At 40.1% G+C, this 57,671-nt stretch carries 54 protein-coding genes; 21 read left to right on the forward strand and 33 right to left on the reverse strand.

The window, feature by feature from the left end:
• The first annotated feature begins 193 nt into the window (after nt 1–193).
• The 8 genes from ACLPIE_RS13390 (at nt 194) to ACLPIE_RS13425 (ending at nt 8,382) form a co-directional block, all read left to right on the forward strand.
• Nucleotides 194–1,141 (forward strand): NAD-dependent epimerase/dehydratase family protein, encoded by a 948-nt coding sequence (locus tag ACLPIE_RS13390; protein ID WP_430262300.1) that lies wholly within the window; start codon nt 194–196, stop codon nt 1,139–1,141.
• A 48-nt stretch (nt 1,142–1,189) separates the two neighbouring features.
• On the forward strand, nt 1,190–2,335 hold the full coding sequence (locus ACLPIE_RS13395) for a polysaccharide export protein (protein ID WP_430262403.1): 1,146 nt from the start codon (nt 1,190–1,192) through the stop codon (nt 2,333–2,335).
• A gap of 5 nt (nt 2,336–2,340) precedes the next feature.
• On the forward strand, nt 2,341–2,769 hold the full coding sequence (locus ACLPIE_RS13400) for an arsenate reductase/protein-tyrosine-phosphatase family protein (RefSeq protein ID WP_430262301.1): 429 nt from the start codon (nt 2,341–2,343) through the stop codon (nt 2,767–2,769).
• 35 nt (nt 2,770–2,804) lie between these two features.
• Nucleotides 2,805–4,883, forward strand: a complete 2,079-nt coding sequence (locus ACLPIE_RS13405; RefSeq protein WP_430262302.1) for a polysaccharide biosynthesis tyrosine autokinase — start codon at nt 2,805–2,807, stop codon at nt 4,881–4,883.
• A gap of 18 nt (nt 4,884–4,901) precedes the next feature.
• Complete coding sequence (gene galE, locus ACLPIE_RS13410) at nt 4,902–5,915, forward strand: UDP-glucose 4-epimerase GalE (RefSeq protein WP_430262303.1); 1,014 nt, start codon at nt 4,902–4,904, stop codon at nt 5,913–5,915.
• Between the two features lie 71 nt (nt 5,916–5,986).
• On the forward strand, nt 5,987–7,429 hold the full coding sequence (locus tag ACLPIE_RS13415) for a lipopolysaccharide biosynthesis protein (RefSeq protein ID WP_430262304.1): 1,443 nt from the start codon (nt 5,987–5,989) through the stop codon (nt 7,427–7,429).
• A gap of 25 nt (nt 7,430–7,454) precedes the next feature.
• Nucleotides 7,455–7,958, forward strand: a complete 504-nt coding sequence (trmL, locus tag ACLPIE_RS13420; RefSeq protein WP_430262305.1) for a tRNA (uridine(34)/cytosine(34)/5-carboxymethylaminomethyluridine(34)-2'-O)-methyltransferase TrmL — start codon at nt 7,455–7,457, stop codon at nt 7,956–7,958.
• Nucleotides 7,959–8,139: 181 nt separating this feature from the next.
• A complete protein-coding gene (locus tag ACLPIE_RS13425; protein WP_430262306.1) occupies nt 8,140–8,382 on the forward strand; it encodes a Txe/YoeB family addiction module toxin in 243 nt (80 codons plus the stop codon).
• Nucleotides 8,383–8,396: 14 nt separating this feature from the next.
• Here ACLPIE_RS13425 and cysE read toward each other — a convergent pair whose 3' ends face one another.
• From cysE to ACLPIE_RS13445, 4 genes are all read right to left on the reverse strand, one after another.
• Nucleotides 8,397–9,218, reverse strand: coding sequence for a serine O-acetyltransferase (cysE, locus tag ACLPIE_RS13430; RefSeq protein ID WP_430262307.1), 822 nt, complete (start codon nt 9,216–9,218; stop codon nt 8,397–8,399).
• A 62-nt stretch (nt 9,219–9,280) separates the two neighbouring features.
• Nucleotides 9,281–10,309, reverse strand: a complete 1,029-nt coding sequence (gene gpsA / locus ACLPIE_RS13435; RefSeq protein ID WP_430262308.1) for an NAD(P)H-dependent glycerol-3-phosphate dehydrogenase — start codon at nt 10,307–10,309, stop codon at nt 9,281–9,283.
• Complete coding sequence (secB, locus tag ACLPIE_RS13440; RefSeq protein ID WP_430262309.1) at nt 10,309–10,785, reverse strand: protein-export chaperone SecB; 477 nt, start codon at nt 10,783–10,785, stop codon at nt 10,309–10,311. The genes gpsA and secB overlap by 1 nt, the downstream gene beginning before the upstream one ends.
• Nucleotides 10,786–10,921: 136 nt before the next feature.
• Nucleotides 10,922–11,359, reverse strand: a complete 438-nt coding sequence (locus ACLPIE_RS13445; protein WP_430262310.1) for a rhodanese-like domain-containing protein — start codon at nt 11,357–11,359, stop codon at nt 10,922–10,924.
• 434 nt (nt 11,360–11,793) lie between these two features.
• On the opposite strand from ACLPIE_RS13445, the gene envC reads away from it, so the two are divergent.
• From envC to ACLPIE_RS13460, 3 genes are all read left to right on the forward strand, one after another.
• Complete coding sequence (gene envC, locus ACLPIE_RS13450; protein ID WP_430262311.1) at nt 11,794–13,083, forward strand: murein hydrolase activator EnvC; 1,290 nt, start codon at nt 11,794–11,796, stop codon at nt 13,081–13,083.
• Nucleotides 13,084–13,121: 38 nt separating this feature from the next.
• Nucleotides 13,122–14,126 carry a divergent polysaccharide deacetylase family protein gene (locus ACLPIE_RS13455; protein WP_430262312.1) on the forward strand — a complete coding sequence of 335 codons (1,005 nt, stop codon included), beginning with the start codon at nt 13,122–13,124 and terminating at the stop codon, nt 14,124–14,126.
• Between the two features lie 134 nt (nt 14,127–14,260).
• On the forward strand, nt 14,261–15,778 hold the full coding sequence (locus ACLPIE_RS13460) for a phosphoethanolamine transferase (protein ID WP_430262313.1): 1,518 nt from the start codon (nt 14,261–14,263) through the stop codon (nt 15,776–15,778).
• 47 nt (nt 15,779–15,825) lie between these two features.
• Here the strand turns inward: ACLPIE_RS13460 and tdh are convergent, their stop codons facing one another.
• Together tdh and ACLPIE_RS13470 are read right to left on the reverse strand one after the other, a co-directional pair.
• Entirely contained in the window at nt 15,826–16,851 is a 1,026-nt protein-coding gene (gene tdh, locus ACLPIE_RS13465) for an L-threonine 3-dehydrogenase (protein ID WP_430262314.1), read from the reverse strand.
• Nucleotides 16,852–16,862: 11 nt separating this feature from the next.
• The gene (locus tag ACLPIE_RS13470) at nt 16,863–18,059 is read right to left on the reverse strand and encodes a glycine C-acetyltransferase (protein ID WP_430262315.1); all 1,197 of its coding nucleotides are present in this window, start codon (nt 18,057–18,059) and stop codon (nt 16,863–16,865) included.
• 229 nt (nt 18,060–18,288) lie between these two features.
• Here ACLPIE_RS13470 and rfaD point away from each other — a divergent pair, with 229 nt between their 5' ends.
• The 3 genes from rfaD to rfaC are packed head-to-tail and all read left to right on the forward strand — an operon-like array spanning nt 18,289 to nt 21,262.
• Nucleotides 18,289–19,227, forward strand: a complete 939-nt coding sequence (gene rfaD, locus ACLPIE_RS13475) for an ADP-glyceromanno-heptose 6-epimerase (protein ID WP_430262316.1) — start codon at nt 18,289–18,291, stop codon at nt 19,225–19,227.
• A gap of 23 nt (nt 19,228–19,250) precedes the next feature.
• Entirely contained in the window at nt 19,251–20,297 is a 1,047-nt protein-coding gene (gene rfaF, locus ACLPIE_RS13480) for an ADP-heptose--LPS heptosyltransferase RfaF (RefSeq protein ID WP_430262317.1), read from the forward strand.
• Nucleotides 20,297–21,262: a lipopolysaccharide heptosyltransferase RfaC gene (rfaC, locus tag ACLPIE_RS13485; RefSeq protein WP_430262404.1), complete on the forward strand. Its 966-nt coding sequence runs from the start codon at nt 20,297–20,299 to the stop codon at nt 21,260–21,262. The genes rfaF and rfaC overlap by 1 nt, the downstream gene beginning before the upstream one ends.
• 41 nt (nt 21,263–21,303) lie before the next feature.
• On the opposite strand, the gene ACLPIE_RS13490 is transcribed toward rfaC, so the two are convergent.
• A complete protein-coding gene (locus tag ACLPIE_RS13490) occupies nt 21,304–22,764 on the reverse strand; it encodes a glycosyltransferase family 39 protein (RefSeq protein ID WP_430262318.1) in 1,461 nt (486 codons plus the stop codon).
• A gap of 186 nt (nt 22,765–22,950) precedes the next feature.
• Nucleotides 22,951–24,231, reverse strand: a complete 1,281-nt coding sequence (gene waaA / locus ACLPIE_RS13495; protein ID WP_430262319.1) for a lipid IV(A) 3-deoxy-D-manno-octulosonic acid transferase — start codon at nt 24,229–24,231, stop codon at nt 22,951–22,953.
• 202 nt (nt 24,232–24,433) lie between these two features.
• Between waaA and coaD the strand changes: the two genes are divergently transcribed.
• A complete protein-coding gene (gene coaD, locus ACLPIE_RS13500) occupies nt 24,434–24,919 on the forward strand; it encodes a pantetheine-phosphate adenylyltransferase (protein ID WP_430262320.1) in 486 nt (161 codons plus the stop codon).
• A gap of 9 nt (nt 24,920–24,928) precedes the next feature.
• On the opposite strand, the gene mutM is transcribed toward coaD, so the two are convergent.
• The 11 genes from mutM to radC all read right to left on the reverse strand — a co-directional run bounded on the left by mutM (nt 24,929) and on the right by radC (nt 34,736).
• Nucleotides 24,929–25,738 (reverse strand): bifunctional DNA-formamidopyrimidine glycosylase/DNA-(apurinic or apyrimidinic site) lyase, encoded by an 810-nt coding sequence (gene mutM / locus ACLPIE_RS13505; RefSeq protein ID WP_430262321.1) that lies wholly within the window; start codon nt 25,736–25,738, stop codon nt 24,929–24,931.
• Nucleotides 25,739–25,759: 21 nt separating this feature from the next.
• Nucleotides 25,760–26,935: a glycosyltransferase gene (locus tag ACLPIE_RS13510; protein ID WP_430262322.1), complete on the reverse strand. Its 1,176-nt coding sequence runs from the start codon at nt 26,933–26,935 to the stop codon at nt 25,760–25,762.
• Complete coding sequence (locus tag ACLPIE_RS13515; protein WP_430262323.1) at nt 26,907–27,923, reverse strand: glycosyltransferase family 8 protein; 1,017 nt, start codon at nt 27,921–27,923, stop codon at nt 26,907–26,909. The genes ACLPIE_RS13510 and ACLPIE_RS13515 overlap by 29 nt, the downstream gene beginning before the upstream one ends.
• Nucleotides 27,916–29,154 (reverse strand): O-antigen ligase RfaL, encoded by a 1,239-nt coding sequence (gene rfaL / locus ACLPIE_RS13520; RefSeq protein WP_430262324.1) that lies wholly within the window; start codon nt 29,152–29,154, stop codon nt 27,916–27,918. Before rfaL ends, ACLPIE_RS13515 begins: the two co-directional genes overlap by 8 nt.
• Nucleotides 29,155–29,168: 14 nt before the next feature.
• The gene (gene waaO, locus ACLPIE_RS13525; protein ID WP_430262325.1) at nt 29,169–30,182 is read right to left on the reverse strand and encodes a lipopolysaccharide 3-alpha-galactosyltransferase; all 1,014 of its coding nucleotides are present in this window, start codon (nt 30,180–30,182) and stop codon (nt 29,169–29,171) included.
• 23 nt (nt 30,183–30,205) lie between these two features.
• Nucleotides 30,206–31,003, reverse strand: coding sequence for a lipopolysaccharide core heptose(I) kinase RfaP (gene rfaP, locus ACLPIE_RS13530; protein WP_430262326.1), 798 nt, complete (start codon nt 31,001–31,003; stop codon nt 30,206–30,208).
• Nucleotides 30,996–32,120 carry a glycosyltransferase family 4 protein gene (locus tag ACLPIE_RS13535; protein WP_430262327.1) on the reverse strand — a complete coding sequence of 375 codons (1,125 nt, stop codon included), beginning with the start codon at nt 32,118–32,120 and terminating at the stop codon, nt 30,996–30,998. Before ACLPIE_RS13535 ends, rfaP begins: the two co-directional genes overlap by 8 nt.
• Nucleotide 32,121: 1 nt before the next feature.
• On the reverse strand, nt 32,122–33,186 hold the full coding sequence (rfaQ, locus tag ACLPIE_RS13540; protein ID WP_430262328.1) for a lipopolysaccharide core heptosyltransferase RfaQ: 1,065 nt from the start codon (nt 33,184–33,186) through the stop codon (nt 32,122–32,124).
• Between the two features lie 197 nt (nt 33,187–33,383).
• Nucleotides 33,384–33,551, reverse strand: a complete 168-nt coding sequence (gene rpmG, locus ACLPIE_RS13545) for a 50S ribosomal protein L33 (protein WP_004265124.1) — start codon at nt 33,549–33,551, stop codon at nt 33,384–33,386.
• A gap of 11 nt (nt 33,552–33,562) precedes the next feature.
• Nucleotides 33,563–33,799 (reverse strand): 50S ribosomal protein L28, encoded by a 237-nt coding sequence (rpmB, locus tag ACLPIE_RS13550; RefSeq protein ID WP_004265123.1) that lies wholly within the window; start codon nt 33,797–33,799, stop codon nt 33,563–33,565.
• Between the two features lie 271 nt (nt 33,800–34,070).
• Complete coding sequence (radC, locus tag ACLPIE_RS13555) at nt 34,071–34,736, reverse strand: RadC family protein (protein ID WP_430262405.1); 666 nt, start codon at nt 34,734–34,736, stop codon at nt 34,071–34,073.
• A gap of 185 nt (nt 34,737–34,921) precedes the next feature.
• Here radC and coaBC point away from each other — a divergent pair, with 185 nt between their 5' ends.
• The 3 genes from coaBC to slmA all read left to right on the forward strand — a co-directional run bounded on the left by coaBC (nt 34,922) and on the right by slmA (nt 37,392).
• Nucleotides 34,922–36,133 (forward strand): bifunctional phosphopantothenoylcysteine decarboxylase/phosphopantothenate--cysteine ligase CoaBC, encoded by a 1,212-nt coding sequence (coaBC, locus tag ACLPIE_RS13560; RefSeq protein ID WP_430262329.1) that lies wholly within the window; start codon nt 34,922–34,924, stop codon nt 36,131–36,133.
• On the forward strand, nt 36,120–36,575 hold the full coding sequence (dut, locus tag ACLPIE_RS13565; protein ID WP_430262330.1) for a dUTP diphosphatase: 456 nt from the start codon (nt 36,120–36,122) through the stop codon (nt 36,573–36,575). The genes coaBC and dut overlap by 14 nt, the downstream gene beginning before the upstream one ends.
• 217 nt (nt 36,576–36,792) lie before the next feature.
• Nucleotides 36,793–37,392: a nucleoid occlusion factor SlmA gene (slmA, locus tag ACLPIE_RS13570; RefSeq protein ID WP_430262331.1), complete on the forward strand. Its 600-nt coding sequence runs from the start codon at nt 36,793–36,795 to the stop codon at nt 37,390–37,392.
• 52 nt (nt 37,393–37,444) lie between these two features.
• Here slmA and pyrE read toward each other — a convergent pair whose 3' ends face one another.
• A complete protein-coding gene (pyrE, locus tag ACLPIE_RS13575) occupies nt 37,445–38,086 on the reverse strand; it encodes an orotate phosphoribosyltransferase (protein WP_430262332.1) in 642 nt (213 codons plus the stop codon).
• A 135-nt stretch (nt 38,087–38,221) separates the two neighbouring features.
• Nucleotides 38,222–38,935 (reverse strand): ribonuclease PH, encoded by a 714-nt coding sequence (gene rph, locus ACLPIE_RS13580; RefSeq protein WP_430262333.1) that lies wholly within the window; start codon nt 38,933–38,935, stop codon nt 38,222–38,224.
• Nucleotides 38,936–39,057: 122 nt separating this feature from the next.
• On the opposite strand from rph, the gene ACLPIE_RS13585 reads away from it, so the two are divergent.
• Nucleotides 39,058–39,921: a YicC/YloC family endoribonuclease gene (locus ACLPIE_RS13585; RefSeq protein WP_430262334.1), complete on the forward strand. Its 864-nt coding sequence runs from the start codon at nt 39,058–39,060 to the stop codon at nt 39,919–39,921.
• Nucleotides 39,922–40,146: 225 nt separating this feature from the next.
• Here the strand turns inward: ACLPIE_RS13585 and ACLPIE_RS13590 are convergent, their stop codons facing one another.
• From ACLPIE_RS13590 to ACLPIE_RS13600, 3 genes are all read right to left on the reverse strand, one after another.
• Complete coding sequence (locus ACLPIE_RS13590; RefSeq protein WP_430262335.1) at nt 40,147–41,403, reverse strand: nucleoside permease; 1,257 nt, start codon at nt 41,401–41,403, stop codon at nt 40,147–40,149.
• Nucleotides 41,400–42,317 (reverse strand): DMT family transporter, encoded by a 918-nt coding sequence (locus ACLPIE_RS13595; protein ID WP_430262336.1) that lies wholly within the window; start codon nt 42,315–42,317, stop codon nt 41,400–41,402. The genes ACLPIE_RS13590 and ACLPIE_RS13595 overlap by 4 nt, the downstream gene beginning before the upstream one ends.
• Before the next feature lie 66 nt (nt 42,318–42,383).
• Nucleotides 42,384–43,202 (reverse strand): purine-nucleoside phosphorylase, encoded by an 819-nt coding sequence (locus ACLPIE_RS13600; RefSeq protein ID WP_430262337.1) that lies wholly within the window; start codon nt 43,200–43,202, stop codon nt 42,384–42,386.
• A gap of 187 nt (nt 43,203–43,389) precedes the next feature.
• On the opposite strand from ACLPIE_RS13600, the gene ACLPIE_RS13605 reads away from it, so the two are divergent.
• Both ACLPIE_RS13605 and thiM read left to right on the forward strand, forming a co-directional pair.
• Nucleotides 43,390–44,592: an ROK family protein gene (locus ACLPIE_RS13605; protein ID WP_430262338.1), complete on the forward strand. Its 1,203-nt coding sequence runs from the start codon at nt 43,390–43,392 to the stop codon at nt 44,590–44,592.
• An 84-nt stretch (nt 44,593–44,676) separates the two neighbouring features.
• Complete coding sequence (thiM, locus tag ACLPIE_RS13610; RefSeq protein WP_430262339.1) at nt 44,677–45,465, forward strand: hydroxyethylthiazole kinase; 789 nt, start codon at nt 44,677–44,679, stop codon at nt 45,463–45,465.
• 6 nt (nt 45,466–45,471) lie between these two features.
• Here thiM and ACLPIE_RS13615 read toward each other — a convergent pair whose 3' ends face one another.
• The 9 genes from ACLPIE_RS13615 to ACLPIE_RS13655 form a co-directional block, all read right to left on the reverse strand.
• The gene (locus tag ACLPIE_RS13615; protein ID WP_430262340.1) at nt 45,472–46,176 is read right to left on the reverse strand and encodes a lipopolysaccharide core heptose(II) kinase RfaY; all 705 of its coding nucleotides are present in this window, start codon (nt 46,174–46,176) and stop codon (nt 45,472–45,474) included.
• Between the two features lie 211 nt (nt 46,177–46,387).
• Entirely contained in the window at nt 46,388–47,554 is a 1,167-nt protein-coding gene (locus ACLPIE_RS13620) for a nucleotide sugar dehydrogenase (RefSeq protein ID WP_430262341.1), read from the reverse strand.
• A gap of 44 nt (nt 47,555–47,598) precedes the next feature.
• Entirely contained in the window at nt 47,599–48,600 is a 1,002-nt protein-coding gene (locus ACLPIE_RS13625; RefSeq protein WP_430262406.1) for an NAD-dependent epimerase, read from the reverse strand.
• Nucleotides 48,601–48,826: 226 nt separating this feature from the next.
• Nucleotides 48,827–50,488 (reverse strand): LTA synthase family protein, encoded by a 1,662-nt coding sequence (locus ACLPIE_RS13630; protein ID WP_430262342.1) that lies wholly within the window; start codon nt 50,486–50,488, stop codon nt 48,827–48,829.
• A gap of 70 nt (nt 50,489–50,558) precedes the next feature.
• Entirely contained in the window at nt 50,559–52,427 is a 1,869-nt protein-coding gene (gene selB, locus ACLPIE_RS13635) for a selenocysteine-specific translation elongation factor (RefSeq protein WP_430262343.1), read from the reverse strand.
• Nucleotides 52,424–53,815, reverse strand: coding sequence for an L-seryl-tRNA(Sec) selenium transferase (gene selA / locus ACLPIE_RS13640; protein WP_430262344.1), 1,392 nt, complete (start codon nt 53,813–53,815; stop codon nt 52,424–52,426). Before selA ends, selB begins: the two co-directional genes overlap by 4 nt.
• A gap of 22 nt (nt 53,816–53,837) precedes the next feature.
• The gene (gene fdhE, locus ACLPIE_RS13645; protein WP_430262345.1) at nt 53,838–54,773 is read right to left on the reverse strand and encodes a formate dehydrogenase accessory protein FdhE; all 936 of its coding nucleotides are present in this window, start codon (nt 54,771–54,773) and stop codon (nt 53,838–53,840) included.
• 322 nt (nt 54,774–55,095) lie between these two features.
• A complete protein-coding gene (locus tag ACLPIE_RS13650) occupies nt 55,096–55,869 on the reverse strand; it encodes an FCD domain-containing protein (RefSeq protein WP_430262346.1) in 774 nt (257 codons plus the stop codon).
• A 144-nt stretch (nt 55,870–56,013) separates the two neighbouring features.
• Nucleotides 56,014–57,312: an MFS transporter gene (locus ACLPIE_RS13655; protein ID WP_430262347.1), complete on the reverse strand. Its 1,299-nt coding sequence runs from the start codon at nt 57,310–57,312 to the stop codon at nt 56,014–56,016.
• Between the last annotated feature and the right edge of the window lie 359 nt (nt 57,313–57,671).

Consider the following 57,671-nt stretch of genomic DNA (forward strand, 5'->3'; position numbering starts at 1 on the left):
CTTCCAACACCTGTTTACCGAGTTACCAAAACGAAGTCCGAAAGATGATGTGTCGGATCTCATGCCATGGAACGTAGAAATCAGTGAGGTTGAGTAAAGCTTTACTGGTTCATTAAGCGCTTACAAATCAACTAAATATTTTATTGGTTATGCCATTAAAGGCATAATCAGAAAATAGAACTTAGGATTAACTATGCTAACAATTATCGGAGGTTCCGGCTTTATCGGTACCCGTCTCTCTAATCAGTTAAAATCGCAAAATATTGACTTCAAAATTGTTGATATTCAAAAAAGTGCCGCTCACCCTGAAAAATGGGAATTTGGCGATGTAACCAAACCCGAAACCCTTATTGAACCATTAAAAAACAGTAATGTTATTATCAACTTATCTGCTGAACATAAAGATAACGTGCACCCAATTAGCCTTTACTATGAAGTGAATGTTGATGGTGCTAAAAATGTCTGTGATGTGGCTGAGCAGCTTGGTATTAAACATATTGTATTTACGTCTTCTGTTGCTGTTTATGGCTTTGTTGAAAAAGAAACTGGCGAAGACGGTGAATACCATCCGTTTAATGACTATGGTAAATCAAAGCTCGAAGCTGAGTATGTCTATGATGCATGGCAAGCCAAGTCTGTAGATAATATTTTAGTCACAATTCGCCCAACTGTTGTTTTTGGTGAAAATAATCGTGGTAATGTTTATAATTTATTCCGCCAAATTGCTTCCGGTCGTTTCTTAATGATCGGGGCAGGGAATAACCAAAAGTCGATGGCTTATGTTGAAAATGTAGCAGCATTTATCCATTTTACGACCACATTTACAACCGGGAAACATGTTTTTAATTATATTGATAAACCTGATTTCACCATGAATGAGCTGACAACGGTTATTTGTGGCGCATTAGATAAACCAAAATCAAATATCCGCATTCCTTACCCAATTGGGATATTAGGTGGTTACTGTTTTGATATTCTTTCCAAAGTGACAGGTAAAGAATTTCCAGTAAGCAGTATTAGGGTAAAAAAATTCTGCGCAAGAACACAGTTTAAATCAAACAATATTGCCAATACCTCATTTACACCACCAGTCACGCTGGAAAAGGGTATCGCCAATACAGTACAACACGAATTTAAATAAATTGGCTCAGGCCTTAACCATATATTGCTATAGGGATAGAGTGTGTTTATGAAGCGTCTTTCCATTACTGTACTTATGTTAATTGCATTAACGGGCTGCACCATCACCCCCGGAGCCTATATGTCAACTTCAGGGAAAAATGTCGTTGACACGGGCGACCGTGATATTACTAAACTGGTTGATATCTACCCAATATCACCCAAACTATTAGATGATATGTATACCGCACCCACCATTGCCAAACCGAATCCACAGTTAGAAAAACAGCTGACTAACTATGAATACCGTGTGGGTGCTGGTGATGTATTAACCATCACTGTCTGGGATCACCCTGAACTGACAATCCCTGCGGGTTCATACCGTAGTGCACAGGACTCGGGTAACTGGGTACACTCCGATGGCACTATCTACTATCCCTATATTGGTAAAGTGAAAGTGATTGGCAAAACGGTCACTGAAATCCGTACTCTGATCAGTAACCGCTTAGCCACCTATATTGAGTCCCCACAAGTGGATGTCAGTATTGCGGCATTCCGTTCACAAAAAATGTATGTATCAGGTGAAGTCGCAAAACCGGGTACACTACCGATTACTAACGTACCTCTGACTATTTTAGAAGCTTTTAATAATGCGGGTGGCTTAACGGAAAATGCGGATTGGGATAATGTGGTACTCACCCGCAATGGCAAAGAAATCAAAGTGTCTTTGCAGGATTTAGTGCAATATGGGGATTTAACCCAAAACTACCTTATGGTGCCGGGTGATGTCCTATATGTTCCGCGCAATGACTCACAAAAAGTCTTTGTGATGGGTGAAGTCGGTCAACCAACTACGTTGACTATTGACCGTGCGGGTATGAGCATCACTGAAGCACTAAGTAAAGCGAGTGGTATCGACCAAACCACGGCGAATGCCACCGGCGTATTTGTTATCCGCCCAGTTAAAAATCAGCCAGCGGAAGATAAAGAACTCGAAGCACTACTGCCGAAAAAAATGGCAGCGGTGTATCAGCTAGACTTATCGGATGCCACTTCACTTGTAATGGGAACAGAATTTAAACTGCAGCCTTATGACTTAGTCTATGTGACCGCCGCCCCTGTCGTACGTTGGAACCGTCTGATCACCCAACTATTACCAACCATTGCCTCTTATAACCAGTTAACGGAAGGCACCAAACGTATTCGTGATTGGTAATAACAATGTTTAATAATATCCTAGTTGTTTGTATGGGAAATATTTGCCGCTCTCCTACCGGAGAGCGCTTATTGCAACAGTATTTCCCCACAAGAAAAGTCGACTCCGCAGGGATTATTGCAAAAAATGATCTTCCTGCTTATGACAGTGCCATCCGGATTGCCAAGCAGCACAACCTTTCCCTCGAAAACCATCAATCACGTCGATTAACCAGCGAATTATGCAATAAAGCAGACTTAATCCTAGTGATGGAAAACGAACATATTGCTAAAATCCACCAACAATTTCCTGAAACACGTGGAAAAGTGATGCTATTTGGGCAATGGATTAATAAAACAGAAATCCCTGACCCTCATAAACGTAGTGATGAAATGTTTGAGCATGTTTACCTGTTGATGGAAAAAGCCGCAATTGCTTGGCAAGGCAAAATTTAATTTTAATTATTGGATGACTTAACATTTAACCCATTATGAACACGACAAAGAATAGCTCCCCTGCCTCAGATGAAATCGATCTGCTCGCCCTGTTTAAAGTTTTGAAATCCAACACCATTAAAATTGGGTTTTTTACTGTTATTTTTGCAGCTATTGCCATCGCCTATAGCTTACTGGCAACGCCAATCTACCAAGCCAATGCCACATTGCAATATGATAAGTTAGGTCAGGTTTCATTACTGGACCAAATGAGTGATGTCATGCCATTTGGGAACAGTAATAACCAAGTGGACTCTGAGATTGAAGTGATAAAATCTCGCATGGTACTGGGTAAAACAGTGACGGATTTAAACCTGGATGCTCTCGTTGCACCAACAGGCTTTGCCAGTAAACTACTTGGTGAAACGGCACCTTTAAACATCACTGTATATCAACTGCCCGACCATTTAGTGGGTGAACCCGCAACGCTGACTTTTACCAGCGAGAATACCTACTCACTGAATATTGACGGTCAGGTTTTTGATGGAAAAGTAGGTGAAGTCCTTAAGCAAGGTGAAATTAACTTACTGATTGCGAGTTCATCCGCTAAAGCAGGCGATGAGTTTGCCCTAGTAAAAAATGCCCGTTACTCTGCTATTGAAGACTTGCGTAATACCCTAACCATTGCAGAAGTGGGCAAAGGGACAGGTATTATTAGTTTAGCCATTAAAGGCGCAGATAAAGCTGAGAATGTCAAAATCCTTAATAGCATTATCCAAAACTATGTTGACCAAAATACCGAACGTAAAAAAGAAGTCACTAATAACACATTAGTGTTCTTAGATGGTTATCTACCAACCATCAAAAAGAAATTAGATAACTACGAAAACCAACTCAATGCGTTTCGTAAAAAGAATGAGTCTATCGATTTATCGTTAGAAGCTAAAGCCGCTTTAGATACTGCACTACAAGTAGAAGAAAAACTCAACGAGTTAACCTTTAAAGAAGTGGAAATTCAGCAGCTATATACCCGTAACCACCCCGCTTATCAGTCTCTATTAGATAAACGCCAACAGTTATTACGTGAAAAAGAAAAAATCAGCAAAAATATTCAAAAGCTACCCAATACCCAGCAAGAAATTGTTCGCCTAACTCGTGACGTGGAATCTGAACAAGCTATTTATACTCAATTAGTCGCAAAGCAGCAAGAACTCAGTGTATTGAACTCTGGCATTACTGCAGATGTGCGTATTATTGACTCAGCAGAGTCCCAACCCAATGCGGTTGCTCCGAAAAAATCCCTGATTGTTGTGCTTGCTACAATCCTTGGCTTTATCGTTGGCTGCGCGTATGTGATTGCCCGCGAGTTCTTCAATAATAAAATTAAAAGCACGGAAGATATCGATGCGCTAGGTGTCAACGTCTACGCCACTATTCCTTTCTCTACTCACGAGAAAAAACTGATTGAGGCAGGTAATAAGAGCCCATTAGCCATAGAAAACCCCGCAGATACTGCCGTTGAAGCCATCCGTTCGTTACGTACCAGTGTGTATTTTTCGGTAATGAACCAAGGTAACAATCTGGTAATGGTGACCAGTGCATCGCCCGGTGTAGGGAAAAGCTTTGTTACCTCCAATATGGCGGTGGTACTGGCTAATGCAGGTAAGAAAGTGTTATTAATCGATACCGACTTACGTAAGGGCCGTTTGCACAAAGCCTTTGGGTTAAACAATAAAGTGGGCTTATCTGAATATTTATCACAATCAAGCCTTGAATCACCCACTATTCATGCCAATGTGATTGAAAACCTCGATGTGATTTGCCGTGGTAAAAACGTTACTCACTCTTCTGAATTACTCATGGGTGAGCGCTTTAAGCAATTGCTGGATAAAGTGAAAAACCAATACGATATCGTGGTGATTGATACCGCTCCAATTTTAGCCATCACTGACTCGGCGATTATTGGTAAGTATGTGGGTACTTCATTACTAATTGCGTTCTACGGGGTGAATACGGTTAAAGATGTCGATTTATCACTAAAACGCTTTAAGCAAAATGATATCGAGATTACCGGTGTAATCTTAAATGGTATCGATGCAAGATCTGACGATTATAACTACCACTACGAATATTAAGTTTAGGGATATTTTTTAGTGCATAGCCATCAAGTCCTAATCACAGGCGGTCTTGGCTACATTGGTAGCCATACCTGTGTGCAAATGATCCAGCAAGGAATGCAGCCGATTATTTTAGATAACCTGCATAATGCGAACCTTGAAGTACTAAACCGTATTGAGGCAATCACTGGCACAAAACCGACCTTTTACCAAGGTGATGTCCGTGACAACGCTATATTAGATAACATTTTTGCCAATCATGATATTCATTCGGTGATCCACTTTGCAGGGCTAAAAGCCGTTGGTGAATCAGTACAGAAGCCAATTGAATATTATGATGTTAACGTCAATGGGACATTAGTGTTAGTGGAAAGTATGAAAAAAACGGGTGTCAAAAGCCTGATTTTTAGTTCTTCTGCTACCGTATATGGGGAACCTGAGCACATTCCATTAACGGAAGAGGCTTCGGTCGGTAATACGAATAGCCCCTATGGCACCAGTAAATATATGGTTGAACGTATTCTGACTGACTTAAATATCGCAGATAACGAGTGGTCTATTTCATTGCTTCGCTATTTTAACCCTGTAGGTGCTCATAATTCCGGTTTGATGGGGGAAGACCCAAACGGTATCCCAAACAACCTGACGCCATTTATCGCACAGGTCGCAGTTGGTCACCGCAAAGAGTTGACGGTATTCGGTGGAGATTACCCGACGAAAGATGGTACGGGTGTACGCGACTATATCCATGTGATGGATTTGGCTGATGGCCACATTGCTGCATTAAATAAAGTCAGCCAGAAAGCAGGGCTACATATCTATAACCTAGGAACAGGGACAGGTACCAGCGTTTTAGAAGTGGTTGCTGCATTTGAGAAAGCAGTCGGCAAACCTATTCCTTACACGATTTCAGCACGCCGTCCCGGTGATATTGCTGAATACTGGTCGACGCCAGCAAAAGCTGCTCGTGATTTAGGTTGGACAGCAAAATATTCAATCCAAGATATGGCAGATGACGTTTGGCGTTGGCAATTAATGAAATATAAATAATTGAGATTTACCTTCAACATATTATTATATTTATTGAGATATATGTAATAATATACATATGAGATTTGAAAGTGGATACAGATACTAAGAAACAACTTTTTTCTGGAATAACTTGGAGTGCTATCGATAAGTTAGTCACTCAAATAGGTTATCTAGTAGTCACCCTATTCATTGCAAAAGTAATCGGTCCTGAATCCTTTGGATTGATAGGGATGCTTACAATTTTCATGCTATTATCAGAAATAGTTATTAATAACGGGTTTTCTCAAGCACTTGTTCAGCGAAGCCACCAAGCAACAGAAGCTGACTTTTCCACAGCATTCTATATAAGCATCACTCTAGGTATTCTATTATATTTTATTTTATTTTTCTCTGCTCCATGGATATCTGCTTTTTATAAAAAGCCAGAACTTATAAACATATCAAGAGTACTATTTTTAGTTATTATCATTAACTCATTCTCTATCGTATCTCGTGCCAAATTAATAATACGAGTTGATTTTAAAAAACTAGCAATTTCAAGTACTATCTCTACTATATTCAGTTCTATTATCGCAATATATTTCCTATTTATTGGATATGGATATTGGTCCTTTGTATATTTAATTTTGCTTCGTTCTTTTTTCTCCAGTACAATAATTTGGTTTTTTGCTCATTGGGTTCCAGCTCTATCTTTCAGTAAAAAATCTTTTAAACAACTATCTAAATTCAGTATTAACCTTATGTTTGCTGGATTTATATCAACCCTTGTTAACAATTTACATATAGTACTAATTGGTCGATACTTCAATGCTAGTAATGTTGGTTTTTTTTCCCAGTCAACTAATTTAACAAATTTTTTAGCACAATTTATATCCTCTACTTTACAAAAAGTCACATACCCAATACTAACATCATTAAAAGAAAAAGAAGAGTTACTCTTTAATTTATATAAACAACTACTGTCAATGACTATGTTTATATCATTTCCTATATTTATCGGTTTTTTTGCAATTTCCCAAGAAGTAGTACAACTATTTCTTGGGAAAGAGTGGCTTACAGTAGTACCTATAATACAAATATTATGTCTTGCTAGAATCACAACCCCAATTACGATCATAAATATGAATATTCTTAATGCTATTGGTCGTTCTGACTTATTTTTAAAGGTAGAACTGTTAAAATTTCCTATAGCTATGATATCGTTATTTATATCTATTCCTTATGGTATAAATGCTGTAGCAATTTCAATTCTAGTGACCGCAATAATTTCATATTTCATTAATGCCTACTATCCTAGAAAATTTTTCGGTTTTGGCGCTTTAAGTCAATTAAATGCAGCTAAGAACTATATTTTTTCATCCTCCATTATGTGTTTTTTAATTATGCAGTTTTCATTTGAAAGTCTTTGGATTAACCTAGCATTTAAAATCATAATAGGCGCCATATCATATTTTACAGTTTTAATCTTAATTAAAGATAAATTAATAACCTCTGCCTTAAGGGTGTTTAATAGAAAAATTTTTCGCTTGTAATCCAATATAATATAATGATAAGTATATGCCACACATCGTCCTATTCGAACCAGAAATACCACCAAATACAGGCAACATTATCCGCCTTTGTGCAAATACCGGCTTTAGCTTGCACCTAATTCACCCTCTTGGCTTTACATGGGATGATAAACGCTTGCGCCGGGCAGGGTTGGACTACAGTGAGTTTGCCGATATCAAACATCACCATGATTACTTCGCATTTCTAAAAAGTGAAGGGCTAAACCCTGATAACAATCAATCGGAAAGTGGGGCTCGCGTATTTGCCTTAACCACCAAAGGGAAGCCAAGTCACAGTAATGTTAGCTACCAACAAAATGATTATTTGATGTTTGGCCCTGAAACTCGCGGCTTACCACCTTATGTGCTCGATAACATGCCAATGGAACAGAAAATTCGTATTCCAATGTTGGCCGATAGTCGTAGCATGAATTTATCAAACTCGGTCGCTGTCGTGGTGTTTGAGGCATGGCGGCAGCTGGGGTATGCAGGGGCGCTGCTAAAGGACTAGACTATAAAAGGAGCTCAATTTGAGTTCCTTTAGTTTTAATCAATAAAAAATGTTCTCCACCAATTAATGGGATCAACCTCGCGAGTACATCATCAAGTATCCCCCTCATCTGCTATTACCCCAAACTTCATATTTCTATCTTTCCATGATAGTGTTTGAATAAGGTTTGCGGCGGTAACACATGGAGTATCAAGCATGGGAAGACTACCTATACTGGCAAACCCAAAACAAAAAAACACTCAAACGTATTAATAAGCTTATCGAAGATACTAAAAGAGCACCATTTTATGGAATAGGAAAGCCAGAGCCACTAAAAGAGAATTTAGTTGGCTTCTGGTCTCGTAGAATAGATGAAGCAAATAGACTTATCTATTCAGTAGATGATACAAATTTAACTATTGTTGCTTGCCGCTATTACTACTAACTATAGCAATAAGCTCAAATCCCATCGCCACCTTCGAACCCATCAACGTTACCATTAAAGTTTTGATCCATTTCTAAAGATGGCATTTCGCTACTTGGTTTACCAACAATCTTCGCAGGCACCCCTGCAACCGTGGTATGAGGAGGGACTGGATGAAGCACCACCGAGCCTGCGCCAATTTTTGCACCGCGACCGATTTCAATATTTCCTAAAATCTTTGCTCCTGCACCAATCATCACCCCTTGTCGAACTTTGGGATGGCGATCGCCACAGGTTTTCCCTGTCCCCCCCAGTGTGACAGATTGTAGGATAGACACATCATTCTCGACAATCGCCGTTTCCCCAATCACTATCCCGGTGGCATGGTCAAGCATGATGCCACAACCAATACGCGCGGCAGGGTGAATATCGACACCGAATGAAACAGAGATTTGGTTTTGCAAGTAAACCGCTAGCGCTTGGCGGCCTTCTTTCCACAGCCAGTTCCCTATGCGGTAGGCTTGCAGTGCATGAAACCCTTTCAAGTACAGTAAGGGAGTGGAATATTTATCAACGGCAGGGTCACGCAAACGAACAGCGGACAAATCCATTGCCGCGGAGAAAATCATACCCTCATCATTACGATACGCTTCTTCAACGATTTCACGTACTTCGAGAGCTGGCATAATAGGCGAGCTAAGTTTATTAGCTAACATATAACTCAGTGCGCTACCCAAGTTATCATGCTTCAATAATGTCGCGTTAAAAAAACTAGCTAGTAAGGGTTCGCAGTCAGCAAGTGACTTCGCTTCATCCTTAATGAATCCCCAAATTCTATCTAATTCTTCACGCGACATAATGACTCACCTATCTATTTTTATATTTACCCTATGATGTAACTTAATTAGGCTAATTTTTATTAATCATGCAGCTTTGGCATATCCGCAATTTCATCTTTCGTCGCTCGGCCTAATAGCGCTTGCGCCGCCTCCAACACATTTTTATGGCGATAGAGGATTTGATAAATTTGCTCAGTGATTGGCATTTCAACACCTGCACGTTCAGCAAGTGCGCGAACTTCTTTAGTATTACGGTAACCTTCAACCACTTGGCCAATCTCTTTTTCTGCATCTTCTACAGAAATACCATCGCCCAACATCATACCAAAGCGGCGATTACGAGACTGGTTATCAGTACAGGTTAAAACCAAATCACCCAACCCTGCCATCCCCATAAAGGTAGAAGGATCTGCTCCAAGCGCAACACCTAAGCGGCTCATTTCTGCAAGACCACGAGTAATCAAAGCGGTACGCGCATTCGCACCAAACCCCATGCCATCAGAAATCCCTGCACCGATAGCAATGACGTTTTTCACTGCACCACCGAGCTGCACTCCAACCATATCCGGATTTTTATACACTCGGAAACTTTTACCACAATGAAATAGTTGCTGGAGATCATCACCAAACTGACTATCACTCGCCGCCACCGAAATGGCCGTTGGCATTCCTGCCGCTAGCTCTTTCGCAAAGGTCGGCCCAGACAGAACCGCCAGAGGAATTTCATTGCCTAATACCTCACGGGCCACTTCTTGCAACAAACGGCCAGTATCCCTTTCTAAGCCTTTAGTCGCCCAAATAATGCGCGAATCTGCTCGTAAATAAGGTTGGATTTGTTTGAGTACGTCGCCAAAAACATGGCTAGGCACGACAATCAAGATATTTGGGCTCGCCTCGACGGCACGTTTTAAGTCCGTTTCAAGTGATAAACTATCAGGGAAAGAAACGCCAGGCAAAAAAGCCTGATTACTGCGATCTTGTTCTAATTGATGAATGTGCTTTGGGTCATGTCCCCATAACACAACATGATGTGCATTACGTGCAAGCGTAATAGCTAAAGCGGTGCCGTAAGAGCCGGCACCGATCACTGTCATTGAAGCAGTATTCATTAAGCGTCCTGTTGAACCTCTGAGTTCTGCGCTTGTTCACCTTGTTGCTGTTGTAAATAGTTCATAAACAGCGCATCAAAGTTAACTGGCGCTAAATTCAATTGAGGGAATGTACCACGACCCACTAAGCTAGTAATCGCTTCACGCGCATATGGGAACAGAATGTTCGGGCAGTAAGCGCCTAAGCAATGCGCCATTTGTGTCCCATCGATACCTTCAATAGAGAAAACGCCTGCTTGTTGAACTTCGCACAGGAATGCCGTTTCTTCACCTAACGTTGCCGTAGTAGTGACACGTAAAACAACCTCATAAACACCCTCTGACAGCTGGCTTGAAGATGTATCTAAATCTAATTTAATTTCTGGCTGCCACTCTTGTTGAAAAATATGTGGTGCATTAGGTGCTTCAAATGAAACGTCTTTTGCGTAAATACGTTGAATTTGAAATACCATTTCTGAGTTGTTTTGTTCTGACATAATTTATTACCTTTTAACTTCCATATGAATTTACCATGTATTTCCCTGCCATAGTTTGAATAACAGAGGAAACATTGCAAAAACGGCTTATGCATTGAATCAACAAGTCATTTTTGCCTAATTACATGACGGATAACTATTTCTTACCACGAGCTAGCGGAAGGTTCTCACCTGCCCATCCAGCAATCCCTTCTTTCAGGACAAAGACTTTTTCAAAACCGTGTTGCACTAATTGTTCAGCAGGCTTTCCTGATTCCATACCATTAGCAGAAACAATAATAACGGGTTTCTGTTTATGTTTTTCTAACTCACCTAAATTATTATCTTTAATTTCAGATGGCGTTAAATTAATAGAATCAATAATATGCCCTTTGCGGAAATCATCACGAGAACGTAAATCCACAATTACTGCCTCTTCCTTATTAATCAGTGTAATCGCTTGTGAACGAGCGATCACTTTTGTTTTCGAGAAAAGGCCTTTAAAGGTCATCACGACCACGGCTACTAATAACGCTACCCAAACCAGACTCAATAACATGTTCCGGCTTACAAATTGCATGATTTCTTGGATCATGGGGGGCAATCACTCCCGTTAGTTAAAAACGAATATCAAAGGGTTCAGAGTATACCTGTGTGTTGAGCTAATTACAGCCAATTCGCACAAACTACGGTGTTTTTTTTACGGTGAAACACGCAAAATTCATACCGTTTTACAGAAAAAAATTTTTTTATCTCGAAGCTGTACGCATATATTTTATCATAAACGTGCTAATCAGGTCTAAGCCATGAATTAAATAGGCACTTATGTAATAAAAAACCACGGAATACTAGCTATACAAAATAAATCAGTGATAATAAAACTATATAATTTGACTTAATTAGCTTCCACTACGGGGCAAAAGTCCGAATTTATAAATGTTTTCAATACTATTTGTTAGACAGTGCTGGAAACCCGCACTTGCAGATGAAATAATCAGTTATTGTATTTAATTGAGGTGATCTATCACAATGGCCAATATACATCATCGAATGAAAGAGTCATTTCTTCGTCAGGCTATTAGCGCTATATTTGGCTTAGGGCTACTCGCCTTCATCCCGACACAAACCGTGCACGCCAATCAGATCACCGAAAATAAAGGGCAGCTACACGATTTATTAAAAAGTATTGCAGAAAAAGAAAAAAGCGTTAAAGAACAGCAAGCAAAGCGCTCTGCTCTCCTTGAGCAACTTAAGCAACAAGAGCAAAGTATCTCTAGTGCGGGACGCAGCTTGCATGAAACTCAAAACCAGTTAAAACAGCTAGATAAAGAAATCACCTCATTAAATAGCAATATAAAACAGCTGCAAAGCAAAAAACAACAGCAAGAGAAATTATTAGCTGACCAACTAGATGCCGCCTTTAGATTAGGTAAACATCAAGGGCTTACGCTAATGTTTAAAGGGGAAGAAGGCCAACGTGAAGAGCGTATTTTAGCCTATTACAGTTACTTAAATCAGGCTCGTGAAAAAAACATTGCTGCACTGGAAGAAACTACCAAAGAACTACAACAGCAAAAACAGTTAGAGCAGAAAAAACTCTCTGAGCAAAAAAACACGCTCGCTCGCCAACAGCAAGAAAAGCGTAAACTGGATAATGCCCAAGCATCAAGGCAAAAAACCTTGAGAGCCCTTGAAAGCACCTTAAAAGAAGACCAAAAAAACCTTGCTGTTTTAAAACAGAACGAAGCCCGATTACGTGACAAAATAGCGCGTGCAGAACGTGAGGCCAAAGCCAGAGCAGAACGTGAAGCCCGAGAAGCAGCACGAGTTAGAGCTCAAGTTGCAGAGAAAGAACGCCAAGCAAAACAAAAAGGTGCCACATACAAACCGTCAGAAAGTGAGCGTTCACTTATGTCACGTACAGGTGGTTTAGGGCGCCCAGCTGGCCAAGCTATTTGGCCAGTTCGCGGTTCATTGCTTCATAACTATGGCGATGTCATCTCTAGTGAGTTACGTTGGAAAGGTATGGTTATCGCAGCAAATGAAGGCACACAAGTTAAAGCAATTGCGGATGGTCGAGTACTACTCGCAGACTGGCTACAAGGCTATGGGTTAGTCGTGGTGGTCGAACATGGTAAAGGGGATATGAGCCTTTACGGCTACAACCAAAGTGCATTGGTCAATGTAGGTCAAGAAGTGCGTGCGGGACAACCTATCGCTTTAGTGGGTAGCAGCGGAGGCCAAGAGCGCCCTTCACTGTATTTTGAAATTCGTCGGCAAGGGAAAACCGTCAACCCTCGCCCTTGGTTAGGACGCTAACCAAATAAATTTTAACAGCAAACGATTAGGATAAAGCTATGTTGAAGCATGTTACCTCTAGGTCACTCATTGGTTTGTCATTGTTAATGATGTGCCTACCGGTTAGTGCTGCAAAACTGGCCATCGTTATTGATGACTTTGGTTATCGGTCCAAAGAAGATAACCAAATCTTGGCATTACCGGCGGCGGTCTCCATTGCTATTTTGCCCAATTCACCTCATGGTCGTGAAGTAGCAGAAAAAGCTCATCAACAAGGGCGTGATATTCTTATTCATATGCCAATGAAACCATTGAGCAAGCAGCCTCTAGAAAAAGATACATTAGCGCCTTCAATGAGTGCTGAGGAAATTGACCGCATTATTAAAAATGCAATCAACCGAGTTCCTTATGCAAAAGGCATGAATAACCATATGGGAAGTGAGATGACATCAAGCTTATCCGGTATGCAAAACGTGATGCGCAGCCTGTCACAATCAAATCTCTTTTTTCTTGATAGCGTCACAATTGGGAATACACAGGCAGGTAATGCAGCCAACGAATATGGTGTTGCGACTTTACGCCGTAATATTTTTATCGATAACCACCAATCAGAAGAAGAAACTCGTACTCAATTAAATAAAGCCGTGGCCTATGCACGTAAACATGGTAGCGCAGTCGCGATTGGCCATCCACATCCATCCACCGTGCGAGCCTTACAAAGATACCTTCCGCAGCTTCCTAGTGATATTGAGTTAGTTGCTATAAGCTCACTATTATCCCCTCAGACAGTAACAAAGCAGCCAGCGACATCATTAAGAATGTTATCTGAAGAGGCGCAAAAGGCAACCGAGTCATCTAAAGTGGAACATTCTGCTAAAAAAGAGGAACAACCACAACACTCATCGGAGGCGGCTATCGAACCTAAAAAAGATGACCTTATACCCGAAAAACTGGGTGAATGTGAGTTTGAAATATCAAATACGAAACTTCAAGGAATTGATTTAATGATGTTTGTCGTAGAAAAAATCTATAATGACGAGACTTTACGCCAATATATAAAATAAACCCAACAGAAATAAATCATATTTAGAGCATTTGAAACAGATATTACCCTGCTACAGTTTATTTAGGCAATAACAACAAACTAAGTTATAATACGTAAGTAACATACACTATATTGTAAAGGCGTATTCTTAGTATGTACTACTATTTCTGCTTGTTTTTTATTGCCCTATTTTATTATCAATCCATCAGCAAACAAATTAAGTATAACAAGGCAATAATACATACTATTCTTACCGTACTAATCTTCCTGTCCATTTTTCAAATAGAGAATGTTATACTACGTAATACCATTGGTATTACGATTCTCTCTATTTTATGTTTAGATTTTATAGCAACACAGTTCTATGGTAGAAACTTTCATAGTCGGTTAGATTACGCATTCGCTCTAAGTATCATAGAAACAGACAAGAATGAAGCAAAATGCATGATATTGCATTATCGTAAATATATTATACTGTATATGGTTTATGTAGCCTTATCTATAATTATAATTAACTTTTTTCCACCACTACCTGCTTTTTATGATTTCTATCCTATCGTTATTTTGGCTCTATATTTACTTATTTTATATATAAAATCCTATCTTCATAATAAACGAAAAAATAATGTTGATAGTTTTATTCTTCGCTTTATTGAAGAAACCCCCATTAGCAACCTTGTACCTTTTTTAGAGGTTCTGCACGATAGAAAAATAATACGATCTTTGGCATCACGCCAACCAAACTACTCTTTTAAAAGCAAGCAAAATGATATCGAGACATTTGTTATTGTAATCGGCGAGTCTGCTCGTCCTAATAACATGAGCTTGTACGGATATCACCGTTCAACGACTCCCATCTGTGATTTTCAAAAAGAAAATATGCTTATTTTCAATAATGCATATAGCCCTAGTTCAGTTACTGCAACAGCGGTTCCGATTTCCTTAAGTAAAGCGAATGTTGAGCACCTTAAATTTGATGATTATTCAGATAATATTGTACATGTGGCCAATCAATTAGGGCTAAAGACATTTTGGTTCAGTAACCAAGGACAATATGGTAATTACAGCAATGCAATTACAGGTATTGCCATGAATTGTCATGAAAAAAAATGGTTAGATAATGGCAGCTACGATAAAAATTTATTAGAAAACTACATGGCAGCACTAGAGTGTAAAGAGAAAAAACTTATTGTTTTGCATTTATATGGGAGCCATGTTCCTTGTGAACATCGTTACCCTGAAACTGAAAGTATTTTCAATAATAAACACCCTGATGATTTTTATGATAATTCGATTCATTATACAGACAGCCTATTAGGTGAAATTTTTGATTCTCTCGCGCAAGAAAATGCCTCCGTGATGTATTTTTCTGACCACGGTTTAGAGCGTCTGACCAAAGAAAATAAGGTTATTTATCAACATGGTGGGGCAAATGCAAGTATTGACGCATTTAAAATACCAATGTTTGTTTGGTATAGCCCGTCCGTTCGGAAAAACCACCCTACAGGAGAAGTGGATGATATTTGGCTATCGGAAAATAATTATTATTTTATTAGTGACTGGTTAGGTGTCGAGTTATCACCATCTATTGAAGAAATAAAGCAACAGAATGACCAAATTAAAGTAATAAGCACAACAGGAAAACTAAGAAAGTTTTCCCTTACTTCTTAGTTAATTATGGGTGGATTAACCTATATATGCTAAATCCACCCAAGTGGCTAATCCCAATTTAATATGACTTTACCTGATTGCCCTGAACACATGATATCAAAGCCTTTTTGGAATTCATCGATGGGAAATTGGTGAGTAATAATGAGTGATAAGTCCAAGCCAGATTGAACCAATGTCGCCATTTTGTACCATGTTTCAAACATCTCTCGACCGTAGATCCCTTTAATAAATAGCCCTTTGAAAATCACTTGGCTCCAATCTGTTACCATCGAGGCGGGGGGGATACCTAATAGAGCAATCCTACCGCCGTGGTTCATGGTGTCTAACATGGTCTGGAAAGCGGGCGGGGCACCAGAAACCTCTAATGCGACATCGAACCCCTCTTTCATTCCGAGTTCATTCATCACATCTTTGAGGTTTTCACGACTAACATTCACCGCTCGGGAAACCCCCATTTTTTTCGCTAAGTCCAATCGATAGTCATTAACGTCCGTGATAACCACATGGCGAGCTCCCACATGTCGACATACCGCGGCCGCCATAATACCTATCGGGCCAGCCCCTGAAACCAATACATCCTCTCCCACTAAATCAAAGGAAAGTGCGGTATGAACAGCATTACCAAATGGATCAAAAATTGCGGCTATTTCATCAGGAATGTTATCGGGTATTTTGAAAGCATTAAATGCAGGAAGCACTAAATATTCGGCAAAACACCCCGCGCGGTTGACGCCAACCCCAATGGTATTACGGCAAAGATGCGTCCGGCCACCACGGCAATTACGGCAGTGGCCACAGGTAATATGGCCCTCTCCTGAAACACGGTCACCTATTTTAAAGCCCTTAACTTCCTGCCCAATAGCAACAATTTCCCCTACATATTCATGACCGACAACCATTGGAACAGGGATCGTTTTTTGCGACCATTCATCCCAATTATAGATATGTACATCCGTACCACAAATCGCAGTTTTACGAATTTTAATCATCACATCATTGTGCCCGAGTTCCGGTTTCGGAACATCCGTCATCCATATACCAGGCTCTGCTTTCAGTTTGGACAGTGCTTTCATAAATGACCTTATTATTTGATTATATTTAGTTTTTTACCAATGCGGGTGAATGCATCAACAGCGTGTAAAATATCCTCCTCACTATGTGCAGCAGACATTTGAGTACGAATACGAGCCTGACCTTGTGGAACAACAGGATAGAAAAAGCCCGTGACATAGATACCTTCATCAAGTAGCTCTTTTGCAAAAATTTGGGCGAGTTTGGCGTCACCTAACATCACAGGGATGATGGCATGGTCAGCGCCAGCGAGGGTGAAACCTGCTTCTGTCATTTTTTCTCTAAATAACACGGCATTACGCCATAATTTTTCACGTAATGAATGGCCTTCTTTCATCATATCAATCACTTTGATAGATGCGGCAACAATCGCAGGAGCAAGTGAGTTCGAAAACAAATAAGGACGAGAGCGCTGACGCAGCCACTCAACAACGTCTTTTCTTGCCGCAGTATAACCGCCAGAAGCACCACCAAGAGCCTTACCTAAAGTGCCTGTAATAATATCAATACGCCCCATGACATTGCAGTATTCATGGCTACCGCGGCCATGTTCCCCAACAAAACCCACCGCATGAGAATCGTCAACCATCACTAAGGCTTGGTATTCGTCCGCAAGATCACAAATAGATGTTAAGTCTGCGATAACACCATCCATCGAGAACACACCATCGGTCGCAATTAAAATATGGCGGGCTCCAGCTGTTTTCGCTTCCTCTAAACATGCTTTTAACTCAACCATATCGTTATTACTGTAACGGTAGCGTTTAGCCTTACTTAACCTAACGCCATCAATGATTGATGCATGATTTAATGCATCGGAAATAATTGCATCTTCAGGGCCTAACAACGTTTCGAACAAGCCGCCATTTGCATCAAAGCAAGAAGAGTAAAGAATGGCATCTTCCATTCCGAGAAAGTTAGCAATCTTGCCCTCTAGCACCTTATGGCTATCTTGAGTCCCACAAATAAACCTGACTGATGCCATACCAAAACCATGACTATCCATTCCTTGTTTTGCTGCCTCAATCAATGCCGGATGGTTTGCCAGTCCAAGGTAATTGTTCGCACAAAAATTAATAACGCGCTGGCCACCGACTATTTCAATATCAGCATCTTGTGATGTCGTAATAATACGTTCATTTTTGAATAACCCATCGGCTTCAATTTGCACCAATTGCTCTTTGATCTGCTGATAAAATCTTTCTGACATGATTTCTTCCTTTATAGTGGCAATTTATAGAGTTTAATAACAGTCTCTATATGCAGCGATATTCACAGCATAAATAAGTCAAATTTGTAGCCAAGATCACGATATTTACCTTGCTCTCATCTTGGTGTCAGCTCAATTCTCTTCTATCAAGGCTACCGTCTGCGCCAAGAGATGTTATTATAGACACCAATTACGACTCTATTTTCTTAACCTATTTGAGGTATGCCCAATGATCATAGTCACTGGTGGAGCTGGTTTTATTGGCAGTAATATCGTTAAAGCCCTAAATGCTATCGGCCGCACAGATATCCTAGTGGTTGATAACCTGAAAGATGGCACCAAATTTGCCAATCTTGTTGACCTTGATATTGCAGATTACGCAGACAAAGAGGATTTTATTGTTAGCATTATCGCAGGTGATGACTTTGGTGAAATCGATGCGGTATTCCACGAAGGCGCTTGCTCATCAACCACTGAATGGGATGGCAAGTATATGATGGATAATAATTATCAGTATTCTAAAGAGTTATTACACTATTGCTTAGACCGCGAAATTCCATTCTTATACGCATCTTCAGCCGCAACTTACGGTGGCCGTAGTGATAACTTTATTGAAGAACGCCAATTCGAAAAGCCATTAAATGTCTATGGCTATTCGAAATTCCAATTTGACCAATATGTCCGCGAAATTTTACCTGAAGCAAATTCACAAGTCTGTGGCTTCCGCTATTTCAACGTCTATGGACCAAATGAAGGCCATAAAGGTGGTATGGCAAGCGTTGCTTATCATTTAAATAAACAAATTAATGAAGGGCAAAACCCAAAACTATTTGAGGGTAGTGATACCTTCCGCCGTGATTTTATCTATGTCGGTGATGTGGCTGCGGTGAACTTATGGTTCTGGGAAAATAAAGTGTCTGGTATTTTTAACTGTGGTACAGGCCGTGCAGAGTCTTTCCAAGCTGTTGCTGATGCAGTCACTGAATTCCACAAAGATAAAAATGTATCTATCGAATACATTGAATTCCCTGAGAAATTAAAAGGTCGCTACCAAAGCTTCACCCAAGCTGATCTGAGCAAATTACGTGCTGCTGGTTATACTGCACCGTTTAAAACGGTTGCAGAAGGTGTCACTGAATATATGCAATGGCTAAATAAAGACGCGTAACGCTCATTTTTGAAAAAATATTTATGAAAATATTGGTGATCGGCCCTTCTTGGGTAGGGGATATGATGATGTCACAAAGCCTTTATCGCACGATAAAGGCCTTACATCCCCATGCGAAAATTGATGTGATGGCACCACAGTGGTGCCGTCCTTTACTCGCTAAAATGCCCGAGGTTAACGAAGCCATTCCGATGCCTCTCGGACATGGTGCATTAGAAATTGGTGAACGTCGTCGATTAGGTAAAAGTTTGCGGGCAAATGGCTATGAGCAAGCTATTGTGCTGCCAAATTCCTTGAAGTCTGCACTTGTGCCTTTCTTTGCGAAAATCCCGAAAAGAACGGGATGGCGTGGAGAAATGCGCTATGGCCTACTCAATGATATTCGTCCGCTAAATAAAGATGCTTTTCCTTTAATGGTGCAGCGATATGTCGCTCTTGCTTATGATAAGCAAACTATTCAATCCGCTTCTGATATTCCAACACCCATTTTACCGCCTAAACTGGTGATTGTGCCGCAAGAAGTCACTGAAACCTTGCAAACTTTTGGTGTTGATGGTTCCCGCCCTATTATTGGTTTTTGTCCAGGTGCAGAATTTGGCCCCGCAAAGCGTTGGCCTCACTATCATTACGCCGCACTTGCTCAGTCGCTCATTAGCCAAAATGGTTGTCAAATTCTCTTATTTGGCTCACAAAAAGACCATGAAGCTGGCGAAGCAATCCGTTTAGAATTAACCGATGAGGCAAAATTGCATTGCCATAATTTTTCAGGAAAAACATCGTTGGAACAAGCGGTTAATCTAATCGATGCCTGCAATGCAGTCGTCAGTAATGATTCGGGTTTAATGCATGTTGCAGCAGCACTTGATAAACCGCTTGTTGCCTTATATGGCCCGAGTAGCCCTGATTTCACCCCACCTTTGTCAGATAAAGCAGAAGTAATCCGTTTAATTACGGGATATCACAAGGTACGCAAAGGTGATGGTGAAAGTGGTTATCACCAAAGTTTGATTGATATCCAACCCCAATTAGTTATCGATGCGTTAGCTCGGCTAAATATAGGTATTGAATGATGAGAGTATTATTAGTCAAAACATCTTCAATGGGAGATGTTTTACACTCATTACCTGCGCTGACCGATGCGCAACAAGTAATAGCCGATATCCAATTCGATTGGGTTGTTGAAGAAGGTTTTTCACAAATTCCCACATGGCACAACGCTGTTAACCAAGTCATTCCTGTTGCTATACGTCGTTGGCGAAAAAATTGGTTTTCGGCTCCGATCAGAGCCGAACGTGCCGCTTTTCGCGCTAAACTGCAAGCAACGCAATATGATGCAGTGATTGACGCCCAAGGGTTACTCAAGAGTGCTTTTTTGGTAACGCGTTTAGCCCATGGCGATAAACATGGATACGACCGCCATAGTATCCGTGAACCCCTTGCCAGTTTCTTCTACGATCATCGTTATTCCATTAATAAACAACAACATGCTGTTGAGCGCATTCGCCAGCTATTTGCCAAAAGCCTTGGCTATACCTGCCCGACCCAGCAGGGTGATTATGCGATTGCTCAACACTTTTTGCAGTCAGATGAAGGGCATCAAAGCCCTTATGTTGTCTTTTTGCACTCAACTACGCGTGATGATAAGCATTGGCCAGAAGAAAACTGGCGTCAGCTAATTTCATTAATGGCAAACACAGGTATCAAAATTAAATTACCGTGGGGCGCACCACATGAACAACAGCGGGCTCAACACCTAGCAGAAGGGTTTGATTTTGTAGAGGTTCTACCTAAACTCACCTTAGCCGAAGTTGCACAGCAAATTGCTAATGCTAAAGCGGTCGTTTCTGTTGATACTGGTCTTAGTCATTTAACCGCCGCCCTTGATAAACCTAATTTTACCTTGTTTGGCCCTACCGACCCAGGGTTGATTGGGGGATATGGGCAAGGCCAACACGTCATTAAATCTACGGTAAATTCTATGGCGAGTATCAAGGCTAATGAGGTTTATCAGCAGTTGTCCAGCGTAATTATATAATGAGAAAAATCAGCGACGATTAGCCGATTTTTTTCTCATTTTTACTGCCCGGGAGCAATAAAGCCAAAACACATGGCTTCCGGTGCCGCATCTGGTTCAGAACGATAAATCACATCTTCTTTTTCTATGGTAAATTGTGGCCAGAACTTACGTACCTTGGCAAAATTTTCATGGGCGCAATCATCGTATTTTTTACCCAGCAATAATGCTCCATGTTGACGAATTTCCGCTTCAGTAATATCACGGTTGTACACATTTGGCGGCATATGCTTTTCCATCGACCAAGGCTGGATCACATGTGGTCTATCTTTACCATAGATAATAAACCATTGATATTGATTGTCTTCTCCGCCAACATATTTAACAGGCGAACCATAACGCTGGTACCAACGTTGTTCCCCGTCTGCTATTAAGGTTTTTATACCAATAAATTTTTGCCCTGCACCACGAATATTTACAACCTGAACAGTGATATAGCCGACTAAAACGAGAACACCAAAAATAGCAAAGCCTACCAGCGACTTCTTAAACGGTTTCTTAGGCATCACAGTGATGGAGCCGACAAATAAAGGTGCACTAATGGCCATAAATGGTTGTAGCCACTCTGTAATGCGCCCGCCATCATGGAAAGAAAACCACCCATAAATCACGACAAGTGGAAATAGAATCACAAAATTAGCCATTCTATTTGCTAGCGCTTTCGGCCAACCTAATTTTCCTCCGCTACAATAAACAATAATAGCAGCAATGACTAATGGGTAGAAAACACTCAGTGCAGCTTGCGTTGTGTGGAGATTAAAACCGGGGTCAATCTGCGAATCAACCCATTTGAACGCGGAAAAATCCGTTGCCATCAACCAGAAAAAATTGGGCAATACCAGCGCAAACCATAAAGCGATAGCGAGATAAAAAACTGGATGGCGGTAGCTTTGGCGAACTTGTTTTACAAATAGGCTCAATAAGAAAACAGACCCAACTAGCGCCAAGGTTGAGTATTTCCCCATAGTTGCAAGACCAGCAAATAAGGCAAATGGTAACCACCATGCAGGGTTATCATCAACAGCACGTAAAAAGAAATAAATAACCCAAGGCCATAATGTCACTAAAATATAGTTATCATTATAAGGAATGATATCGAAATTAATGACACCAGATAAATTCAACATTAGCATTGCAAACCAAGCGAAATCACGACGCCCAGTCAAACGAAAAGCTAGCTTCCATACCCCAAGTAAACCAAATGCAATACCGACGAAATGGCTAAAGTACCAATAAAAGCTATAGGAGATATCGAGGTAAATTGCAGGCCACATTATTACGCCAACAAACCATGGGTTTTTGGGTGATCCCCACTCCCCATTCATTCCCCAGTTCACTGCTTCTACTGTGTCATAAGGTACTGTTGGGTCCAAGTAAAAGCTCGTAAGTATCCAAGCGATTGCGTAGCCGATAATCCATAAATAGATAAATTTATTTGATGTTGATTGGTTGATAGCTGGCATATGGTCTTAAAAGATAAGAAAAAAATCCCAACATTCTATTTGGAAATATAAACCAAACTGAATGACTCCATAATAAACGATGCAGTCTACTATAGTTTAGGGTCAATACTAAGGTGCACCATGAAATATTCGTGGTTCATTGCTCTAACGTTCAAGTTTCTATTCGAAAAGAGACATTAAATATAGTTATTGCTCTCTTGGCGGCAAATAAGGTTGCAATAATTTCAATAATCGTTGTAAGGCACCTTGGTTTTCATGAAGAACTTCAGCTGCATGTCGGCCATAATATAGACGATAATCTTCATCAGAAAGTAAACTCGTCACCGCTTGAACCATAGATTCACTATCCGTTACGGTAATTAGCCCATCAGCTTGAGTTAGCTTTCCACAAATATCTTTGAAATTGAATGTGTGAGGCCCCATTAAAACGGGTAAAGCATGCGCTGCGGCTTCAAGGGGATTATGCCCGCCAGTTTCCACTAAGCTCCCCCCCACAAAAGCGATATCGGCAATACCATAAAGCAGCATTAGCTCGCCCATTGTATCACCAATAACCACTTGTATATCCGCTGTAGGGATCGTATTGGCACTACGTCGAATAAAGGTCAATCCTGCTTTTTCGGTAAGCTCTTGTGCTTTCGCGAAACGTTCAGGGTGCCGAGGAACTAAAATTAAGAGTAAATCAGGGAAACGAGCTAGCAATTTTCGATGTGTCTCAAGCACAATCGCTTCTTCACCTTCATGGGTGCTCGTCGCAATCCAAACAGGCCGATGAGCAGCCCATTGCCGACGCAAGGTAATGGCTCTAACCGCTAACTCTGGCGTCACAGAAATATCAAATTTGAGGCTTCCAGTGACACTAAGTTGCATCCGCCTTAACCCAAGCCGGACAAAACGCTCACCATCTTCTTGATGCTGTGCTGCTACCATGGTGACATTTCGCAACATGCGCTTTACAAAACTACCTAATTTTTGGTAGCCAGCTGCGGAGCGTTCGGATAGTCTCGCATTCGCAATAACAAGTGGAATTTTACGTTTATACAATTGATTGATCATATTAGGCCATAGCTCAGTTTCCATGATAATCACAAGCTTAGGATCGACTTGTTTGAGGAACCGGCGCATTGAACCTGGCAAATCATAAGGTAAATAAACGTGGTCAACATCATCACCAAAGGCAGACAGTACGCGTTCTGAACCTGTTGGCGTCATCGTCGTGACCGTTATTGGCAATGAAGGATAATGATGGCGAAGTGCTCGAACAAGAGGAACCGCGGCAAGCGTTTCCCCCACAGAAACCGAATGTAATAAAATACCTTGAGGCCTTACCTTACCCGCACAGAAGCCATAGCGCTCCCCCCAACGTTTACGATAGGCTGGTGCTTTACGGCTACGCAACAATAGGCGCGCCCATATAAATGGCTGGATAAGATAAAGAAGTACCTGATATAAACGCAGCAATAACATTCGATCTGATTCACTTACCAAAATTGGCGCTATCTTATCATAAAGCTCAAATAAAAGTGTGTAGAATATGCATCTAAAAATAGCAGTAAAATCTCATCTACAGTTGCAACAGCGCCAGATAGTCGATAATGTAAATGCTTATTAACGCTTATTCATGCTCATTTATCGAATAAGTAATAGCAAACAATGAGATACCACTGCCATGAAACACAAAGCCATTTACCCTGGTACGTTCGACCCAGTAACATCAGGGCATGTTGATATTGTTACCCGAGCAGCAGCAATGTTTGACCATATCCTGTTAGCTATCGCTAATAGCCAACGAAAAAACCCAATGTTTTCCCTTGATGAGCGAGTAGCCCTTGCTAAAGAAGTAACTTCTCACCTTGATAATGTTGAAGTTGTTGGCTTTTCTGAACTTATGGCTAATTTTGCGCAAAAAAATGGCGCAAACATTCTTATTCGTGGTGTGCGTTCTGTGGCTGATTTCGAATATGAGTGGCAATTAGCGAATATGAATCGTCACTTTGTGCCTGAGCTAGAAACTGTATTTTTATTACCATCACAAAGTTTATCCTTTGTTTCTTCTTCATTAATCAAAGATGTTGCACTTCACGATGGTGATATTTCGTCTTTCCTCCCCCCAGTGGTTGCTGAGGCGATGCTAAAGAAGCTGAATAAAAAATAGTTAGACCTACTATTTTTGACATTTCGAGCAAAAAAACGTACTTCTTTGTCCCTGTTTAATGCTTTCAATTGGCGTGCCACACATAGAACAAGGTTCGCCTTTTTTACCATAAACAAACAGCTCTTGTGCAAAGTAGCCCGGCTTACCATCTGACTGCAAAAAGTCCTTAAGGGTTGTTCCCCCTTGCTCAATTGAACGTTGTAAAACTTTTTTTATCTGTTCAACTAATTCAGTGACCTCAACCAATGTCAAAGTATTGGTGATTTTTTCTGGTGAAATTTTCGTCGCAAACAAGGCCTCATTGGCATAAATATTGCCAACACCCACGACGACTTTGTTATCCATGAGCCACGGTTTAATCGCTACCTTCTTCTTTTGCGCCAATTCGTAAAGATATTGTGGATTGAAAGCGTCTGATAACGGCTCAGGCCCCAAATGGGCAAGGACAGAACAGTTTTCTAAATCATCGCTCCACAGCCATGCACCGAAACGGCGTGGGTCGGTATAACGTAGAACTTTACCATCTCGCATGACTAAATCCACATGGTCATGCTTTTCTTCGGGTAATTCTTCAGTCAAAATACGAACACTACCAGACATACCAAGATGGACAATAATCCAACCTTTTTGTAACTCAATCAGTAAATACTTCGCACGGCGTTGTACGCTCAATACCCTTTCGTCAGAGAGACTTTTAATTTGATCGCTAACCGGCCAACGTAAACGATCATTACGTACAATGGCGTAAGATATTGTATTACCAACTAAATGAGGTTCAATACCTCGACGACTTGTTTCAACTTCGGGTAGTTCTGGCATAAATAGACTCGCATTTCTCGCTTAGGAATACCATTTCGTAATTACTCTCATAAACTCATCTCTGACAATTTCCCACGTAAAATTATCATAAGCATATTTTTTAGCATACTCGGCAATTTCTTGACTACTAGGGTGATTTAACGCGCTAGTAATATCCTCCGCCATACTCTGTGGCGAAAGTGGCTCCCTAAAAATAAACCCTGTTTCATTGTGGAAAATAAACTCTACCATTGCTCCTCGCTGACTTGCTATTACAGGGCGGCCCGACGCCATCGCCTCTAATGCAACCATACAAAATGGCTCAGGGGTGATGGAAGGCACCGCAATCACATCCGCCAGAGAATAATAATGCCGAATTTTTTCAGGATGAACCCCGCCTAAGAAAATGCACTGCTCCCCCAAATTCTTTGCATAATCTTTTACTTCATCTTGATATTGCGCTAACTCACCTTTTGAAGCAGCATCTAGGTCGCCCACAATAACAAGCTTATAACGCGGGCTTTCATTAAAAAAAGTCTGGCACGCTTGCATTAATTCAAGTAGTCCTTTGTCTCTAGCAATTCGACCAGCGAATAAAACTATTTTATCCTCTGCTGCAAGCCCAAAATCCTCACGCTTGACCTCTGGTGGTTGAGCATAAATTTCACCATCAAACCCATTACGAACTACTTCAATAAATGCATTGGGCAAACGTTCTCTGTACCACCTTTCCATAACATGGCTTGGCACAATGATTTTTATGTCTTCAGGAACATTTTTAGGTTCGTAAAAATTATGCATATGTAACACAACATTATTATGTCCTTCTTTCTTAATTATTTTTTTAAAAGACTTAATATGATTGTGAACAAAAATAACACTTTCATTCGGGTTTGGTGAGAATTTCTGTTTAATTTTGACAATTCTATCGGCATAAGAATAGGGGTCTAACCTTGTCCATTTCTTAAACAGCCTTGTGTACACTTTTCCAAATTTAATGCGTTCGATTTCACAATGCTCATTAACAACAGAATAAGCACTATATCCATCATTTCGTATACAAACGATTCGGTTTTCAATATCTAATCGTTTGGCGACATTGTATATCCACGATTCAATTGCAGCCGCACTTTTCGGGGGAATAGAAAATATAGGTGAAACTGTTAACACTATCTTACTAATCATTATATTATTTTCTTTTTTTTGTGTATTTTTCAAACAAATAGTGAATGCCTGACAAAACACCTGATAAATAAGAGCCTCTCCTTAATAAGTGCTTATACTCTTTTTTCCTTTCAACAAATTTAGTGGCACATTTTAAATCATCCTTTGTCCAAGGTGATTGTACTAATGCTTTATAAAAAGGCTGAGAAGACGGATAGTTCGCCCATTTATGCCAAGGCTTGCTCACACCAGTATAATGAATTAAAACCGTTTCAGGTGTAATAATAGTTTGATATTTTTGATGAGTTCGGTCATACAGTTCATTTTTTAGTGTATAAACCGTATTAAACTTCTGATTAAGTAGTATCAGGTCATTCCTTAAAATAAGGTTTAATACATCTTGGTCTGGGTATTTAAATCGTTGTTTCGCGTTTTCTGCAGATAACAATTTGAAACATTGCTGAGTAACTTGTTTTTCATGCCATTCTTTTAAGTTCACAAACATAACACCCGAATTAAAATAGGTCTCTGCTAACTTTGGAGTGTGAAGCCGTGTTTCACTTTTTGTTCTTACACCGATTTCATCGGCAATAACACCACAAACCTTATCTTTAATTAAATCAGCCGCCAAGTTCAATTGGCCATTACAGATAACATCCGCATCCAAATATAAAGCAACATCATAATCTTTCGAGAGATAATCTAAAGCAATTAGTCGGAAATACATCGCTGAAGACCAAACATCAGAAGCGGGCAATGTTTTTAGTAATTGATTATCCAATTCATAAATATGAAATTCAGCTGGAAACTGATGAGAAATGGCCTTTAGTTTATCTAAAAAGCTAGGGCTGACTTTATCTAAAAAGTAATGAAATCTGAAAAACAAATTTGGGTTATTAATAAGCAAAGAGACTGCTGAAACCCCCGCACCAAACAGATAATTTTCATCCGAACCATAAATAACGTCAAGACATGGCAATGAAGTATTACTAGCATTACCCTCCTCTTTTAGCAGATATTTATTTATTATCAGATTATTCATGGCTTACTCTCTTCTGCTTAGCTGAACTATGCCCCATCATGGCGATTAAAAACCCCAAAAGCACACCTAAAGGTTTAAGATCCACTTGTTCAACCATCCCACGAATGAGATAAAAACCAATAAGACTTAACAACAATGCAATAAAGGCAAAGTAAATTTCCGGTTCATCAGACCTATTTTTTATCCCTTGCATTGAGGAATAACACATTGACAAAAACACCGCACTAAATATCACTAATCCTACAATACCCACACCAAACCAAATATAAAGCCAAATATTATGGGGACCAATAGACCGCTTAAATGTCCATTCAGGGTGATTTTTTACAACACTATTGTACTTTTCATGATAGATTTTATCGCCAAAACCATATCCAATAACTGGGTTTTCCAGTATGAGCTCAAAAGCAGTTCCTTGGGTTCCATTTGTGTATCGGTGAGAGCTACTTGTCTGTTCTAGCTTATAAAATAATTTTTTACTTGTATCTGGATAAATTAATTTAATTGAAACAAGTGAAATTACCGAAAGGCATAATACCACTCCAATTAACTTCCAAGGTCGTTTAAAACACAAAAATAATAACCCAGCGACTGCAACAGCAATCCATGCCCCACGAGCAAGCGTCCCAAGCAAAACAAACAGGAATACAATACCTAAAATATAGAAATAAATAAGTTTAGATTTAGGCAGTAAATACCAAAGAATAGGAAGTATTGGAAAGAAAAAAACTAACGCATCCGAAACATGCCTAAAATTATAGGTCGTAAATGGTAAAATACCCTGCTGATAAGCTATATAGTAGCGGTATAACTCAACAAGTAAAACTAAGACTAACGACGCAGTAAAGCTCGTTAATAGTAGTTTTGAAATATCTTTTAGGCTTTCTCTATATAAAATAATTGGCAGTAAAAGGGATAAACTTAGTATTCCATAATTCAATAACACATTGTTAATAGCTTTAATGGATACACTTGCTGAATCAGAATAACCAATTGAAAAATAAACAAAAACAGAAAAAACAACCACCAAATATAACAGTTTATTATTCAATCTTTTCAGCACTTTTTTGGTATCTAATAATAGATAAACCAAAGATGTGGCTATCATCAAATAAAACAGTATATGCTTATACCTAGTTACATTTTCCACAAAAAAAAGGACAACAAAAATTAGTACTAAAGTCTTATTATACTTTGAGAGTGTACTTTGACTTCTTTCTAAAAAAGACATAACTTGCCCAATGATTATTTACTTAATTTAACCCAAAAATACTGAAGATTATTTTTTATACCAGAGAGGGTTTTTCCCTGATTAAACATATGCTTTGCACAATAGCGCAAATGATTACTGCTTTTAGCCTTCAGTAGCGGAATATCTTTCCAAGGTGATGCATCTTTTGCATTAATAAAGGCTTGAGCTGTTGCGTAATTCGCCCACTCATGCCAAGGCTTAGTAGGGCCAATGTAATGAATCAATACAGTTTCAGGTGTTATTGGATTTTCTTTTTTACCTTTTTGTAACTCATAATTGATGCTGTATTGAGTATTATATTTGCCATCAAGGTAAATGACTTGCCCTGTTAATAGCATATTTAAGATATCTTGGTCTAAATAGGATAATTTTGCTTTAACGGCATCTTGAGAAAGTAAATCCATTGCTTTAGTTGAGATATCAAATTTTGACCAATTTACTAAATTTAAAACTAAAAAACCTGCATTAAAATACCCCGAAGCGATACTCGGAACCCCTAATGCATCGGCTCTTTTTTTCCACCAAATACTATCTCTTTCAGGTACAACCGCAGCGATTTCATCTCCTTTAAACTGAATATTTAACAAAGGCCGCAACGTTCCTTGGCACATAATATCAGCATCCATATAGATCATTCTATCGAACAGATTGGAAAAATAATCTGCAATGATAAATCTAAAATAAGTTGCATATGACCAGTTTTTCGTACTTGGTAGAGACTTTAGTTGTTCACAATCAACTAAATAAATTTTAATACTCGTTTTGTATTGCTCTGCAAGTTGTTTAAATAACTGACTTTGCGCCTCATCAAAATAATCAGTAAAGACGTGGAATGAAAAAGAGATATTTGAGTTTGTTTTTAATAACGAAGCTATAGATATCCCACAACCATAGAGAAAATTACGGTCAATACCATAGGAAACATGTAAGCTATCACTATTAACAACAGCACCCGCTGATGATAAATCAATCTGCTTTGTAACCGCATTTTCTTTATTGAAGAACATTTATATCTCTCTTCCTTTTTTACTTACAATGACTTTCTGATTGTACGCTCTTTAATCTTCTTCGCTTTACTTTCAGCTTGAGTAATCAATGATGCCTCTTGCTGTAAAATTTTTCTCAGCGGTAACTCAAAATATAGCTTCATAAAGCGAAAAACATCACGTTGTGTAAGTCCAATATTTAATGAAGAGTAATATAACCCAATTAGGTCTTTGTTGCGCCAACGAATTGGAACTGAATCTCTAAGCTGCGCACGATGCAAATCAATAACAGATATTTTTAGGTTGTCTTCACTACCTGTAAAAGGTAAATGAAGTAAAAAATGGCATATATAACAATCACGGTGATTAATACCTGTTGCATGCATTTTACGCACCATCTGTGCAACTCGCCGAATAATCATTTGTTTGGCGCTAAACTTGGGTGGCTGACTTAACCAATTTGCACAATAATCTTCTAAGCTAATTGTCGGCGTTAAATCTTCAGTAATTATAAATGAGTGCCTACGTAAAGGATTAATCCCCTTTTGCCCAAATGCTCGCCCATTCATGGTATCAACGCCTACTTTAGTCAGCCGATGAATAGCATTCCATTCTCTATCAGCACCTAAAACAGGTAGACGAAAAGAAATTAAATTTTTGAAGACTTCTTTTAGCGTTGTGCCGTAGTGAATTTTTATAAAATAGCTACGGTCTTCAATCGCAAAGCGCAATGTTTTGCGCGTTTCTAACGCACGAAACACCTCTCCTTGTAGTTTATCTGCTTCAATAAATGGGTCTTTATTTTGCCAAAGTTCACTAAAAGGTGGTTTCAATTCAATCATTTGAACACCCTAAAATAATATCTGCGGCCTTCTCAGGTAAACTGTACAAATCTTCTGTATCTGCAAAATGTTGTGCATTTTCCCCCCATTGCATGAGTTGTTCAGGGTTTTGTAAACTATTTTTCAATGCTAAATTCAAAGTATTCTGTTCAAATGGTTCGTCAATTACGACACCACACTGTGCTTTACTTATAAATGAGGCATAACCACATACCTGCGTCACAATGATAGGTAATCCTGCCGTGATAGCTTCTAATAGCACAATACCTGCCGCTTCTTGATAGGCTGGATGCATTAATATATCTGCTGCAGACATTAATTCTGCAATATCATTGCGGCCACTAAAGAAAGATACTTGCTGTTCAATTCCTAGCGTCTGTGCCAAACGTTGATATTTCGCAGGCTTATCTTGCCCAACTACCATCAGCAGCGTATTTTTTTTAATGGATTCAGGGAGCGCAGCAACGGCTTTTAGCGTTCTATCAACCCCTTTACGTTTAAAATCAGACCCTACTTGCAACAAAAAGAACGCTGATTCAGGAATCTGATTTTTTGCTCGATAAACCTGCTTCGCGTCGATAATTTGTTTATCATATTTTCTATCTTGAGCGATCCCAGGGGGAAGCATATGGAAACGCTCACTTTCAGTTGCGTAATGTTTTTTAAAATGACTGATTTGATGGGGAGTCAACATCAGTAATTGAGTTGCTTTACCTACGGCAAAAACGGCTTTTTCGAATGCAGCATAGTGCTTATAACGTGGAGTCAGTTTATAGAAGAACCCTTTTTCTTCGGCTACTTTCTGTGCATAACAGACATCCGCTGCGTAATAAACATCAAGACCTGGCATTTTATTAAAACCAACAACACGATCAACAGGGTGTTGCTTTAAATGAGCAGACACCCAATCATAATATTGTTCGTTTCTCCCATGATTAGTACTTGATTTCACTGGTACTAATATAATTTCGAAACTCAGTGGCTTCTCACCTTCCCATGATTGTGTATATACACGTACATGATGCCCACGGGCTTGGCATTCACTAGCTATGCGCAAAAAATCACGTTGTAGGCCGCCAAATGGAAAGTATTTGTACAAGCAAAATGCCACATTCATATTAAAGCCTTGTCATCATAGAGCGAATATTCATGGGTAACATTTTTTCTGTTGCTTTAATGACATCAGAAGCAGGGATAATAGATAGATATTTTTTATTTCGATCAAGCTCATTTCTTGGCGGCATGGCTTCATAGTCCCCCGCCCAAAACTGAACAACATTATCACTCCAAGGACGCCAAAAAATATGATTTGTTGCACCGAACAGACACACTATAGGTGTGTTTACTGCCGCAGCAATATGCATAGGTGCAGAATCAACACCAATAAATAAAGCGGCGTGGGCAATAAGTGCGCCTAATTCAGGAAATGTCGTTTTTCCTGCAAGCTCTATAACGGGTTTTGTTTGGCAACCATTCGCAATATGGTTAATGCATTCAAGATCTTCTTTACTTGGCCCTGAGGTTAATACCACTTGATAACCACGAGACTGTAATGCATCAATCACCATTGAGAATTTTTCATCATCCCAACATTTAAATATTTGGCGCGCAGTAGGTTGAATAACCACATAACTACTATGGACACCAAAGCTTAGTAACTTCTCATCAATATTTTTCCAATCTTGATCGGTATATGACATCGTTAGGCTTGTTTTTAGTTCTTGTATTTCTAACGGTTTAAGTACAGACAAGTTATTTAAAACAACATGTTCCCCTTCAGGGACTGTCAAATCGGTAAAACTATTGCGCCAATATTTAGAATCTCGGTGACCAAACTGATGGGAAATTTTTGTTTCTGCGGGAATAGCCCGAACCAGCAAACTGACTAGCCACTGGTCTGCTAAATTAACAACCAAATCATATTTGTTCTTACGTAGCTGTAATAGCAATTTGATGAAGTTACAGGCTTTACGCAGCCCACCACTTTTTTTACTCGCTATGCCATATAATGCATTGATTTCAGTATTCTCAGAAAGAATAGGGATCGTATCCTGATAAAGCAAAACATCAATTTCAGCATCAGGATATTGGTGTTTTAATGAGCTGATGACTGGCGTTGTCAGCAGCATGTCCCCATGAAACCGCATCTTGATCACAAGAATTTTTTTAAACTGTTTTTTCACCAGGTACTCTTAATCAGGTCTATATGTAAAAGACAATGGTTATTTGACAACAAATAACATTATTAATTCAATGAATATCCGCTATCTTACTACTTTCGTAATAATGGTCATAGCCTCGAATATCATATCAATGACTAACCAATTTTTAGACAAAAAAAAACTCAGCCGAAGCTGAGTTTTTAACGCAGATAGCAAAATTATTTGATTTTTGCTTCTTTGTAGATCACATGCTTACGAACAACTGGATCGAATTTTTTCAGTTCCAGTTTTTCTGGCATTGTGCGCTTGTTTTTCGTAGTGGTATAGAAGTGACCTGTACCTTCAGAAGAAACCAGCTTGATTTTCTCGCGAATACCTTTAGCCATTTTTTAGCTCCTTAGTACTTCTCACCACGGGTACGCAGTTCAGCAAGAACAGCATCAATACCCTTTTTATCGATAACACGCATACCTTTAGCAGATACACGCAGTGTTACGAAACGTTTCTCAGACTCAACCCAGAAACGGTGAGAGTGCAGGTTTGGCAAAAAACGACGTTTGGTCGCGTTTAATGCGTGTGAACGGTTGTTACCGCTCATTGGACGCTTGCCAGTAACTTGGCAGACTCGTGACATGTCTATTCTCCAAAAATCTAATCAGCTCGAGCTTTTTTGTTCTGGGTATGGCCGCCTCGTCAGGCTTAGGAGCCCATCTCAGCAAACTTTCATTGACTGAAAAAACCGTTTATACCTAAATAAAGATTTACAAAGACAAGTAAAAATTTACTGAGATAGGCCCTTCTCGCCAAACCCAAGATCCTTAAAGGTGGCGTAGTATACGCTTTCAATTGTTTTCACTCAAGCCCAACACAACGAAAGTTGTCATTTTTTAGACAAAAAAATGATTTTACAGCCATCCACGTTCCGCAAATGAGACACATTGTTTATGACCAACCACAAAATGGTCGAGTAATTTCACTCCCATAATGGAACAAGCACTGTGTATCCGCTCAGTCACTTGTTTATCAGCCAAGCTAGGTTCAGGGTTACCTGATGGGTGGTTATGAGCTAAAATAATTGCACTAGCATTCATTTTAATAGCAAAGCGTATAATTTCTCTTGGGTGTACTTCAACCCGATTTAAAGTGCCTTTAAACATTTCTTCATAACAAATAATTTGATTTTGATTATTTAAAAACAATACAATAAAAACCTCACGCTCTTGCCCTGCAAACAGATCCAATAACCTCGATTTTAATGATTCTGGCCCAGCCATAACATCTTCAAATAAAAACTGCTCAGAAAAAAAACGGCGAGCTAATTCGCTGATTGCTTGTAACTGAGTAAACTTACAGTCCCCCATCCCTTTACATTGTTTTAATTTTTCATAATCTGCTTGCATAAGTAGATATAGAGAACCAAATTCTCTGATCAAACGTTCGGATAGCCTCAATACAGGCTCTCCTTGGCTTCCTGTACGTAAAAAAATAGCCAATAACTCCACGTCTGATAATGCTGCGGCTCCATAGGCAAGTAGCTTCTCCCTAGGTGCTAACTCTTGATGTTCTTGCATCATTCTCTTCATCCTGACAGCTTGTTCTCGCTATTTTTATCTATCTTGAAAAGCGTTAACAACTTAGATAGATCGGCTTTGCGTAACGCTTCGCAAAAATAAAAATACGATAAAGAATCGAGCGCGCCACCAAAACCTTTGATGTGGTAATATGCCTTTCATGTTGACCGAATCGGATAAAAATAATGAATCAGCAATCACTCTTAGGTAAGCAGATAGTTATCGGTATCAGTGGGGGCATTGCCGCCTATAAAATCCCTGAACTAACCCGTCGTTTACGTGATCAAGGCGCTATGGTACGAGTGGTAATGACTCAAGGAGCAAAAGCCTTCATTACTCCTTTAACGCTGCAAGCAGTCTCCGGTCATCCCGTTTCAGATGACTTGCTAGACCCAGCTGCAGAAGCTGCAATGGGTCACATTGAATTAGCTAAATGGGCTGATATCATTATTTTAGCACCTGCCACTGCCGATTTAATTGCGAGGCTAAGCTTAGGCATGGCAAATGACTTACTCACGACCGTCTGCCTTGCATCTTCTGCCCCTATCGCTGTAGTGCCTGCAATGAATCAACAGATGTATCGAGCAAAGGCAACTCAAGATAATTTAATCAGATTGAAACAACGTCAATGTATGATTTGGGGGCCAGATGATGGTAGCCAAGCTTGTGGAGATATTGGCCCGGGGCGTATGATTGACCCATTAGAAATTGTTCGCTTAGCTGGTGAATACTTCCGTCCTAAACTAGATTTGCAAGGTATCAAATTAATGATTACCGCAGGACCAACACGTGAAGCACTTGACCCTGTTCGCTTTATCAGTAACCACAGTTCAGGCAAAATGGGCTTTGCAATTGCCAAAGCAGCCAGCCAACGTGGCGCTGAAGTGACATTAATTGCGGGTCCTGTAAGCCTTGAAACCCCCACTGGGGTTAATCGAATCGATGTTACCAGCGGATTAGACATGTATAATACGGTTCATCAAACCATCGATAAACAACATATTTTTATTGGTTGTGCAGCCGTTGCAGATTATCGTGCGAAAACCGTTGCTGAAAATAAAATCAAGAAGCAAGGCGAGGAAGTAACGATTACGCTTATTAAGAATCCTGATATCGTTGCCAGTGTAGGAAATCTTAAACACAATCGGCCTTATGTTGTTGGGTTTGCAGCAGAAACCCAAAATGTGGAAGAATATGCACGCCAAAAACGATTACAAAAAAAATTAGATTTAATTTGTGCTAATGATGTATCCCTTGCTGATAATGGGTTTAATAGCGATAACAACGCGTTACATCTTTTCGATGCCAATGGTGACACACGTTTGCCTCATTGTAATAAAACTGAATTAAGCCACTATTTACTTGACGAGATACTTCAACGTTATGAAAAAAATTGACCTAAAAATTCTCGATAGCCGCATCGGCAACGAATTTCCTTTACCTGCTTACGCAACAACGGGATCTGCTGGTTTAGATTTACGTGCTTGTCTTGATAGCGCAATTGACTTAGCACCAGGCCAAACTGAACTCATTCCAACGGGTTTAGCAATACACATTGCCGATGAAAGTCTCGCAGCGGTGATCCTGCCTCGTTCAGGCTTAGGTCATAAACATGGTGTTGTTCTGGGTAATTTAGTCGGGTTAATTGACTCTGACTATCAAGGGCAACTTATGGTTTCTGTCTGGAATCGCGGCGACAAAACCTTTACCATTGAACCAGGAGAACGTATGGCACAAATGGTATTTGTTCCTGTCATTCAAGCTGAATTTAATATTGTTGATGATTTTGATGCAACAGAGCGTGGCGCAGGTGGTTTTGGTCATTCTGGTCGTCAATAAATAGACTATCCTATCATCTAATGTGCAATATAGAACCTAATTTAGGTTCTATATTTACGAATAAAAACAATTAGTCAAATAATTATCAACAGTAAATCAGTTCCAAATTGCTTATAATCTCTATACTTTTTAAATCTATTTTGCTTTGTAAATCTCTTTACTAAGGGCAAAATTTTGGATAGTTTGTTTTGCTGTTTTAGCAGGGGTCTTATTAGGCATGGCAAAAAAAGCGACAACACAAAAACGTAACAGACGTGATGAAATTTTACAGGCTCTCGCGTTAATGTTAGAAAGTAGTGATGGTAGCCAACGTATTACAACGGCAAAACTTGCAGCCACCGTTGGTGTATCAGAAGCTGCACTATACCGTCATTTTCCAAGCAAAATGAAAATGTTTGATAGCCTTATAGGGTTTATTGAAGACTCTTTGGTCTCACGCATTAATCTGATTTTGAATGATGAAAAAGATACGATTATCAGAATTAAACTGATGTTAGCGCTAATCCTCGGTTTCTCAGAGAAAAACCCAGGTTTAACGCGTATAATGACTGGTCACGCGCTCATGTTTGAGCAAGATAAGCTACAAGATCGCATTAATCAATTGTTTGAGCGTATTGAATCGCAATTAAGGCAAGTGCTGAAAGAGAAAAAAATACGTGATTGTCATGGGTTTATCCATGATGAGTCACTACTGGCTTCTCAACTGCTCGCCTTTTGCGAAGGCATGCTTTCGCGCTTTGTGCGTTCTGAATTTCGTTATCGGCCAACCATCGAATTCGAAGCGCGCTGGCCTTTAATTTTAGCTCAGTTACAATGATAGATTATTTATACTACTCACCCCGCCCGTTATTGGGCGAGGGATTTTTTTATTAGATACCGTATTGTTCTCGATACGCCTTCATTGCAGCTAAATGTTCCTGCATATCTCCCTTTTCAGAAAGGTAAGTAATTAAGTCTTTCATCGTAATAATCGAATAAACCTTACAGCCATAATCGCGCTCAACTTCCTGCACAGCCGAAATTTCACCTTTACCTTTTTCCTGACGGTCAAGGCACAATAGCACACCGTTCAAAGTCGCTTGCTGCTGTTTAATGATTTCCATTGATTCACGAATCGCCGTTCCTGCCGTAATTACATCATCAACAACCACAACCCGACCATGTAGAGGGCTACCAACTAACGTGCCCCCTTCACCGTGGTCTTTGGCTTCTTTACGGTTAAAGCAATATGGCATATCAATATTATGATGCTCAGCAAGTGCCACTGCAGTTGTCGTCGCGATAGGAATGCCTTTATAGGCAGGACCAAAAATCACGTCACACTCTATTGTGCTGTCTTGCAGCGCTTGTGCATAAAAACGACCGACAAGTGCCAGATCACGTCCCGTATTAAATAGCCCTGCATTAAAAAAGTAAGGGCTTGTACGGCCTGATTTCAGCGTAAACTCACCAAATTTAAGCACCTGTTTTTTCATGGCAAGTTCAATAAAATCGCGCTGATAGGCTTTCATTGGTCATTCTCCTCATTGGTTATTATTAATATTTTGCTAAAACTGATTAGCAATATTTTGCTGTGAAATACAATAGAATGTAGGATCTCTAGGCATAAAAAAGGCGACTATTTAGCCGCCTAATTAATGATTAACTTACTTCAGCGCTTCTCGCTGAGCTTCAAAAATCGTCTCTAAGCCTGTTTTGGCAAGAGCTAGTAACGCGAGCAACTCTTCATGACTAAACGGCTCGCCTTCAGCGGTACCCTGTACTTCAATCATACGACCATCATCCATCATGACGACATTCATATCTGTTTCAGCCGCAGAATCTTCAACATATTCAAGGTCGCACAACGCTTCTTGATTAACGATACCGACAGAAACGGCAGCAACCATTGATTTTAATGGGCTTTTAGCTATTTTTCCTTGTTCTACCATTTTATTTAATGCATCGACTAAAGCGACGCAAGCACCTGAAATCGCAGCTGTACGAGTGCCTCCGTCCGCTTGAATTACATCGCAGTCTAAGGTAATGGTATATTCACCGAGTTTTTTCAGGTCAACAGCTGCACGTAAAGAACGAGCAATCAATCGTTGGATCTCCATCGTGCGACCCGTTTGTTTCCCTTTCGCAGCTTCGCGTTGATTACGTGAATTCGTTGCACGAGGTAACATGCCATATTCTGCGGTGACCCAACCTTGCCCTTGGCCTTTCAAAAAGCGAGGAACACCTTCTTCAACGGTTGCATTACATAACACCTTCGTGTCGCCAAACTCAATAAGAACAGAGCCTTCTGCATGCTTGGTATAATTGCGCGTGATGGTAATCGGGCGCATTTGGTCTGCTTGTCTATCTGCTGGGCGCATGGTGTTATCTCCATTATCAACTCAAATTGGCACGCATTATACGTCCTTAAAACGATAATGCCTATCCTGTCATCCTCCATAGCGCTATAATCTCTGTAACTTGTTTATAATAGGTACGAATTATGATCCGTAGTATGACAGCTTTTGCCCGCCGTGATATCAAGGGTGAATGGGGAAATGCGGCCTGGGAGCTGCGTTCCGTAAACCAACGTTATTTAGAAACCTATATTCGCTTACCTGAGCAATTTAGAAGTCTTGAGCCAGTTATACGTGAGCGCCTACGTTCACGCCTAACTCGCGGAAAAGTAGAGTGTAGCCTGCGTTTTGAATTAGATGGTACAAATCGTGGTGAACTAATTCTCAATGAACAACTTGCACGACAATTAATCAGTGCCGCAAATTGGGTAAAAAATTACAGTCATGAAGGCGAAATTAATCCATTAGAAATTTTACGTTGGCCGGGCGTTATGTCTGCGGGCGAACAAGATTTAGATGTCATTAGCGAACAACTTATGGCTGGCTTAGATGACGCTATTGATGCCTTTATTCAAAGTCGTGAAGCGGAAGGAGCATCATTGCATGCACTTATCGAACAACGTCTTGATGGCGTATTAGCTGAAGTCGCCAAAGTTCGCCAGCACATGCCTGAAATTTTACAATGGCAACGTGAACGCTTACAAAACAAGCTAGAAGAGGCTGAAATCCAAGTGGACAATAACCGCTTAGAACAAGAGCTCATTCTATTAGCACAACGTGTCGATGTTGCTGAAGAATTAGACCGATTAGAAGCCCATGTTAAAGAAACACGTAATATTTTGAAGAAAAAAGAGGCTTCTGGCCGCCGCCTCGACTTTATGATGCAAGAGTTTAACCGTGAATCTAATACATTAGCATCAAAATCAATTAATAGCGCAGTCACGACCTCAGCGGTTGAACTTAAAGTATTAATTGAGCAAATGAGAGAACAAATTCAGAACATCGAATAGTCTTCTTCAGCAGTAGGAAACACTAAGCCAATTGATACCTTATATTGATTGGCTTTTTATCTTTTATATATTTAACTAGCCCTAGATTAGTAGCAATTATCACCATAATTACCACTCCTTGAGAGGATATCAAACAACTTGAAGTAACGAAGATTCAAAAGAAAAAGAGAAAACCTTGCCTATGGCTTTCTCTTCATTTGTGACCTTTATAGCAAACTGCTGGCTTTAACTTGTTTTGGCTGCTTTTGCGTTTACGCCTTTATCATGATGATAATGGAACGTAAATTGGAAAATAATTGCCAATACAACGGTATAAGATGCAAAAACTAACCAAATCATCTGCCAGTCTTTCACACCGTCAACCGTATAGTAATCAACAACTAGCCCACTTAATATCGCACCAAAATAAGCGCCGACACCATTTACCATCGTCATGAATAGCCCTTGCGCGCTAGCTCGCATGCGAGTATCCACTTCTCTTTCAATAAAAATTGAGCCTGAAATATTAAAGAAGTCGAATGCACAACCATATACGATCATCGACATAATTAAGAACATCAAGCCAATTGCTGATGGGTCACCAAAGGCGAAGAAACCAAATCTTAATGTCCACGCAAACATACTTAATAGCATGACAGTTTTGATGCCATAGCGTTTTAAGAAAAAGGGGATCGCTAAAATAAAGCATACTTCGGCCATCTGAGAAATCGATAACAATATGGATGGGTACTGAACAACCAAACTATCTTGATATAGCGGGTTCAAACCGAAATCATGTAAGAATGGATTCCCGAAAGTATTGGTAATTTGCAAAACAGCACCCAGTAACATGGCGAATAAGAAAAAAACGGCCATGATAGGTTTTTTGAATAAGACTAATGCGTCTAAACCCAGTTTACTCACCCAGCTACTCGAAATCGCTTTTTTATTAACAGCAATTTTGGGCAACGTTAAAGAATAAGCCGCTAATAGCAATGAACAAGCACCAGCAATATAAAGCTGCATACTGCTAAGTTCAAATTTTAATAGGCTGATACTCCACATCGCAACAATAAAACCCACAGTGCCAAATACACGAATAGGCGGAAAATTGCTCACCGAATCTAATTGATATTGACTCAATGATGAATAGCTAATGGTATTTGAAAGAGCAATGGTTGGCATAAAGGCCATTGCATTAATCAGCATCACCCAAAACATAACACTTGAGCTGGTTACTGTCGCAGCATAGAATAGGGCTGCCGCGCCAATTAGATGGCAAATCATATATAAACGATTCGCAGGAATATATTTATCTGCAATAATTCCGATAAGCCCTGGCATTAAGATCGCAGCAACACCCTTCGAGCTATAAACTAAACCAACCTCTGCACCTGAAAAACTTAGCGTTTTCATCATGTACGAGCCGAGTGTCACTAGCCAACTTCCCCAAACAAAATATTGCAGGAAAAGCATAATTTTCAAGCGAGATTTAATGTTCATACAAAGCTCCGTTTGGAGTTATATTTATTTTTTTTTATTTTCAGCTCAGCCATAGCAACACCCATAAGGATAATAGCAACGCCAACAAACTGAATAAATTCAAGAGGTAATTGCAAGACTGTTACCGACAGTAAGATAGTGACAGGTAACTGCATTGAGCTGACGATGGTAGCCAAACTAGTGCCGATAAGCGGTGTCCCCTTTGCAAACATCCACATTCCGAAGAAAGAGCCAAAAAAAGCCAGCGGTAATCCATAGGATAGAAATAACGATTGGAATGTAGAAAGGCTCAGTAAAAATGTTGGGGGCACCACAATTGATGTCAAAATTGCACCGCCGGTTACCATAATGGCAGAACGCATCATCGGGTCTGTCTTGACAGCGAGTGCGCCACTCACATAAACACGTATTGCATTAGACAATGCAGCACACAATCCAAACAAGATACCTAGCCAGTGAAAACTCAAGTTTTCACTATTTAGTAACCCTGTTGCAAATACAGTCCCTATGAGGATCACCACAACGGAAACCATTGTCATCAGAGGAGGGATTTTACGGTTAATAACCGCATTTATCGCCACCCCCATCCAAGTAAATTGCAAAAACAGTACAACGCCTAATGCAGGGGACAAGTATTGCAATGATGCATAGTACAATAACCCTGTTAAACCCGTTGTCGTCCCTGTTAGTAACATCAACAATCCTTGTTGACGTGTTGGCCACGCTAAGCGCGCTCTTTTTACCAGCGCCCCTACAACAACAAAAAACCACAGTAGAATAGCGCCAAGAACCGTTTGGCTACCTATCACATCGTTTAACGAGTAACCTGCTCGGTAGGCCAACACCACTAATGTCGAAAGAATGCCATAACTACAAGCGCCTAAAGAAACTAAAATTAGACCTTTAAATTTCATTTCAATATTCACCCTATTTATACTTATGACAGCCTTTATTTTGTTTTGAGAAAAAGAGTATTGGGATTAAAAACGGGCAATCACACCTGTGACTAATTTTAAGAAGGTTGCTTTTACTTTTTCAGCGGTTTCAATCACTTCATCATGGCTAAGGGGTTGTTCTAAAATGCCGCAGGCCATATTGGTTAAACAGGAAATACCGACTGTTTTAATTTGAGAATGGTGAGCAACTAACGCTTCAGGTACCGTAGACATCCCCACAGCGTCCGCACCTAACGTTCTGATCATGCGAATTTCAGCAGGTGTTTCATAGGTAGGCCCCGTCCACCATGCGTATACGCCTTCACGCACAGAAACACCTTGTTCTGTCGCGACATCCTTGATCGTTTGACGGAGTTCTTTGTTATATACCTCACTGACATCTAAGAAACGTACGCCCAGCTCTGGGTTATTTGGCCCCATTAATGGATTATTAGCGGTAAGATTGATGTGGTCGGTAATAATCATCAGATCGCCTGGATTAAACTCAGTATTTACTGCGCCACAAGCATTGGTGATAATTAATTTTTCGACGCCTAGTGCTTTCATTAGACGAACAGGGAACGTAACTTGATCGAGAGTGAAGCCTTCGTAATAATGAAAACGGCCCTTCATCGCTACGACATTTTTTCCTGCGATAGTCCCAATCACTAGCTCATTGGCATGACCTACCGCTTCAGATTTTGCAAAGTGTGGAATTTCGCTATAAGGAATATGCACTGCATTTTCTAAAGTATCAGCGAACGGACCCAATCCAGAGCCTAAAATGATGCCAACTGTCGGTTTAATATCAGTACGGGACTGAATAAAACGCAAGCTTTCTTGAATATCTTTTGTATGGTGCATAGCTATCTCCAAATTGGAATCGATTAAAAATGGTTAAAATCGATCATAACGCAATTTAGAAACAGAACAGCGATCTTAATCTCATTTTAAGAAAAAGATTTTAGGTATGATGTGTAACATAATGCAGAATTTTATGCGTATATTTGCTAATCTTTGACGAAAAGCGGGAATGAAAAGGAGTGAGGGCTTGTTACATACATTATTGAATGAATTTCGCACCTCAAAAAATTCAAAAACACGAAAACTCAAAGTACTTTATCGGCTGATCCTCAATCACGGTCCAATTAGGGCTGAAATGTTAGCATCATTGGCAAGTATGAAACCTGCAACTTGTGCAAGGCTACTGGATGAATTGAGTAAATACCAACTGATTTCCACCTCAGAACTCGGAGAATCGACAGGAGGACGCAAGCCAATTCTGTATAGCATCAATCCAGATGATGGTTATTTGGTCGGGATTGAAATGAGTGATATATACTCCACCATCGTTTTACAAAACCTAAAACTCGATATTTTAGGGATGGTAAAAGTAAAATATGAACATCTTGAAACCGCTGAAAACATGCTCGACCACCTGCTAAGCAAGGTGGATATTTTACTTGCAGAACATAAGATTACGTTAAAAAACTTACTGGGCATCGGTATTGCTATCGACCATATTTTAGAGCGCGATAAACTTCCCTACCATCAGTATAACTCACGAATAAAACAACTATACGACTATATCACTGGCAAAGTTCCTTGCTTTGTCTTACTGGGAAGTGGGATCAGTTTTGCGGCTTTTGCTGAATATCGTCTACGGTATACCTCTGATAGCCAAAGGTTTTTATTCACAACCTGCGATACTGACATTCGAAGCAGCACCATTATCAATAATCAATACGCTCCAGCCCCCATTAGCACTGCTCAAGCCTTTGGCCATACAACTATTGATATTCATGGTAAGCGGTGTGAGTGCGGCTCTTATGGCTGCCTAAAGCAATATAGCTCACTATCTGCTATTAAGACTCGCGTCATACAGCAATTAAGACTAGGTAAATCTTCTATTATCAATGAATTAGTAAATCATGAGTCTGATATTAATTACCATACTATTTTCCAAGCGCTGACGTTAAATGACCCATTGTGCCTCGAAGCACTTGAAGAGGCAGCTTATTATTATGGCATTGCCATCGCCAATGCTATCTTGGTGACACAGGCAGATGTGGTTGTTTGTGGGGGAACATTAACCCCTAAAAACCACTTTTTTGCGATGACAAAAAAATCGATTGAAGAAAAACTGGCAACTTTCCCACATATCAAGGCACGTATTTATGCCGCAAATGACTCTTATGAAATTGTCGCTCAAGGGGCTGGAGGCATGGTGATGGAAAACTACCTTTCTGATTAGTAAGCGGTTTCATTCATAGTAAGAAAGTGTAGAATAAATCGGTTATCCTACACTTTCCTACTATGAATGAGGGGACATATGTCAATGCTTGAACAGATTAATACGACAATAAAATCAAAGGCATTACAGCAATTGCAGCGACAGCATCCTCTGATTCACTGCATGACCAACGATGTCGTCCAAACCTTCACCGCCAATGTGTTATTGGCTTTCGGTTGCTCCCCCGCTATGGTTATTGAACCAGAAGAAGCAGAGCAATTTGCAGCTATCGCAAACGGCCTACTTGTCAATGTCGGAACGCTAACCACCGATCGGCAATATGCAATGCGTTTAGCGGTACATAGTGCTAACAAGGCCAATAAACCTTGGGTACTTGACCCCGTTGCCGCAGGCCCTCTCACCTTTCGAACCCGCTTTTGTCATGAATTGCTATCATTAAAACCCGCGGCTATTCGTGGTAATGCTTCTGAGATCATGGCATTAGCAGGAGAAAGCCTTGGAGGTAAAGGCGTCGACTCACTCAATACAACAGATGATGCCCTCCCTGCCGCGCAATTCTTAGCTGAAAAATTAGCGACTATCGTCGCCATTAGCGGCGAAACTGACTATATCACTGATGGAACACGAACAATTGCAGTAACGGGAGGGCATCCATTGATGACTCGCGTGGTAGGCACTGGATGTGCACTTTCTGCTGTTGTTGCGGCCTTTTGTACACTGGCAGGAGATCGGCTACAGCATGTCGCAACGGCTTGTGCATTAATGAAACAAGCTGGGGAAACCGCAACACAGCATTGTCACGGCACAGGAAGTTTTATTCCTGAGTTTTTGGATGCAATTTATCAATTAAACGATGACCAAGAAAATAAGTAATTTACGCTACAAGCGTGTTTTTTTACCTCTAATTTTTCTTGACCAGTGACGAAAATTGTCCCTAAAACGAATGAAGCGATAGGTAAAACTTTTACTATCAGGCTCGATACCATAGAAACGTTTTAACGCAATTAAGTCATTGGCTTTACAGATAGCAAAATTACCATAGTCTGATAGGTCAATGACTTTCAATCCATCATCCGTTAATACAAAGTTACCTGCGTGAACATCATTAGAAGACAGCCCATATTGATGTAATTGAGAAATAACGGACTTCATTTGTGCATAATAAGGCGTGATATTGTCAAACTCAGAAAGTACAGTACCTTCAACATACTCTGCGATAATCCATGTTTCCACTGACTCACGACCCCGCATTTTTTCTGCCACAAAATAGATGTCATTTGTCACCGTACAGCCTTTATTTTGTGCTCTAACTAAGCGCCTTAATAACTGTGAATAGTATGGGCCAGATACCATACGCATAACCCGCTTTTCAAAACGCTTATCTCGCTCTTTTTCACATTTAATAATAAAATTCTGACCATCAATAGTAATACGAGCAACACTTCTATCAACATTTCCACTGCCTAGGTTTTTGCTAATAACTTTCCCTTGAATATAATCATTAATAATTTGCCAAAAATCGAGTGTTCCCTCTTTTTGGTAAGTCACGAAGCCATCCCTCTGCTTTTTTATTATTTTTTCCATGATAAAAAACCGATTTAATTCAATAGATCGGGTGATGCTAACAAAGGAAAAAAGGCATTTCTTAGCGATTCTTGCAAAATCAGGTGGCTAAATGAGTAAATTGTGGGATATTGCACAAAATAGATAGAGTTTTAACGGTAAACACCATTATTTGATACGAAAACGAACAGGTTGACCAACATACAGGCCAACCAATCCCTTACCGATAACCTTAGTCGTTACCAAATAAATCGCGGGTATACACTTTATCCGCCACATCTTCTAGCTCAGGCACCATGCGGTTAGCGAGAATAATGTCGCTTTCAGCTTTGAAAACCTCTAAATCGCGGATAACTTTAGAGCGGAAAAACTCGTCCTCCGTTAACACGGGTTCGTATACAATAACTTCAATACCTTTAGCTTTGATGCGTTTCATCACGCCTTGTACCGCAGAAGCACGGAAGTTATCAGAGCCCGCTTTCATCACTAAGCGATAAACACCGACTTTATGCGGCGCTTTGGCGATAATGGCATCCGAAATGAAGTCTTTACGGGTACGGTTAGATTCCACAATGGCGTTAATCAAGTTATTTGGCACGTCATCGTAGTTGGCTAACAGTTGTTTGGTGTCTTTCGGTAAACAATAACCCCCGTAACCGAATGAAGGGTTGTTATAATGGCTACCAATACGTGGGTCTAAAGAGACGCCCTCAATAATTTGACGGGCATTTAACCCTCGGCTTTCTGCGTAGGTATCGAGCTCGTTAAAGTAGGCGACACGCATCGCTAAGTAGGTGTTAGCAAACAATTTAATGGCTTCAGCTTCCGTACCATCGGTAAACAGCACAGGTACATCTTTCTTAATCGCGCCTTCCAATAGTAAGTCAGCAAAGATTTTCGCGCGCTCAGAACGTTCCCCCACCACAATGCGAGATGGATACAGGTTATCCCACAATGCACGGCCTTCACGTAAAAATTCAGGAGAGAAAATCACGTTACTGTAGCCATATTCTTCATGTAAACGGGCCGTAAAGCCGACAGGAATGGTGGATTTAACGATAATGGTCGCGGCTGGGTTGATTTCATTCACATCATGAATAACGGACTCGACTGATTTGGTATTGAAATAGTTAGTTTTCGGGTCGTAATCTGTCGGTGTCGCAACAATGACGTACTGAGCCCCTGTGTAGGCATCAACTTTGTCTTCCGTCGCGCGGAAATTCAATGTTTTTTCCGCTAAAAATTGTTCAATTTCGGCGTCAACAATCGGCGATTGCTTATTGTTTAACATCGCCACTTTTTCAGGAATGATGTCCACCGCCACGACTTCGTGGTGTTGTGACAGTAACATGGCGTTAGATAAGCCGACGTAGCCGGTTCCTGCGATTGCTATTTTCAAACTTGCCTCTCAAATCCTGCTAATGATATTACAGCTTATTGATATTATTGATGATAATAAGAACGGTACCAATCAACAAAAGCCTGAACCCCTTGCTCAATAGACACTTGTGGGCGATAGCCTGTTACACTAAACAGATCTTCAGTATCTGCCCAAGTGGTGTACACGTCCCCTGCCTGCATAGGTAAAAAGTTTTTAATCGCTTGTTTACCTAACGCTTTTTCTAGCGCAGAAATAAACTCAATTAATTTTACTGGCTGGCCATTACCAATATTATAAATACGATATGGCGCGCTGCTTTCTGCGGGTGAGGTCGAATGATTATTTGGGTCTGCTTGTGGGATTATATCTGAAATTCGTATCACACCTTCGACAATATCATCAACAAAAGTGAAATCACGACTGAGATTGCCGTTATTATAAACATCAATAGGCTCCCCCGCCAAAATCGCTTTAGTAAATTTAAATAAAGCCATATCAGGGCGACCCCAAGGGCCATAAACGGTGAAGAAACGCAGCCCCGTCGTGGGTAGCTGATATAAATGTGAATAGGAATGCGCCATCAATTCATTGGCTTTCTTTGTTGCTGCATATAATGAGATAGGATGATCGGTTGGCATGTCCGTGGTGAATGGTGCATTGTCATTCACACCATAAACAGAGCTCGAAGAGGCATAGACAAGGTGCTTCACTTTGGCTTGGCGGCAACCTTCTAAAATCGCTAAATGGCCTGTCAAGTTGCTATCTGCATAAGCGAATGGATTTTCTAATGAATAACGAACTCCTGCTTGCGCTGCAAGGTGGATCACTCTATCAAACTGCTCTTGGGTACATAGCACCCTCACTGTTTCACGGTCGGTTAAATCAAGATGAATAAAACGAAATAGCGGAAACTGTTCAAGCAAATGTAAACGGGATTGCTTAAGCCCCTGATCGTAATAAGCATTTAAATTATCAATTCCAACAACCTCATGCCCATTTTCTAATAAACGCTGACACAGCTTGAAACCAATAAAACCTGCACTTCCCGTGACCAAGTATTTCATATTTTTCATTTTCTATTTTCTAAAGCCCTAAATGAGCATCCTAGTTTTACGACCTAACAAACTTAAACTGAGACAAAAAAATTAACGAATGGTTTTATTGAAAACACAATAATAGATAAAAAATCTTAAAACGTAAGCTGACATTCGAGTTAAGGTGAAGAACGACAAAAATCAAACAGAAAAGAGTAGCAGGCTTATTTTTAAGCCTGCTACAACTTATTGATACTTAATTAGATTCGGGTTTATCTGCCGCTTTTAAGGTACGATACAAGTAATTGCGGTAGCTATCCACTAGTTTCTCATCTTCGCAATCATTCAATTTACCATTACATAAATGACGCATTTTTATATTAGCTTCATAGAATGGGGAAACCTTCAAGTTTGCTCTTTCTAATAAGATACCGCCTAAGAAGGAAATATCCGTTAAAGCACCGGTTTTAATGTCTGTTCCCGATTTCAAATTATCCCGTAGCGTAAACTGAGTTAAATACGCCGGCGATGATAGTTCTGAGTTATATTGATTTAAACTAATGCCTGGTTGGTGATCACCAAAATATAAGAACATCAATGGTCGGCCTCGTTTTTCTATAAATTCCGCAAAATTGCGAATAGAGGCATCCGATGCAACTATTTTTTCCATATAATGGCTAAATTCACCTGCCGCATCTTTATGCTTAATTTTCTCTTTAATACCGTAATCATCACTATGACTTTCTTTATAAGGACCATGTTCGTACATAGTTAAAGAGAAAATAAATACCGGCTTATCGGTTTCTTTTGCTAAAATCTCTTTCACATATTTCAGCATATCTTCAGTACTGATTGTCCATAAATTATCTTGTAATTTACCGGGATAACCGAGTTCCTGCGGCTGAATAATTCTATCTACCCCGAGAGTTTCATAAGCATGCCCCGAATGGTAAGCCCCTTTATTAAACGGCGTTAAGACAACGGTATAGTAACCATTGGCTTTCATTTCTTTAAATAAGCTATTTTTTAAGTTATCGACAATAAAATAAAATACACCGCTTTTTTGTGCGCCAAAGTCATCGCTATTTAACCCTGTTAATGCAGAAAACTCAGATAACCATGTACCACCGCCAAAAGTTTGAACTCGCATTTGGCTATGGGCAATAACACCGCTATCTTGCTGAAACATGAATAATTCAGGTAGTTTGGTTCCTACGGGTAAATTATAAATATGAGGGTCAACTGTTGATTCTTGCAGTAATAAAACAATGTCTGGTTTTTCTGACTCTGTATTATTTTCTAATGTCACCTGGGCGGCTTTTTCAATAAAATAATCCGCAGAGCCTGCAAATTTTGGGGATTGATAGCTAGAGTTTTGGGCAGACATCACGATGTTCGTTATTGTCCCTCGGCCTTTTGGCAGAGTTTGAGACCATCTATCATAATAATGGGCACTCGCGAAACTCGCACCAAAATACCCAGCAACAGCAAGAATTACGCCGAGAATACGAGGCGTGAATGATTTTCTTGCAGGCTTAAATAGCCGCCAACTAATAATGCCATTGATGACGAATAAGATAGTCAACCCCAATAATGCAACACCCGCTAGCCAATAATGACTTAATGTCCCCATATTGGAGGTGTCTGTCATAATATTAATATCAGTGAAAAAAAGCTGTTCTTTGTAGTAATGAACTTTTAACTGGTTTAAAAATTTGATGATAATAAATAAGGTACTGGTCACGGTAGCTGAAAACAACCAACGTGCGGAAAATACCATTAATACACCAAATAAAACGCCATAGACACTTATTGAAATTAGCACAGGATAAATCACACTTCCTTTCTCAAATATCAAGAAAAGAGAGCCAATAAAAATTAATGTCAGATAAAAGCCTGCAAATAACTTTTTCTTCATCAGTTTTACCACGAGGTTAATATTGAAGGTTTGCTATGAAGCACTACTATAACTGAGTCAAACGCTCAGTTTATTCAACGAAAATACCTTTATCTCGTAAATAGTGGCCATCGCCTTTACGACGAGTAAAGCCGCTTTTATCAAAAAACTCAAGAATTTGAATAGCAAGTTTACGACCAATACCTAGTTCATTACGAAAATCGGCGGCAAAAATGACGCCATTTTCCATACAATAGCGATGGATAAGTGCAGCAAAATAGCTAATTTGCTCATGGCTGTAGTAACGATCACGCACAATCGCTGTAATCAACCCCATTTGCGCTGCTTTTTTGAGCAAATGACGTATCGTCTCCTCATCATGACCGCTTTCTAATGCCAAATCCCGTACCCACCACGCCTCATTACGAGAAAACAACGGGTATATTTGTTGCCAAATAGCCTGCTGCTGTACATCAAACACTAAGCCATGCTGGGGCATATGCAGCCAGCCACGAGTTTGTTTGATAACATCATCATTAATAAGATCGCTGATGAATTTAGATACTAGGGGCTCACTCATTGAAGGTAATGCCATACGTTTTAGGCGGGCTTTGCCAACACCAATTTGATCACTATGTATTTCATTAAAATTTTCAAGGGTTTGTACTAAACGCTCTTTAGCTATTTGGGCTTTAAATGTGGATAGTACATAATTATCTACGTGTTCAGCCTCAGTTTGTGCTAATAAATCGTCTAATGCTTCATGAGTTAACTGCCGTGCCCAACCATAATCCTGTAAGTTAAGTTCCCCCTGCTGGAGTTGCAGTTGAAAATGCGCCAATTCATCCTGCTCTTGGCAAAGCTTTGATAACCAATCTAAGAATTCAGGTAATCTTTTACCTCGTCGTGGGGAAACTAATCGAATAACACGCGCTCCCCCCAATGTTTGCCGTGCACTGATATCGCGAATAATCAATCGGTCATTATCTACTAACCATAATGGGTTATCTAAAATTAACTCAGCCAGTACAGGGGTTTCCCCTTGTTCCACCAACAATGATACCCTTCCTGTGATATGACTCGCACCATGATAAAGATGCACTGGCTGCCAATGCTTAATTACAGCATCACATTCCAGTTCAACGATCACACGGTTCGCAATAAATGCGGGTTGCTCTGCAAGCAACCAATCTCCCCGAGTTATTTCCTCTTTTTCAATATCACCCGCAAGATTCAATGCCACACGGTCACCCGCTTGGGCAAAATCAGAAACTTGATTCTGTCGATGAAGCCCCCTGACACGAACCCGCTTTTGCGCCCCTGTGACCCATAATGAATCACCGACACGGATTTGCCCTGCCAAAGCTGTCCCTGTTACAACAATACCAGCACCTTTAACGTGAAAAACACGGTCAATAGCCAAACGAAAACGCCGTTGCAAATTAGCGTGTAAGACACTTTGCTGGTGAAGCTGTTGTAAATGTAAACGTAGTGCTTCAATGCCACGGCCATCTTCAGTGGAGGTGATAAATAATTTAACATCAGGCCAGCCCTGCCGAGATAGCTCAGCTCTAACTTGCTGCGTCACTTGCTCAATCCGAGGCTCATCAACGCGATCTGCCTTGGTTAAAATTAACGTGATATTTTGGCAGCCAGCAAGGCGCAAAATGGCAAGATGCTCAAGAGTTTGTGCCATCACACCGTCATCACAGGCGACAACTAGCAATGCATGGTTAATACCACCAACCCCAGCCAGCATATTTGCCAAAAACTTTTCATGCCCAGGCACATCAATAAAACCAATTGCGCTGCCATCGTGCTGCGGCCAATAAGCGTAACCTAGGTCGATGGTCATTCCACGCTTTTTCTCTTCGGGAAGATGAGCCGTATCTATACCAGTAATTGCTTGAATTAACGATGTTTTACCATGGTCAACATGGCCAGCAGTTGCAAAAATCATGAAAGTAAAACCTGTAATAATGCACGTTCATCATCAAGGCAGCGTAAATCGAGCCACAATTTACCGTCTTTCATACGTCCAATCACCGGTTGAGGGAGTCGACGCCAGTGAGAAGCAAGTGCCTCCAGTGCGCTTCCTTTGCCATTCAATGGGGCAAATGTTATTGCAAAACTAGGCAAACGGTCGATAGGCAAAGAACCACTACCAATTTGTGACAAACAAGGCTCAACTTCGACAATAAACTTGTCTCCATAAAAAGCTTGTAATGCCACCACAATACTTTCTGCATTTGCCTTTATGATATCAGGTTCGCGAGTTAACCAACGTAACGTTGGGAGTTCCGTCGTGAGCTTTTCGGGTGTTAAATAGAGCTTTAATGTTGCTTCAAGGGCGGCTAAAACCATTTTATCGACGCGTAAAGCGCGCTTTAATGGGTGTTTTTGAATGGCATCAATCCATTTTTTCTTCCCTAAAATAATCCCAGATTGGGGACCACCAAGAAGCTTATCCCCAGATATAGACACTAAATCAATACCTTGAGCAAGATATGATTGCGGCATCGGTTCTGCAGGTAACCCATACGCCGTCATATCAATCATGGAACCACTCCCTAAATCTATCGCGGTGGGTAACTGATATTTTCGACCCAACTGTGCAAGCGCTTCGCCTTCAACTTCAGCCGTAAAACCTTCAATACTGTAGTTACTGGTGTGCACTTTCATTAATAATGCTGTGTGCTCATTAATTGCGTTTTCATAATCACGCAAGTGAGTACGGTTGGTGGTTCCGACTTCCACCAGCTGACAGCCCGCCTGCGACATCACATCAGGGACACGGAAAGCACCGCCTATTTCAACAAGTTCTCCACGAGAAACAATCACCTGTTTGCCGTTTGCTACTGTCGCCAATAATAATAAAACCGCAGCGGCATTATTATTAACAATACAAGCATCTTCTGCGCCCGTGAGTTCACAAAGCAGATCAGCGATAGCACGATCTCGATGACCACGCATTGCACCATCAAGAGAATATTCCAATGTAACTGGCGAATTCATCACTTGGCTAACCGCATTAATCGCATTTGCTGACATCACTGAACGACCTAAATTGGTATGCAGCACAGTTCCTGTCAAATTAAAGACACTTTTTAGTGCACTTTGTCCTAATGCCTGATGTCGCATTGATAATTCTTTTAGCCAATCACCATGCCAAGACGGTAATCTCCCTTGCTGTGATATACTTGAGCGTGCTTGCTCCTGCATTTCACGCAAACACGCCGTTACCCAATGCAAACCGGATTGCTCAACCAAGACTTGCACTTCATCAAGCTGCAATAATTTATCGATAGCAGGGAGTTGGCGATACAAAGCAACGTTAGATTCAACCATAGTGACTATTCTCTTTTACAACCTATTTTTCGCCGGGGAATAAGAACGGGTTAATGCTGCTACGCGCAAAGCCTTCTTCTTCCATACGAGCATCTAAAATAATTGACGCTAAATCGTCAGCAACGGCTTCAACTTTGGCTTCTTTTTCTTGGTAAAGAATTTTTAGATAGCTACCACAATCACCACAGCTTTCTGCTTTTACTGCAGCATTTTCATCATCTAATGACCAATAATTCAGGCTACCGGTTTGTTCGCAGTTGCTGCATTTCACTCGTACCATGTGCCACTGTGTTTCACATAAATTACAGTGTAAATAACGCAGCCCTTGAGAAGTTCCTATTTGCACAATGCTTGACACAGGCATGCTACCGCACACAGGGCAAAAATGGCGATGATCTCCAGGCTCTGCACGGGCTTTACCAGGAATATTCGCGGCCATTTGCGCCCAGTACACTGACAATGCTGCCCAAATAAACATCGATTTATCCGCGGGAACTTTTTCAAATTCCTCATTTAATAATGCCGTCGCCATTGTTTCTAATTCAGCTTCAGAGGCTTTATCGAGGTTTTCTAATACAGGACGTACTGACTCAGGCACAATTGGCATCAGTTCTGCAATAATTGAGGTCAATAGCTTGTGCCAATGGGTCGTGCGTGGGAAGTTTTTCGCTTCTAGCGGAGGGGTGTTAGTACTCGTTGAACGCTCAAGAATAGGCGTCATATCCATTTCTAATGGATTATCGTGCTGGGCATTGTGCTGCGCCGCTACAACTTCTGCTGCAAAATTCAGATAATCTGCAAAAGGATGTTCACCAACACCAAGCTCTTTCAATCTTTCTGAGCGACGTTGATATAAACTTTTCAGGTTAGGAAATAGTACTGGTGGAATAAAACCAATGCCTTTTTCTTTTAATCTTTCTTGTCCTAACTCTTCTTTAGGGACGATACGAATACCCATTGCATTCTCTCTTTTCTATTTTTGAACGATTTTTGGCATAGATTAACCCTATACTCAAATTTATCATTTCTATTTTATGCCACCAGCGAAAATTGCTGCTACTTACTGCTCAGGATAAAACAAAAATGACTAGGTCGCTACCTTGCCACTTTTGTATCTACGCAAGCCTTGATCTGATGAGGGTTTTAGAGGTCATCATAAATGAAGGGATAAAAAATAATTTACGTTAAATTAAACCATCATGTCTCTGAGTTTATGTAAACAGATAATTGAGCCGAATTTAATAAATTTGTAATTTATGAAAGCGGCTCAACTAAAAACATTAATTTTTAATTAAATCGACCGGATAGGAGTTAAATAGATAACCATCAAAATTAGGGTCATCAATATCAGAAAGCTCTAATAACCGCTGTTTCACGTTTTCAAGATGCTGCCACATTGCAGCTTTAGCTGCCGCAGGATCTTTTTTAACCATCGCTGCTAAGATAACCTCATGGTCTGTCATCCATGCTTTGCGATAATCTTTATCTGTAATACGAGCATGTAATTTAAGCCACATAGGGTTATTTTCACGCCATCCCCATGACTGCTTAAGAAGCTCAACTAGCATACTATTATGTGTTGCTTGCGCTATAGCAAGATGAAACTCACGATCTCCCGTTTCATCTTCACCCGTTTTTAGTTCATCCCGTTCTCTTTTCAGTGCGTTACGCATATTTGCGATATCAACAGGAGTAACCTGTGTGGCAGCAAATTCCGCAATATTGCTTTCTAATAACTGCCTCGCTTGAAGTAACTCAAAAGGCCCTGCCGCATTAAATTCAGCATCATCAGGTTTATTCTTCTCTGTCCCTCCTTTATCTTGAGGCAGAGCAATGACATAAACGCCAGAGCCTTTTCGCACTTCAATAAGATTTTCAATTTCTAACATAATCAATGCCTCACGTACAACAGCACGAGAAACATCTAGCATTTCAGCAATTTCCCTCTCTGGTGGAAGTCTGTCACCAATCGCATAGCTCATATTAGAGATCATTTGGCGTAAAGCATGACCGACTTCCTGATAGGGGCGTTTATATTCAGTAAACTGTGTCATCACATTGGCCATTCAATTGAAGCTTAAATTGGATTACCTGTAGTTTAACAGATATTGGTCGACCAAAAATAGTTTTGTGAGTAACTAAATAAACAAAAAAGCGCAAAATCTAATTTCTGCGCTTTTTCAACCAGCTAGAACTAACTATGATGATTTTACTAATGAATTATCTTGGCTATACCTATTATCTTCGGGCTCTTTTTTCTCTTTAATCAGTATCCACAAAACAGCAGCGCCAATTAAATCAAAGACCGCTAGAGCGACAAAAAATGGACCAAAACCGATTATGCCGACAAATGCACCGATAAATAAATTAAAGATTAACTGGCCTGTCCAAGCACATGCACCCGCCATACCAACCGCGGTTGCAACTTCATTCTTTTTAAACAAATCTGCACCTAATGTGGCAGCAACTGTCGATAATAGCTGATGAGAAAAACCACCAATACTAATAAGTAAAACAGCAATATATGGATTTTCAACAATGCTCACTAAACCAATGGTCGTCATCAAAATAGCACCAATGGTAAAGGTAATCCGGCGTGAGTTAATTAGTGAAACCCCACGGTCGTTAAAAAACTTAGCCACAAAACCACTCGCTAAGCAGCCTAAATCAGCCATTAAAAATGGTAACCAAACGAACATTGCAATTTCTTTAAGGCTAAAATTGAGCGTCTCAACAAAGAAAATCGGTACCCAGAAATTGATTGTTCCCCAAGCAGGGTCAGCAAGAAAACGGGAAATACCAATTCCCCAAAAATTACGCTGTTTCAAAATATTCTTAATAGAGGTCTTTTCTTTTTTAGATGACTGAAGGTATTTTTCTTGCCCATCTTCAATATAAGCACGTTCTTCATCTGATAATCTTTTTGCATCCTTAGGGTCTTTATAGAAGAAAAACCAAACAAATGCAGCAATAATGGCTAATAACCCCGAAATGATAAATGCAAATTCCCAGCTATGAAATAGGATAGCCCACGCAATTAATGGTGGAGCTAACATGGCACCAAACGATGTCCCCATATTAAATACACCCGTTGCGATACCACGTTCTTTCGCAGGAAACCAAGTTGATGCCGTTTTCACCCCCGCAGGAATTGCGGAAGCTTCACTAAAACCCATAAGTCCGCGCATGAAAGCCAAGCCTTGCCATGAACCGGTCAATGCATGTCCCATGGTGGCTAAGCCCCAAATTAATGCACAAATAAAGAATCCTAATTTCAAACCAATGGTATCAATGAAAAACCCCATTATTGGTTGACCAATTGTGTAAGCTAATTGGAATGCACTCACAATCCATGAATATTGCTCCTTTGTGATCCCTGTTGTATCCATGATAGTTGGTGCAGCAACACCGAGTGCAGTTCTATCTAAGTAGTTAATTATAGTAATAAAGCAAACTAAAAGAATCATGTACCATCGATAATGTTTTAATTTTTTCATAATCAGCCTTTTACGTTTTATATTTTTTAGTAATCCTGAATGAATAAATAATTAACCCTATTAAAAATAAATTTGGTTAGCCAGTAAGGTTAAAAATCGTTTTAAATCGATAAGCTTTCTATTTTGTTATTCGGATTCTGCATAAAACAAAGACTTTGTTTTGTGAGTTGCCTCTTATTTTGTTATTGGTCGCCCAAAATTAATAAGCATTTGTGATCTGGTTAACCAAATGACTTAACCTATATAGATCTCAATGTAATATCGTGGCACAATTTTATTAAATAAATGAAATGACTATCGGTTCCAAAAAGCGGTATGAAAAACGTGCAAAAAGAACTTATTAGCCGATTAAGTAGCAT

Source organism: Providencia sp. Me31A, assembly GCF_050487165.1.
Lineage (GTDB): Bacteria > Pseudomonadota > Gammaproteobacteria > Enterobacterales > Enterobacteriaceae > Providencia.

What these genes read in the sequence shown, in the direction of transcription:
- waaA (WP_430262319.1), bottom strand. Translation starts at nt 24,231, where the DNA reads ATGTTATTGCTGCGTTTATATCAGGTACTTCTTTATCTTATCCAGCCA.
- dut (WP_430262330.1), top strand. Translation starts at nt 36,120, where the DNA reads ATGAAAAAAATTGACCTAAAAATTCTCGATAGCCGCATCGGCAACGAA.
- fdhE (WP_430262345.1), bottom strand. Translation starts at nt 54,773, where the DNA reads ATGGGTATTCGTATCGTCCCTAAAGAAGAGTTAGGACAAGAAAGATTA.
- rfaL (WP_430262324.1), bottom strand. Translation starts at nt 29,154, where the DNA reads ATGTCTTTTTTAGAAAGAAGTCAAAGTACACTCTCAAAGTATAATAAG.
- ACLPIE_RS13395 (WP_430262403.1), top strand. Translation starts at nt 1,190, where the DNA reads ATGAAGCGTCTTTCCATTACTGTACTTATGTTAATTGCATTAACGGGC.
- ACLPIE_RS13535 (WP_430262327.1), bottom strand. Translation starts at nt 32,120, where the DNA reads ATGAATGTGGCATTTTGCTTGTACAAATACTTTCCATTTGGCGGCCTA.
- rfaC (WP_430262404.1), top strand. Translation starts at nt 20,297, where the DNA reads ATGAGAGTATTATTAGTCAAAACATCTTCAATGGGAGATGTTTTACAC.
- pyrE (WP_430262332.1), bottom strand. Translation starts at nt 38,086, where the DNA reads ATGAAAGCCTATCAGCGCGATTTTATTGAACTTGCCATGAAAAAACAG.
- cysE (WP_430262307.1), bottom strand. Translation starts at nt 9,218, where the DNA reads ATGTCGCGTGAAGAATTAGATAGAATTTGGGGATTCATTAAGGATGAA.
- ACLPIE_RS13600 (WP_430262337.1), bottom strand. Translation starts at nt 43,202, where the DNA reads ATGCACCATACAAAAGATATTCAAGAAAGCTTGCGTTTTATTCAGTCC.
- rpmB (WP_004265123.1), bottom strand. Translation starts at nt 33,799, where the DNA reads ATGTCACGAGTCTGCCAAGTTACTGGCAAGCGTCCAATGAGCGGTAAC.
- mutM (WP_430262321.1), bottom strand. Translation starts at nt 25,738, where the DNA reads ATGCCAGAACTACCCGAAGTTGAAACAAGTCGTCGAGGTATTGAACCT.
- selB (WP_430262343.1), bottom strand. Translation starts at nt 52,427, where the DNA reads ATGATTTTTGCAACTGCTGGCCATGTTGACCATGGTAAAACATCGTTA.
- slmA (WP_430262331.1), top strand. Translation starts at nt 36,793, where the DNA reads ATGGCAAAAAAAGCGACAACACAAAAACGTAACAGACGTGATGAAATT.
- rpmG (WP_004265124.1), bottom strand. Translation starts at nt 33,551, where the DNA reads ATGGCTAAAGGTATTCGCGAGAAAATCAAGCTGGTTTCTTCTGAAGGT.
- ACLPIE_RS13405 (WP_430262302.1), top strand. Translation starts at nt 2,805, where the DNA reads ATGAACACGACAAAGAATAGCTCCCCTGCCTCAGATGAAATCGATCTG.
- ACLPIE_RS13490 (WP_430262318.1), bottom strand. Translation starts at nt 22,764, where the DNA reads ATGCCAGCTATCAACCAATCAACATCAAATAAATTTATCTATTTATGG.
- ACLPIE_RS13400 (WP_430262301.1), top strand. Translation starts at nt 2,341, where the DNA reads ATGTTTAATAATATCCTAGTTGTTTGTATGGGAAATATTTGCCGCTCT.
- thiM (WP_430262339.1), top strand. Translation starts at nt 44,677, where the DNA reads ATGCTTGAACAGATTAATACGACAATAAAATCAAAGGCATTACAGCAA.
- ACLPIE_RS13590 (WP_430262335.1), bottom strand. Translation starts at nt 41,403, where the DNA reads ATGAACATTAAATCTCGCTTGAAAATTATGCTTTTCCTGCAATATTTT.
- envC (WP_430262311.1), top strand. Translation starts at nt 11,794, where the DNA reads ATGGCCAATATACATCATCGAATGAAAGAGTCATTTCTTCGTCAGGCT.
- radC (WP_430262405.1), bottom strand. Translation starts at nt 34,736, where the DNA reads ATGCAAGAACATCAAGAGTTAGCACCTAGGGAGAAGCTACTTGCCTAT.
- ACLPIE_RS13615 (WP_430262340.1), bottom strand. Translation starts at nt 46,176, where the DNA reads ATGGAAAAAATAATAAAAAAGCAGAGGGATGGCTTCGTGACTTACCAA.
- selA (WP_430262344.1), bottom strand. Translation starts at nt 53,815, where the DNA reads ATGGTTGAATCTAACGTTGCTTTGTATCGCCAACTCCCTGCTATCGAT.
- trmL (WP_430262305.1), top strand. Translation starts at nt 7,455, where the DNA reads ATGCCACACATCGTCCTATTCGAACCAGAAATACCACCAAATACAGGC.
- ACLPIE_RS13585 (WP_430262334.1), top strand. Translation starts at nt 39,058, where the DNA reads ATGATCCGTAGTATGACAGCTTTTGCCCGCCGTGATATCAAGGGTGAA.
- ACLPIE_RS13650 (WP_430262346.1), bottom strand. Translation starts at nt 55,869, where the DNA reads ATGACACAGTTTACTGAATATAAACGCCCCTATCAGGAAGTCGGTCAT.
- ACLPIE_RS13390 (WP_430262300.1), top strand. Translation starts at nt 194, where the DNA reads ATGCTAACAATTATCGGAGGTTCCGGCTTTATCGGTACCCGTCTCTCT.
- ACLPIE_RS13655 (WP_430262347.1), bottom strand. Translation starts at nt 57,312, where the DNA reads ATGAAAAAATTAAAACATTATCGATGGTACATGATTCTTTTAGTTTGC.
- ACLPIE_RS13595 (WP_430262336.1), bottom strand. Translation starts at nt 42,317, where the DNA reads ATGAAATTTAAAGGTCTAATTTTAGTTTCTTTAGGCGCTTGTAGTTAT.
- rfaF (WP_430262317.1), top strand. Translation starts at nt 19,251, where the DNA reads ATGAAAATATTGGTGATCGGCCCTTCTTGGGTAGGGGATATGATGATG.
- waaO (WP_430262325.1), bottom strand. Translation starts at nt 30,182, where the DNA reads ATGTTCTTCAATAAAGAAAATGCGGTTACAAAGCAGATTGATTTATCA.
- tdh (WP_430262314.1), bottom strand. Translation starts at nt 16,851, where the DNA reads ATGAAAGCACTGTCCAAACTGAAAGCAGAGCCTGGTATATGGATGACG.
- ACLPIE_RS13455 (WP_430262312.1), top strand. Translation starts at nt 13,122, where the DNA reads ATGTTGAAGCATGTTACCTCTAGGTCACTCATTGGTTTGTCATTGTTA.
- ACLPIE_RS13425 (WP_430262306.1), top strand. Translation starts at nt 8,140, where the DNA reads ATGGAGTATCAAGCATGGGAAGACTACCTATACTGGCAAACCCAAAAC.
- coaBC (WP_430262329.1), top strand. Translation starts at nt 34,922, where the DNA reads ATGAATCAGCAATCACTCTTAGGTAAGCAGATAGTTATCGGTATCAGT.
- ACLPIE_RS13445 (WP_430262310.1), bottom strand. Translation starts at nt 11,359, where the DNA reads ATGATCCAAGAAATCATGCAATTTGTAAGCCGGAACATGTTATTGAGT.
- secB (WP_430262309.1), bottom strand. Translation starts at nt 10,785, where the DNA reads ATGTCAGAACAAAACAACTCAGAAATGGTATTTCAAATTCAACGTATT.
- rph (WP_430262333.1), bottom strand. Translation starts at nt 38,935, where the DNA reads ATGCGCCCAGCAGATAGACAAGCAGACCAAATGCGCCCGATTACCATC.
- rfaD (WP_430262316.1), top strand. Translation starts at nt 18,289, where the DNA reads ATGATCATAGTCACTGGTGGAGCTGGTTTTATTGGCAGTAATATCGTT.
- ACLPIE_RS13625 (WP_430262406.1), bottom strand. Translation starts at nt 48,600, where the DNA reads ATGAAATACTTGGTCACGGGAAGTGCAGGTTTTATTGGTTTCAAGCTG.
- ACLPIE_RS13630 (WP_430262342.1), bottom strand. Translation starts at nt 50,488, where the DNA reads ATGAAGAAAAAGTTATTTGCAGGCTTTTATCTGACATTAATTTTTATT.
- gpsA (WP_430262308.1), bottom strand. Translation starts at nt 10,309, where the DNA reads ATGAATACTGCTTCAATGACAGTGATCGGTGCCGGCTCTTACGGCACC.
- ACLPIE_RS13460 (WP_430262313.1), top strand. Translation starts at nt 14,261, where the DNA reads ATGTACTACTATTTCTGCTTGTTTTTTATTGCCCTATTTTATTATCAA.
- ACLPIE_RS13470 (WP_430262315.1), bottom strand. Translation starts at nt 18,059, where the DNA reads ATGTCAGAAAGATTTTATCAGCAGATCAAAGAGCAATTGGTGCAAATT.
- coaD (WP_430262320.1), top strand. Translation starts at nt 24,434, where the DNA reads ATGAAACACAAAGCCATTTACCCTGGTACGTTCGACCCAGTAACATCA.
- rfaP (WP_430262326.1), bottom strand. Translation starts at nt 31,003, where the DNA reads ATGATTGAATTGAAACCACCTTTTAGTGAACTTTGGCAAAATAAAGAC.
- ACLPIE_RS13515 (WP_430262323.1), bottom strand. Translation starts at nt 27,923, where the DNA reads ATGAATAATCTGATAATAAATAAATATCTGCTAAAAGAGGAGGGTAAT.